At 62.4% G+C, this 56,315-nt stretch carries 56 protein-coding genes, 1 tRNA gene and 1 riboswitch (2 of these 58 cut by a window edge); of the genes, 30 read left to right on the top strand and 27 right to left on the bottom strand.

Translation table 11 applies throughout. The annotated features are described in order from the left end of the window. Positions 1-1,032, top strand: the 3' portion of a protein-coding gene (locus L981_RS09615; protein WP_043614439.1) for a diguanylate cyclase. The gene continues 168 nt to the left of window position 1, outside the view; 1,032 of the gene's 1,200 nt are visible here — the last part of the coding sequence; its start codon lies off the left edge, out of view; the stop codon is at positions 1,030-1,032. Positions 1,033-1,043: 11 nt separating this feature from the next. On the opposite strand, the gene L981_RS09610 is transcribed toward L981_RS09615, so the two are convergent. Together L981_RS09610 and L981_RS09605 are read right to left on the bottom strand one after the other, a co-directional pair. After that, positions 1,044-1,862, bottom strand: coding sequence for an alpha/beta fold hydrolase (locus L981_RS09610; RefSeq protein ID WP_043614436.1), 819 nt, complete (start codon positions 1,860-1,862; stop codon positions 1,044-1,046). 205 nt (positions 1,863-2,067) lie between these two features. After that, on the bottom strand, positions 2,068-2,745 hold the full coding sequence (locus tag L981_RS09605) for an alpha/beta hydrolase (RefSeq protein WP_043614433.1): 678 nt from the start codon (positions 2,743-2,745) through the stop codon (positions 2,068-2,070). A 224-nt stretch (positions 2,746-2,969) separates the two neighbouring features. Here L981_RS09605 and L981_RS09600 point away from each other — a divergent pair, with 224 nt between their 5' ends. From L981_RS09600 to L981_RS09560, 9 genes are all read left to right on the top strand, one after another. Next, a complete protein-coding gene (locus tag L981_RS09600; RefSeq protein WP_043614430.1) occupies positions 2,970-4,136 on the top strand; it encodes a cysteine desulfurase family protein in 1,167 nt (388 codons plus the stop codon). Positions 4,137-4,287: 151 nt separating this feature from the next. After that, positions 4,288-5,757, top strand: a complete 1,470-nt coding sequence (sufB, locus tag L981_RS09595) for a Fe-S cluster assembly protein SufB (RefSeq protein WP_043614427.1) — start codon at positions 4,288-4,290, stop codon at positions 5,755-5,757. Positions 5,758-5,837: 80 nt separating this feature from the next. Beyond that, the gene (sufC, locus tag L981_RS09590; RefSeq protein ID WP_043614649.1) at positions 5,838-6,593 is read left to right on the top strand and encodes a Fe-S cluster assembly ATPase SufC; all 756 of its coding nucleotides are present in this window, start codon (positions 5,838-5,840) and stop codon (positions 6,591-6,593) included. Between the two features lie 22 nt (positions 6,594-6,615). Further along, the gene (sufD, locus tag L981_RS09585; RefSeq protein ID WP_043614424.1) at positions 6,616-7,896 is read left to right on the top strand and encodes a Fe-S cluster assembly protein SufD; all 1,281 of its coding nucleotides are present in this window, start codon (positions 6,616-6,618) and stop codon (positions 7,894-7,896) included. Between the two features lie 130 nt (positions 7,897-8,026). Next, positions 8,027-9,268 carry a cysteine desulfurase gene (locus L981_RS09580; protein WP_043614421.1) on the top strand — a complete coding sequence of 414 codons (1,242 nt, stop codon included), beginning with the start codon at positions 8,027-8,029 and terminating at the stop codon, positions 9,266-9,268. Positions 9,269-9,341: 73 nt separating this feature from the next. Further along, positions 9,342-9,722 carry an SUF system Fe-S cluster assembly protein gene (locus tag L981_RS09575; protein ID WP_043614418.1) on the top strand — a complete coding sequence of 127 codons (381 nt, stop codon included), beginning with the start codon at positions 9,342-9,344 and terminating at the stop codon, positions 9,720-9,722. 94 nt (positions 9,723-9,816) lie between these two features. Beyond that, positions 9,817-10,209, top strand: a complete 393-nt coding sequence (gene sufA / locus L981_RS09570) for a Fe-S cluster assembly scaffold SufA (RefSeq protein WP_034794319.1) — start codon at positions 9,817-9,819, stop codon at positions 10,207-10,209. Positions 10,210-10,301: 92 nt separating this feature from the next. Further along, complete coding sequence (locus L981_RS09565; protein WP_043614415.1) at positions 10,302-11,807, top strand: ATP-binding protein; 1,506 nt, start codon at positions 10,302-10,304, stop codon at positions 11,805-11,807. Between the two features lie 11 nt (positions 11,808-11,818). Continuing rightward, the gene (locus L981_RS09560) at positions 11,819-12,247 is read left to right on the top strand and encodes a response regulator (RefSeq protein ID WP_156134021.1); all 429 of its coding nucleotides are present in this window, start codon (positions 11,819-11,821) and stop codon (positions 12,245-12,247) included. A 139-nt stretch (positions 12,248-12,386) separates the two neighbouring features. Here the strand turns inward: L981_RS09560 and gcvP are convergent, their stop codons facing one another. From gcvP to gcvT, 3 genes are read right to left on the bottom strand one after another with little or no spacing between them, the layout of a single operon-like run. Beyond that, a complete protein-coding gene (gene gcvP / locus L981_RS09555; RefSeq protein WP_043614412.1) occupies positions 12,387-15,251 on the bottom strand; it encodes an aminomethyl-transferring glycine dehydrogenase in 2,865 nt (954 codons plus the stop codon). Continuing rightward, entirely contained in the window at positions 15,251-15,613 is a 363-nt protein-coding gene (gene gcvH / locus L981_RS09550) for a glycine cleavage system protein GcvH (RefSeq protein ID WP_025427112.1), read from the bottom strand. The genes gcvP and gcvH overlap by 1 nt, the downstream gene beginning before the upstream one ends. Positions 15,614-15,629: 16 nt before the next feature. Further along, positions 15,630-16,769: a glycine cleavage system aminomethyltransferase GcvT gene (gene gcvT / locus L981_RS09545; protein ID WP_043614409.1), complete on the bottom strand. Its 1,140-nt coding sequence runs from the start codon at positions 16,767-16,769 to the stop codon at positions 15,630-15,632. A 141-nt stretch (positions 16,770-16,910) separates the two neighbouring features. Further along, positions 16,911-16,998: riboswitch (glycine riboswitch) on the bottom strand. A 162-nt stretch (positions 16,999-17,160) separates the two neighbouring features. Here gcvT and L981_RS09540 point away from each other — a divergent pair. Then, entirely contained in the window at positions 17,161-17,550 is a 390-nt protein-coding gene (locus L981_RS09540; protein ID WP_043614406.1) for a hypothetical protein, read from the top strand. A gap of 95 nt (positions 17,551-17,645) precedes the next feature. After that, positions 17,646-18,632, top strand: coding sequence for a DUF1775 domain-containing protein (locus L981_RS09535; RefSeq protein ID WP_043614403.1), 987 nt, complete (start codon positions 17,646-17,648; stop codon positions 18,630-18,632). 21 nt (positions 18,633-18,653) lie between these two features. Here the strand turns inward: L981_RS09535 and L981_RS09530 are convergent, their stop codons facing one another. After that, entirely contained in the window at positions 18,654-19,010 is a 357-nt protein-coding gene (locus L981_RS09530) for a hypothetical protein (RefSeq protein WP_043614400.1), read from the bottom strand. Between the two features lie 199 nt (positions 19,011-19,209). Between L981_RS09530 and L981_RS09525 the strand changes: the two genes are divergently transcribed. Then, positions 19,210-19,638 (top strand): nuclear transport factor 2 family protein, encoded by a 429-nt coding sequence (locus tag L981_RS09525; RefSeq protein WP_043614396.1) that lies wholly within the window; start codon positions 19,210-19,212, stop codon positions 19,636-19,638. On the opposite strand, the gene L981_RS09520 is transcribed toward L981_RS09525, so the two are convergent. Both L981_RS09520 and L981_RS09515 read right to left on the bottom strand, forming a co-directional pair. Next, positions 19,635-19,949, bottom strand: a complete 315-nt coding sequence (locus L981_RS09520) for a chaperone modulator CbpM (protein ID WP_043614393.1) — start codon at positions 19,947-19,949, stop codon at positions 19,635-19,637. The genes L981_RS09525 and L981_RS09520 overlap by 4 nt on opposite strands. A 3-nt stretch (positions 19,950-19,952) precedes the next feature. Continuing rightward, a complete protein-coding gene (locus L981_RS09515) occupies positions 19,953-20,867 on the bottom strand; it encodes a DnaJ C-terminal domain-containing protein (protein ID WP_043614643.1) in 915 nt (304 codons plus the stop codon). A gap of 221 nt (positions 20,868-21,088) precedes the next feature. On the opposite strand from L981_RS09515, the gene L981_RS09510 reads away from it, so the two are divergent. Both L981_RS09510 and L981_RS35790 read left to right on the top strand, forming a co-directional pair. After that, on the top strand, positions 21,089-21,331 hold the full coding sequence (locus L981_RS09510) for a hypothetical protein (protein ID WP_043614390.1): 243 nt from the start codon (positions 21,089-21,091) through the stop codon (positions 21,329-21,331). A gap of 196 nt (positions 21,332-21,527) precedes the next feature. Beyond that, on the top strand, positions 21,528-21,653 hold the full coding sequence (locus L981_RS35790; RefSeq protein ID WP_256364280.1) for a hypothetical protein: 126 nt from the start codon (positions 21,528-21,530) through the stop codon (positions 21,651-21,653). A 105-nt stretch (positions 21,654-21,758) separates the two neighbouring features. On the opposite strand, the gene L981_RS09505 is transcribed toward L981_RS35790, so the two are convergent. From L981_RS09505 to L981_RS09485, 5 genes are all read right to left on the bottom strand, one after another. Beyond that, the gene (locus L981_RS09505) at positions 21,759-23,429 is read right to left on the bottom strand and encodes an ABC transporter ATP-binding protein/permease (RefSeq protein ID WP_043614387.1); all 1,671 of its coding nucleotides are present in this window, start codon (positions 23,427-23,429) and stop codon (positions 21,759-21,761) included. A 25-nt stretch (positions 23,430-23,454) separates the two neighbouring features. Further along, on the bottom strand, positions 23,455-24,774 hold the full coding sequence (locus L981_RS09500; protein WP_043614384.1) for a glucoamylase family protein: 1,320 nt from the start codon (positions 24,772-24,774) through the stop codon (positions 23,455-23,457). A 120-nt stretch (positions 24,775-24,894) separates the two neighbouring features. Next, positions 24,895-27,351, bottom strand: coding sequence for a phosphoketolase (locus L981_RS09495; protein ID WP_082005954.1), 2,457 nt, complete (start codon positions 27,349-27,351; stop codon positions 24,895-24,897). A gap of 203 nt (positions 27,352-27,554) precedes the next feature. Further along, entirely contained in the window at positions 27,555-28,220 is a 666-nt protein-coding gene (locus tag L981_RS09490) for a CBS domain-containing protein (protein ID WP_043614380.1), read from the bottom strand. A gap of 98 nt (positions 28,221-28,318) precedes the next feature. Continuing rightward, a tRNA-Ser gene (locus L981_RS09485) sits at positions 28,319-28,408 on the bottom strand. Positions 28,409-28,719: 311 nt separating this feature from the next. Here L981_RS09485 and L981_RS09480 point away from each other — a divergent pair. The 4 genes from L981_RS09480 to L981_RS09465 all read left to right on the top strand — a co-directional run bounded on the left by L981_RS09480 (position 28,720) and on the right by L981_RS09465 (position 32,800). Then, positions 28,720-29,754: a septal ring lytic transglycosylase RlpA family protein gene (locus L981_RS09480; protein WP_043614638.1), complete on the top strand. Its 1,035-nt coding sequence runs from the start codon at positions 28,720-28,722 to the stop codon at positions 29,752-29,754. A 63-nt stretch (positions 29,755-29,817) separates the two neighbouring features. Further along, entirely contained in the window at positions 29,818-30,978 is a 1,161-nt protein-coding gene (locus tag L981_RS09475; protein ID WP_043614378.1) for a D-alanyl-D-alanine carboxypeptidase family protein, read from the top strand. A 116-nt stretch (positions 30,979-31,094) separates the two neighbouring features. Continuing rightward, on the top strand, positions 31,095-31,775 hold the full coding sequence (gene tmk, locus L981_RS09470) for a dTMP kinase (RefSeq protein ID WP_371258852.1): 681 nt from the start codon (positions 31,095-31,097) through the stop codon (positions 31,773-31,775). Then, positions 31,772-32,800, top strand: coding sequence for a DNA polymerase III subunit delta' (locus L981_RS09465; protein WP_043614376.1), 1,029 nt, complete (start codon positions 31,772-31,774; stop codon positions 32,798-32,800). The genes tmk and L981_RS09465 overlap by 4 nt, the downstream gene beginning before the upstream one ends. Here L981_RS09465 and L981_RS09460 read toward each other — a convergent pair. Further along, entirely contained in the window at positions 32,795-33,100 is a 306-nt protein-coding gene (locus L981_RS09460; RefSeq protein WP_043614374.1) for a pyrophosphatase, read from the bottom strand. The genes L981_RS09465 and L981_RS09460 overlap by 6 nt on opposite strands. Before the next feature lie 178 nt (positions 33,101-33,278). Between L981_RS09460 and metG the strand changes: the two genes are divergently transcribed. Genes metG through L981_RS09445 form a run of 3 tightly spaced genes read left to right on the top strand, consistent with a single transcriptional unit; the run spans position 33,279 to position 36,459 of the window. Beyond that, complete coding sequence (gene metG, locus L981_RS09455) at positions 33,279-34,832, top strand: methionine--tRNA ligase (RefSeq protein WP_043614371.1); 1,554 nt, start codon at positions 33,279-33,281, stop codon at positions 34,830-34,832. Between the two features lie 12 nt (positions 34,833-34,844). After that, a complete protein-coding gene (locus L981_RS09450) occupies positions 34,845-35,624 on the top strand; it encodes a TatD family hydrolase (RefSeq protein WP_043614368.1) in 780 nt (259 codons plus the stop codon). Between the two features lies 1 nt (position 35,625). Then, on the top strand, positions 35,626-36,459 hold the full coding sequence (locus L981_RS09445; RefSeq protein WP_043614365.1) for an MBL fold metallo-hydrolase: 834 nt from the start codon (positions 35,626-35,628) through the stop codon (positions 36,457-36,459). A gap of 32 nt (positions 36,460-36,491) precedes the next feature. Here L981_RS09445 and L981_RS09440 read toward each other — a convergent pair whose 3' ends face one another. From L981_RS09440 to L981_RS09425, 4 genes are all read right to left on the bottom strand, one after another. Further along, the gene (locus L981_RS09440; protein ID WP_043614636.1) at positions 36,492-37,439 is read right to left on the bottom strand and encodes a phosphoribosylaminoimidazolesuccinocarboxamide synthase; all 948 of its coding nucleotides are present in this window, start codon (positions 37,437-37,439) and stop codon (positions 36,492-36,494) included. Between the two features lie 234 nt (positions 37,440-37,673). Then, entirely contained in the window at positions 37,674-38,081 is a 408-nt protein-coding gene (locus tag L981_RS09435; RefSeq protein WP_043614362.1) for a hypothetical protein, read from the bottom strand. A 59-nt stretch (positions 38,082-38,140) separates the two neighbouring features. After that, positions 38,141-38,611, bottom strand: coding sequence for a hypothetical protein (locus tag L981_RS35520; protein WP_043614358.1), 471 nt, complete (start codon positions 38,609-38,611; stop codon positions 38,141-38,143). Positions 38,612-38,737: 126 nt separating this feature from the next. Beyond that, the gene (locus L981_RS09425) at positions 38,738-39,199 is read right to left on the bottom strand and encodes a GNAT family N-acetyltransferase (RefSeq protein ID WP_052201691.1); all 462 of its coding nucleotides are present in this window, start codon (positions 39,197-39,199) and stop codon (positions 38,738-38,740) included. A 149-nt stretch (positions 39,200-39,348) separates the two neighbouring features. On the opposite strand from L981_RS09425, the gene L981_RS09420 reads away from it, so the two are divergent. The 3 genes from L981_RS09420 to L981_RS09410 all read left to right on the top strand — a co-directional run bounded on the left by L981_RS09420 (position 39,349) and on the right by L981_RS09410 (position 41,464). Then, positions 39,349-39,969 carry a helix-turn-helix domain-containing protein gene (locus L981_RS09420; protein WP_043614355.1) on the top strand — a complete coding sequence of 207 codons (621 nt, stop codon included), beginning with the start codon at positions 39,349-39,351 and terminating at the stop codon, positions 39,967-39,969. 11 nt (positions 39,970-39,980) lie between these two features. Continuing rightward, positions 39,981-40,778 (top strand): SRPBCC domain-containing protein, encoded by a 798-nt coding sequence (locus L981_RS09415; RefSeq protein WP_043614352.1) that lies wholly within the window; start codon positions 39,981-39,983, stop codon positions 40,776-40,778. 263 nt (positions 40,779-41,041) lie between these two features. Then, the gene (locus L981_RS09410; protein ID WP_043614349.1) at positions 41,042-41,464 is read left to right on the top strand and encodes a DUF4864 domain-containing protein; all 423 of its coding nucleotides are present in this window, start codon (positions 41,042-41,044) and stop codon (positions 41,462-41,464) included. A gap of 22 nt (positions 41,465-41,486) precedes the next feature. Here the strand turns inward: L981_RS09410 and tgt are convergent, their stop codons facing one another. The 5 genes from tgt to coaD all read right to left on the bottom strand — a co-directional run bounded on the left by tgt (position 41,487) and on the right by coaD (position 45,407). After that, entirely contained in the window at positions 41,487-42,617 is a 1,131-nt protein-coding gene (gene tgt, locus L981_RS09405) for a tRNA guanosine(34) transglycosylase Tgt (RefSeq protein WP_043614346.1), read from the bottom strand. Beyond that, positions 42,618-43,700: a tRNA preQ1(34) S-adenosylmethionine ribosyltransferase-isomerase QueA gene (gene queA, locus L981_RS09400; RefSeq protein ID WP_043614344.1), complete on the bottom strand. Its 1,083-nt coding sequence runs from the start codon at positions 43,698-43,700 to the stop codon at positions 42,618-42,620. A 73-nt stretch (positions 43,701-43,773) separates the two neighbouring features. Then, positions 43,774-44,283, bottom strand: a complete 510-nt coding sequence (locus tag L981_RS09395) for a peptidylprolyl isomerase (protein WP_043614341.1) — start codon at positions 44,281-44,283, stop codon at positions 43,774-43,776. A 22-nt stretch (positions 44,284-44,305) separates the two neighbouring features. Then, positions 44,306-44,878 carry a peptidylprolyl isomerase gene (locus L981_RS09390; RefSeq protein WP_043614338.1) on the bottom strand — a complete coding sequence of 191 codons (573 nt, stop codon included), beginning with the start codon at positions 44,876-44,878 and terminating at the stop codon, positions 44,306-44,308. Between the two features lie 34 nt (positions 44,879-44,912). Further along, positions 44,913-45,407 carry a pantetheine-phosphate adenylyltransferase gene (coaD, locus tag L981_RS09385; RefSeq protein WP_043614335.1) on the bottom strand — a complete coding sequence of 165 codons (495 nt, stop codon included), beginning with the start codon at positions 45,405-45,407 and terminating at the stop codon, positions 44,913-44,915. A 226-nt stretch (positions 45,408-45,633) separates the two neighbouring features. On the opposite strand from coaD, the gene L981_RS35785 reads away from it, so the two are divergent. Together L981_RS35785 and L981_RS35780 are read left to right on the top strand one after the other, a co-directional pair. Continuing rightward, on the top strand, positions 45,634-45,756 hold the full coding sequence (locus tag L981_RS35785) for a hypothetical protein (RefSeq protein WP_255380879.1): 123 nt from the start codon (positions 45,634-45,636) through the stop codon (positions 45,754-45,756). Positions 45,757-45,767: 11 nt separating this feature from the next. Continuing rightward, on the top strand, positions 45,768-45,896 hold the full coding sequence (locus L981_RS35780; RefSeq protein WP_256364279.1) for a hypothetical protein: 129 nt from the start codon (positions 45,768-45,770) through the stop codon (positions 45,894-45,896). 141 nt (positions 45,897-46,037) lie between these two features. On the opposite strand, the gene L981_RS09375 is transcribed toward L981_RS35780, so the two are convergent. From L981_RS09375 to L981_RS09365, 3 genes are all read right to left on the bottom strand, one after another. Beyond that, positions 46,038-47,453 (bottom strand): MATE family efflux transporter, encoded by a 1,416-nt coding sequence (locus tag L981_RS09375; protein WP_043614332.1) that lies wholly within the window; start codon positions 47,451-47,453, stop codon positions 46,038-46,040. A 142-nt stretch (positions 47,454-47,595) separates the two neighbouring features. Beyond that, positions 47,596-48,909 (bottom strand): TCR/Tet family MFS transporter, encoded by a 1,314-nt coding sequence (locus tag L981_RS09370; protein WP_082005951.1) that lies wholly within the window; start codon positions 48,907-48,909, stop codon positions 47,596-47,598. A gap of 166 nt (positions 48,910-49,075) precedes the next feature. Next, a complete protein-coding gene (locus L981_RS09365) occupies positions 49,076-49,984 on the bottom strand; it encodes a LysR family transcriptional regulator (protein WP_043614330.1) in 909 nt (302 codons plus the stop codon). A gap of 121 nt (positions 49,985-50,105) precedes the next feature. On the opposite strand from L981_RS09365, the gene L981_RS09360 reads away from it, so the two are divergent. After that, the gene (locus L981_RS09360) at positions 50,106-51,098 is read left to right on the top strand and encodes an aldo/keto reductase (protein ID WP_043614328.1); all 993 of its coding nucleotides are present in this window, start codon (positions 50,106-50,108) and stop codon (positions 51,096-51,098) included. A 60-nt stretch (positions 51,099-51,158) separates the two neighbouring features. On the opposite strand, the gene L981_RS09355 is transcribed toward L981_RS09360, so the two are convergent. Next, positions 51,159-52,097, bottom strand: a complete 939-nt coding sequence (locus tag L981_RS09355; protein ID WP_043614325.1) for a neutral zinc metallopeptidase — start codon at positions 52,095-52,097, stop codon at positions 51,159-51,161. A 262-nt stretch (positions 52,098-52,359) separates the two neighbouring features. Here L981_RS09355 and L981_RS09350 point away from each other — a divergent pair, with 262 nt between their 5' ends. Together L981_RS09350 and carB are read left to right on the top strand one after the other, a co-directional pair. After that, complete coding sequence (locus L981_RS09350; RefSeq protein ID WP_043614322.1) at positions 52,360-53,388, top strand: zinc-dependent alcohol dehydrogenase family protein; 1,029 nt, start codon at positions 52,360-52,362, stop codon at positions 53,386-53,388. 218 nt (positions 53,389-53,606) lie between these two features. Next, a protein-coding gene (gene carB / locus L981_RS09345) for a carbamoyl-phosphate synthase large subunit (RefSeq protein ID WP_043614319.1) crosses the window boundary here: on the top strand, positions 53,607-56,315 show its 5' portion. It continues 783 nt past the right edge of the window; only the first 2,709 of its 3,492 coding nucleotides appear in the window; its start codon is at positions 53,607-53,609; its stop codon lies off the right edge, out of view.

The raw sequence follows: 56,315 nt of genomic DNA, 5'->3' as shown, positions 1-56,315 counted from the left end.
TTTTCCTCGACCCCGCGGCTCTTTGCCATCAGTGCCTTTGCCTGCGTACTCGGCGGCTTCTGTCTCCTGCGGTTTGGCCTCGGCCTTTTCTATCAGGTGCCGGTGCGCCTGCCGTTGCTCGGCGCCTTCTTCGTTGCTGGCGTTTGCCTGGACCTGGCGATCTACGACCTGCCCAGAGGCACCTGGCAGCATGCCATCCCGTATCAGGCGCCTTTTGTCGTGATCCAGGCCTGGACGGCATCGGTCGTCCTGCGTTCCGGCCGCCGCACCTTCTTTGACTGGCTGCTGTTCAGCCTGCTGGCGCTCTCGGCCGCCTATTACTTCGTGAAGATCTATGCTGCGGTCGTCGCCGGCTCTGGCGCGACGGCCCAGGACTACGTTTCCAGCCCCTTCGCGCTCATCTCGCAGGCGTTCGGTGCGATGCTCATTGTCGGTGCCGGTCTTGCCATGCTCGGCGTCATGGTCAAGGAGATCGTCGACGACGCGCAAGCGCGCTCGGAAATCGATCTGCTCTCCGGCCTCTACAACCGCCGTGGCTTCATCGAGCGGGTCATGCCGCTGCTGCACGCCCGCGCCACCCAGACACCCGGCACGCTCATCCTTGCCGACCTCGATCGCTTCAAGCTGGTCAACGACACCTACGGCCACCTCACGGGCGACGAAGTCATTCGCCGGTTCGCCCGGGTGCTGATGGACGTCATGCCGAACCGCGCCGTTGCCGGCCGTCTCGGCGGTGAAGAGTTCGCGGTGTATCTGCCCTGCACGGATCTGTCGGAAGCGCGCGTCGTCGCTCATGGCATGCGTGCAGCGATCATGTCCCAGCAGATCGGCGGTCTTCCGGAAGCCGCACGGGTGACGGCAAGCTTCGGCGTCACGGTTGTTGGTACCGGGGAGGCCCTGGAGCCCGTGATACAGCGCGCCGACGAGGCGCTCTACACGGCGAAAGCCAACGGTCGCAACCGCGTCGAATGCGCCGAAGCACCGACCAAGGTAGTCAATCCCAGCGTTCCGCACTGGATCGGGCGATCATAGCCGACTGGCGTCTAGGCGATGCATTTCTCTCGGAGAAACCGGAGGATGTCTTCGGTGAACTGGGCCGGGTTCTGCAGTAGCGAAAAATGGCTGACCTCAGGCTGAATCAACAGGCCGGCACCCGGAATGTTGTCGGCGATGAACAGGGTGTCGTCGCGATTGATCGCTTCCTCATGGTCCCCGTCCACCACCCAGACAGAAATCCGGATTTTCTGAAGGTCGCTGGCGGTAATGTTCGGCTGCGACGTCCACATCGCATTCATCTCGCGGAAGAAGGTCGTAAATCCCCCTGGCGTCGGCGACAGCAGGGCGTATTCTTCGCCCGTTCGCGCGATATAGGCGTTGAAGACTGCGCTCTGGGACAGATCGTGCGTTCCGGACGGATTGCTGTTCGCCCCGAAGGAAAAGACACCGGCGATGAGGTCCGGGTGTCGAATCGCCAGCAGGAGCCCGATAATCGCGCCGTCACTCCAGCCGACAATGGACGCCTTCGGCAAGGTCAGGTGCGCCATCAGTGCCATGACATCGCCTGCCATCAGATCATAGTTCATGCTCCCGCTACCCCGGGAGCTGCGTCCGTGGCCGCGGCTGTCCATCACGATGACCTCATAGGTCTTGGCAAGCTCGGCGACCTGAAGCCCCCAATAGTCGGAATTGCCGAGCCCGCCATGGAGTAGAATGACGGGAGCGCCCGAACCGTAGACCGCATACCAGATCTTGGCGTCCGCGACCTCGACAACACCCTCTTGACCGCCGGCCGGAAGCTGTGGAGTGGCGGGCAGGGTTAGCCACCTCGGCGAGGACGCCGACCCATTCGACACCTGCGACATGGCTCCCCTCCTGTGAACGCCGCTCGGCTCTGCCCCGCCCAACAGCCTAGACTTGCACTATACGCCGATCGCACGGCGCTGAAACTCACCCTCTCGGGTGAGCCCTATCGCGGCCCTCAGGCGCACGAACACTGGGCGCATTTGTCCATAAAAAAGCCGCGCACCCGAAGGGGTACGCGGCGTTTGTGTACTTTTGTCCGGGTCTTTAGCGGATGCGCTTGGCGGCCGGCTCCGGCGTCAGTTCGCCGTTGAGGCGACGGTCGAGGTAGTCCTCGCATTCGCCCATCAGGCCCTCGACCTGGCCATTGAAGAAGTGGTTGGCGCCCGGCACGGTCTTGTGGGTGATGAGAATGCCCTTCTGGGCCTTCAGCTTCTCGACGAGACCGTTGACGTCCTTTTCCGGCGCGACCTTGTCGGAATCGCCGTTGATGATCAGGCCAGAGGACGGGCAGGGTGCCAGGAACGAGAAGTCATAGATGTTCGGCTGCGGCGCGACGGCCATGAAGCCTTCGATTTCCGGGCGGCGCATCAGGAGCTGCATGCCGATCCAGGCGCCGAAGGAATAGCCGGCAACCCAGCAGCTCTTCGAATCCGGATGCAGGCTCTGCACCCAGTCGAGTGCGGATGCAGCGTCCGAAAGCTCGCCGGCGCCATGGTCGAACTCGCCCTGGCTGCGGCCGATGCCTCGGAAATTGAACCGCAGCGTCGTAAAGCCGCGCTTCTGGAACATGTAGAAGAGCTGGTAGACGATCTGGTTGTTCATCGTGCCACCGAACTGCGGGTGCGGGTGCAGGATGATGGCGATCGGCGCGCTCTTCTGCTTCGAAGGCTGATAACGGCCTTCGAGGCGGCCGGCGGGTCCGTTGAAGATGATTTCGGGCATTGGCTCTCCGGGAGTGTTCCTGGTTCGAATCTTGGGTTCAGATCGCGATGAGTCTTGACGAAAGCAGTCAGCTTTTCTAAAACCTAGTTTAGAACCGTTCAAAACTTCTGTGCGGGCATTCCGCCTTGTGCTTCGTCTCATAAGGCAAGCGGCGCGGAAAATTCAAGGAAAATGCATCGCCAGAGGTTGCGGGCTCGTGACCTGTTGATCTAGCGAAGGAAATCATGTCGAGTTCGCGCATCTATATGGACTGGAACGCCACGGCGCCGCTTCTACCGGAAGCGCGCGAGGCTTGCCTGTCGGCGCTCGACCTTCTCGGCAACCCTTCTTCCGTTCACGGCGAGGGCCGCGCATTGCGCACGCTCGTCGAAAATGCCCGTCGCGACGTGGCGTTGTTCTGCGGCGCCAAGCCCGGCAGCGTCATCTTTACCAGCGGCGCTACGGAAGCGGCCAACCTGGTGCTGACGCCCGATTTCCGCATGGGCCGCACGCCGCTGAAGATCGGCCGGCTCTATGCCTCGTCGATCGAACATCCGGCGGTGCGTGAAGGCGGGCGCTTCCCGCGTGAAGCGCTCAGCGAAATCCCGGTGACATCGGATGGCGTCGTCGATCTCCCGGCGTTGCGGGACCTGCTGACGGCGCATGACCGCCAGCTCGGCTTGCCGATGGTTGCCGTCATGCTGGTCAACAACGAAACGGGCATCATCCAGCCGGTCGCCGAGATCGCCGAGATCGTCCGCCCTCATGGCGGCATTCTCGTCGTCGATGCGGTGCAGGCTGCCGGCAGACTGCCGCTTTCCATCGAAGACCTCGGCGCCGACTTCCTGATCGTCTCCTCTCACAAGATCGGTGGCCCGAAGGGCGCCGGCGCTCTGGTGGCGCGCGGCGAGATCATGATGCCCGCGCCGCTGATCCGCGGCGGCGGACAGGAGAAGGGACACCGCTCGGGCACGGAAAATACGGTCTCGATTGCAGGCTTTGCCGCAGCCGCCAGGAAGGCAGGCGAAGGCGTCGGCCAGCGCATGAGCCATGTCGGCGCGTTGCGCGACAAGCTCGAAGCCGACATGCTTGCGGCCGCGGCGGACGTCGTCATTCACGGCCGCGACGTTTCGCGCGTTGGCAACACGACCTTCTTCACGCTTCCTGGCCTCAAGGCCGAAACCGGACAGATCGCCTTCGATCTGGAAGGCGTGGCGTTGTCGGCGGGTTCGGCCTGCTCCTCGGGCAAGGTCGGGCAGAGCCACGTGCTGACGGCGATGGGTTACGATCCGCGCCAGGGCGCACTTCGGATCTCGATCGGCGAGGGCACGACACAGGCTGATATCGACCGTTGCGCCGCGGTCTTTGCAAAGGTAGCAGCAAGACGACGGATGCCCGGGCAAGCGGCCTGAGCGGAACGACCGGACGAAATTGCGGAAAAGCAATTTTCCGCTTGGCAAACAGGGTGAAAAGCGCCTTTTAGCCATTACATAAGCGGTGCGCCAAGTTCGCATCGTGTTGACAAGCTGCCGGACCTTGGATCCGGCAAGATTGGAGAACGACATGCCTGCCGTGCAGGAGACCATTGATCAGGTCCGTCAGATCGACGTGGACCAGTACAAGTACGGTTTCGAGACGACCATCGAAGTCGAAAAGGCCCCCAAGGGCCTTTCCGAAGACATCATCCGTTTCATCTCGGAAAAAAAGAGCGAGCCGGAATGGATGCTCGAGTGGCGCCTTGAGGCCTATCGCCGCTGGCTGACGCTCGAAGAGCCCACCTGGGCGCGCGTCAACTATCCGAAGATCGACTTTAACGAGATCTACTATTACGCCGCTCCCAAGGGCGTAACGGGTCCGAAGTCGCTCGACGAAGTCGACCCGGAGATCCTGAAGGTCTACGAGAAGCTCGGCATTCCGCTCAAGGAACAGGAAATCCTCGCCGGCGTGCAGAAGTCCAAGATCGCCGTCGACGCCGTTTTCGACAGCGTCTCGGTCGTCACCACCTTCAAGGAAGAGCTGAAGAAGGCCGGCGTGATCTTCATGTCGATCTCCGAAGCAATCCGCGAGCATCCGGATCTCGTGAAGAAGTATCTCGGCTCGGTCGTTCCGACGACCGACAACTATTATGCGACGCTGAACTCGGCGGTCTTTACCGACGGCTCCTTCGTCTTCGTGCCGAAGGGCGTTCGTTGCCCGATGGAACTGTCGACCTACTTCCGCATCAACGAGAAGAACACCGGCCAGTTCGAGCGCACGCTGATCATCTGCGAAGACGGCGCTTACGTCTCCTATCTCGAAGGCTGCACGGCGCCTCAGCGGGACGAGAACCAGCTTCACGCTGCCGTTGTCGAGCTCGTTGCGCTCGATGATGCCGAGATCAAGTACTCGACGGTCCAGAACTGGTACCCGGGCGACAAGGAAGGCAAGGGCGGCATCTACAACTTCGTCACCAAGCGTGGCGATTGCCGTGGCAAGAACTCCAAGATCTCCTGGACGCAGGTCGAAACCGGTTCGGCGATCACCTGGAAGTACCCGTCCTGCATCCTGCGTGGCGACGGTTCGCGCGGCGAGTTCTACTCGATCGCCGTTTCCAACGGTCACCAGCAGATCGACAGTGGCACCAAGATGATCCACCTCGGCAAGAACACGTCGAGCCGCATCGTCTCGAAGGGTATTGCCGCAGGCGTTTCCGAAAACACCTATCGCGGCCAGGTTTCGGCTCACCGCAAGGCCGAGAACGCTCGCAACTTCACCCAGTGCGATTCGCTCCTGATCGGCGACAAGTGCGGCGCGCACACCGTGCCTTACATCGAGGCGAAGAACTCGACGGCACAGTTCGAGCATGAAGCCACGACGTCGAAGATTTCCGAGGACCAGCTGTTCTACTGCCTGCAGCGCGGCATCCCGACCGAAGCGGCGATCGCACTGATCGTCAACGGCTTCGTCAAGGAAGTCATCCAGGAACTGCCGATGGAATTTGCCGTCGAAGCGCAGAAGCTGATCGGGATCTCGCTCGAAGGCTCGGTGGGCTAAGGCCCTGAACTGAAAATTGAATGGCGCGCACCAAGAGCTTGCGCGCGAACGAACGTTCGTTTCCCAAGAGGACGATAGAAATGCTTGAAATCAAGAACCTGCACGCCCGCATCGCCGAAGACGGCACCGAGATCATCCGCGGCCTGAACCTGACCGTGAAGGCCGGCGAAGTCGCCGCCATCATGGGCCCGAACGGCTCCGGCAAGTCGACGCTGTCCTACATCCTGTCGGGCCGCGAAGACTACGAAGTCACCGAAGGCGACATCCTCTATAACGGCGAGAGCATTCTCGAGCTGGACGCCGCCGAGCGTGCGGCCAAGGGCATCTTCCTTGCCTTCCAGTACCCGGTCGAAATCCCGGGCGTTGCAACCATGCAGTTCCTGAAGGTGGCGATGAACGAGCAGCGCAAGTATCGCGGCGAAGACGAACTGACGACGCCGGAATTCATGCGCCGCGTCAAGGAAGCGGCTGCCGAGCTGAAGATCGCTCCCGAAATGCTGCGTCGCCCGCTGAACGTCGGCTTCTCCGGCGGTGAAAAGAAGCGCGCCGAAATCCTGCAGATGTCGCTGCTCGAGCCGAAGCTGTGCGTGCTCGACGAGACCGACTCCGGTCTCGACATCGACGCGCTGAAGATCGTTGCTGACGGCGTCAACGCGCTGCGTTCGCCGGACCGCGCCGTCGTCGTCATCACCCACTACCAGCGCCTGCTCGACTACATCGTGCCGGACACGGTGCACGTGCTCTACAAGGGCCAGGTGATCAAGTCGGGTGACAAGACGCTGGCACACGAACTCGAAGCCAACGGCTACGCGGAAATCATCGAGGCCGCGGCCTGACGCCTGTTGAAGGAGTGTTCGAATGAATATGCAACAGGCAATCAAGATGACGGCGGCCGAAACGGCGCTCGTCGATGCCTATACCGCGCAGATCGGTGATCTGCCGGGCGACGGCTCGGTACTTTCGGTTCGCGACACGCTGGTGCACGAACTGCGCACCGCCGGCCTTCCGACCCGCCGCGTCGAATCCTGGCACTATACCGATCTGCGCACGCTGCTGCGCGCGGTGCCGGCTGCGGACCCGACGGCTTTTGCCGATCGCGTCGACGCCCTGGTTCCGGGCTCGACGGTGTTTTCCGTCCGTAATGGCCAGGCAGAGGCCAAGGGCAGCCTTCCCGAGGGCGTGACGGTCCGTTCCTATGTCGACAGTCTGCTCGACGGTTCGGCCGCAGCCGGCCTCGCCGTGCTCGGCTTTGACGACGCGATCGGCCGCATCAACGGCGGTCTCGTTCGCGGCGGTCTCGAAATCGCTGTCGCCGACGATGCCACGCTTGAAAACCCGCTGGAAATCCAGCTGGTCCAGAGCCTCGGCCAGGCGCACACGCGCTTCCCGGTCACTTTCGGCGTCAACGCCAAGGCGACCGTGATCGAGCGGCATCTGTCGACCAAGGACGCCGAGAGCTTCGTTTCCTCAGTCAGCGACGTGACGGTTGGGGAAGGCGCCGACATTATCTGGATCATCCTGCAGCAGCAGGGCGCTGCCGATACCCATCTCGGCCAGATCCGCTTCGACATCGGCAAGAACGCCAAGCTGCATCTCTTCGTGATCAACGCCGGCGGCAAGCTGGTGCGCCAGGAGATCCACGGCAAGACGAGCGGCGAGGGCGCCGACTTCAAGCTGCGCGGCATCAACCTGCTTGGCGGCGAGACCCATACGGACGTGACCTTCACGCTCGGCCACAACGTGCCGCACACGACCTCGACGGAAATCATTCGCAACGTCGTGTTCGACCGCGCCAAGGGCGTGTTCCAGGGCAAGATCCTGGTTGCCAAGGACGCACAGAAGACCGACGCGAAGATGGCGTGCAACACGCTGCTTCTGTCCGACGACGCCGACCTGTCGGCCAAGCCGGAACTGGAAATCTTTGCTGACGACGTGCAGTGCGGCCACGGTGCGACGGTTGCCGATATCGACCACACGCAGCTCTTCTACCTGATGGCGCGCGGCGTTCCGGAAAACAAGGCGCGGGCCATGCTCGTCAATGCCTTCGTTGCCGAGATCGTCGAAGAGCTTGAGGACCACGAAGCGCTGGTCGAGGCACTGGAAGACGTCATCTCGACCTGGCTCGACAAGCACGCCTGACGGGCTCCTTGCGTAATTCCTTAAATCGGCAGCGATTTGAGGGTAAATTATGCAGCGGCTCAACATGTTGCAGCGCGCTTAGCGCGTCTTAAGGGACGCGCGGCGCTCCAGGGCAATTGGATTAAGAGACATGGAACACACTGTACCGGTGCCTGCCTACGACGTCGAAGCGATCCGCAAGGATTTCCCGATCCTGTCGAAAACCGTCTACGGCAAGCCGCTTGTCTATCTCGACAACGGAGCATCGGCACAGAAGCCGCAGGTCGTGATCGATGCGATCTCCCATGCCTATTCCAACGAATACGCCAACGTCCATCGCGGCCTGCATTTCCTGTCGAATGCCGCGACGGAAGCCTATGAGGCGGCGCGCGAAAAGGTGCGCCGTTTCCTCAACGCCCCATCGGTCGACAACGTCATCTTCACCAAGTCCTCGACCGAGGCGATCAACACCGTCGCCTATGGCTACGGCATGCCTGCCCTTGGCGAGGGCGACGAGATCGTGCTCTCCATCATGGAGCACCACTCCAACATCGTTCCCTGGCACTTCATCCGCGAGCGCCAGGGCGCCAAGCTCGTCTGGATCCCGGTGGACGACGACGGCGGGCTGCATGTCGAAGATTTCGTTAAGTGCCTGACCGACAAGACCAAGCTCATCGCCATCACCCATATGTCGAATGCGCTTGGAACCGTCGTTCCGGTCAAGGAAATCTGCCGCATCGCCCGTGAGCGCGGCATTCCGGTGCTCGTCGATGGCAGCCAGGGCGCCGTGCACATGCCGGTCGATGTCCAGGACATCGACTGCGACTGGTACGTGATGACCGGCCACAAACTCTACGGTCCCTCGGGCATCGGCGTGCTCTACGGCAAGACCGATCGCCTGAAGGAAATGCGGCCGTTCCTCGGCGGTGGCGAAATGATCGAAGTGGTCACGGAAGACACCGTCACCTACAACGATCCGCCGCATCGCTTTGAAGCCGGCACACCGCCGATCGTGCAGGCGATCGGTCTTGGCTATGCACTCGACTATATGGAAAAGCTCGGCCGAGCAGCCATACAGGCGCACGAGGCGGACCTGACGGCCTATGCGCGCGAGCGCCTGTCGGCGGTCAACTCGCTCAGGGTCTTCGGCAATACGCCCGACAAGGGCAGCATCTTTGCTTTCGAGCTTGCCGGCATCCATTCGCACGATGTGTCGATGGTGATCGACCGCGCAGGTGTCGCCGTTCGCGCCGGCACGCATTGCGCCCAGCCGCTCTTGAAACGCTTTGGCGTCACCTCCACATGCCGTGCATCCTTCGGCCTTTATAATACCCGGGCCGAAGTCGATGCTCTGGTCGAGGCGCTGGAACACGCTCGCAAGTTTTTCGCTTGAGGAATAATATATAGAAGGTTCAAAGACTTCTCATAAATCTTTGAACCAGAAGAGAAAGTTCAGGAGGCCTGACATGAGCCTTGATGCTACGGAAGAAAAGATCGACGTTCGTGAAGGCATCGTCCATTCGGCGATTCCGGCCGAAGAAATTGCACGCCTCAGCGACGATATCATTGCGGCGCTGAAGACCGTCTACGACCCGGAAATCCCGGCCGACATCTTCGAGCTGGGCCTGATCTACAAGATCGACATCGAAGACGACCGCATGGTCAAGATTGACATGACGCTGACCGCACCCGGTTGCCCGGTAGCGGGCGAGATGCCGGGCTGGGTCGAGAATGCCGTCGGCGCCGTCGAGGGTGTCTCGGGTGTCGAGGTCAAGATGACCTTCGATCCGCCGTGGACGCCGGACCGCATGTCCGAGGAAGCACAGGTCGCCGTCGGCTGGTACTGAGCCCTGCCATATTGATCCGTTAAGGCACGGATACTACATTTGATTCTGTAAGGCGCCGGGCCTTTACCCCGGTGACGACAAGGAGAATGAGCCCATGGGCTTTGCCGTGATGAGCCTGACCGACGCTGCTGCTGGCCGCGTGCGCGCGATCGTCGAGAATTCCGGCGCCGATGCCAAGGGCATTCGCGTCGGCATCAAGAAGGGCGGCTGCGCCGGCATGGAATATGCCGTTGATCTCGTGACCGAACCCAATCCTAAGGACGATCTGATCGAGCATCAGGGCGCCAAGGTCTGGATTGCGCCGGAAGCCGTGCTCTATCTGCTCGGCACGCAGATGGATTTCGAGGTGACAACGCTGCGCTCCGGCTTCACCTTCCACAATCCCAACCAGACATCCGCCTGCGGGTGCGGTGAATCGGTTGAGTTGAAACCGGCCGATCTGGCGGCACTTGCCGCACAGGGCGACGCCGTCGTGCGCGCCAACTAAGTTTTACCATTCCTTCAATTGGATAGGTCGGCCCGGTTTTCGCCGGGCCTTTTTTCTGCTGAGATACACATCTATGGAATAGGGAGAGGGACATGGCGGCGTTGAACGAAGATCTCGTCTTCAAGGCGCTCTACGAAACGTTTCCCGATCCCGTGATTATCATCGACGCCGAGCGGATCATCCGTTCCGCGAACAATGCAGCGCTCCGCCAGTTCGGCTATCCGGCTGCGGAGTTCATCGACAAGTCCGTACGCCTGATCTACGCGACCGACGCGGAGTACTCCAAGCGCCTGCAGAATCGGGCGGCACGCGTGGACGAAACCGCGCCCCGATCCTCGAACTATCTTTATGTCCGGCGCGACGGCTCGACGTTTTCGGGGCATCTGCGCACGACGCCGCTGATCAACGACGCCGGCGAAGAACTGGCGCTCATCGGCATCATCAGAGACATTTCGGACCTGACCGAAGCCGTGAGCGAACGGCAGAAGGCTTCCGAGATGCTGAATGCGGCGCTCGAAGCGATGCCCGAGGGCTTTGCCATCTTCGATCGCGAGGAACGGCTGGTCGTCTATAACCGGGCCTATCAGGCGATCTGCGGGCCTGCCGGTCAGGCACTCAAGCCCGGCATCACCGCCGAGGAAATCCTGCTCTTGGCGCGTCAGGGCGGTCATTACCCCGACGCCTTGCCGGGCACGCGCGAAGGCGACGAGTGGATCGCCTCGCGGCTGCGCGATTTCCGCTATCCGGACGGAAAGCCAAAGATCCATCGTTATGCGGACGACCGCTGGCTGCGGGTGGAAAACATCAAGGCCAAGGACGGCAACACGGTCGTCGCGCGTGTCGATGTCACGGACCTGAAGCGCGCCGAGCTGGCGCTCGAGCGGCAACGACAGGAACTGGAGCACAAGAACGAAGCGCTCGATCAGTTCACCGCCACCGTTTCCCACGACCTCAAGGCACCGCTTCGGCACATCTCGATGTTCTCCGAGATGATCGAAGACGACCTCAAGGCAGGCAATCAGACCGAACTTGCCGAAAATGCCCGACACTTGCGCGACAGCGTCCGGCGCATGAACCGCGTGGTCGACAGCCTGCTCGACTATGCGCAGATCGCGCATCGCATCACCGAATGGACCGAGGTGAAGCTGAACGACGTCGTCTCGGAGACGCTGGCTATCCTTGCCGGTGACGCCAGCGACGCCAACGCTACCTTCGAGGTTGGCCCGCTGCCGGAACTGGAGGGGGATCCCGAGTTGCTGCGCCGCCTGGTCCAGAACCTCGTCGGCAATGCGATCAAGTACCGGCACGCCGACCGCCGCCCGGTCATCCGCATTCACGGCAACAATTTGCACCAGACGGTGGAACTGGTGGTGGAGGACAACGGCATCGGCATCGATCCGCGGTTTGCAACCCGAATCTTCGAAGTGTTCCAGCGGCTGCACAAGGATGAGACGGTCTATGGCGGCACCGGAATCGGCCTGTCGCTCGCCAAACGCATCGCCGAAAGCCATGGCGGTTCGATCTGCCTTGACACGAGCTTCCGAGAAGGCGCACGTTTCATCGTGTTGCTTCCGAGGTGGCTGAGGAAGGCGAAGTAGGGCGGAACAAGGTGACCTCGACGCCAAAGCGATTGCTCTTGGTGGAAGACGACGCGCACGATGCGCGTTTCGTGATGCGCGCCTTTGCCCAGGTCGATAAATCGATCGAACTCGTTCTGGCGACCGATGCGGACGAGGCCTTGGGCCAACTCGCCAGCGGGCACTTCGACTACATGCTGATGGATATCAAGCTGCCCGGCAGCGACGGCATCGAGCTTCTAAGGCGTGTGCGCAAGAGCCGTGCCACTGCGCTGATCCCGATCATCGTGCTGACGTCCTCGATCAATCCGGCCGACGTGCTTCAGTGCTACGGTGCCGGCGCCAATGCCTATGCGGCAAAACCCTCCTCGGTCATCGAGTATCGCCGATTTGCCGAGGCCTTCATCCGCTTCTGGGTCGAAAGCACGATCCTGCCACCGGGCATGAGCGCGCGCCGATAGCTGCGGCCCGCACGCTACGGGTGTGACACGTCTCGATCTCTGGGGGATCAGGCGGAGCGCAGATGCGGCGCATCCATCCGGGCGCAGACGCGCCGGAAAGACAACCGGCGGAACATTGCTGCTCCGCCGGTCGATGTCGTTACTCTGCGGCTTCCGCGTAGCTTTCCAGCGGCGGGCAGGTGCAGACGAGGTTGCGGTCACCGAAGACATTGTCGACGCGATTGACCGGCGACCAGTACTTGTCGACCCGGAAGGCGCCCGGCGGGTAGCAAGCCTGCTCGCGCGAATAGGGACGATCCCATTCGCCCACCAGGTCTTCGACCGTGTGCGGAGCGTTCTTCAGCGGGTTGTTGGTCTTGTCCATGCGGCCTTCTTCGATCGCACGGGCTTCCTCGCGGATGGCAAGCATCGCCTCGCAGAAGCGGTCGATTTCGGCCTTGGTTTCCGATTCGGTCGGCTCGATCATCAGCGTGCCGGCAACCGGCCAGCTCATGGTCGGGGCGTGGAAACCGCAGTCGATCAGGCGCTTGGCGACGTCGTCGACGGTGACGCCGGCGCTTTCGACCAGCGGACGCGTGTCGATGATGCACTCATGCGCCACACGACCCTTGGACGACTTGTAGAGCACCTCATAGGCGCCCTTCAGCCGTGCGGCGATGTAGTTGGCGTTGAGGATCGCCACCTTCGTCGCCTGGGTCAGGCCTTCGCCGCCCATCATCAGGCAGTAGCTCCAGGAGATCGGCAGGATCGAGGCCGAGCCGAAGGGAGCTGCCGAAACCGCACCGTCCTGGCCGTCGGTTTCCGGGTGACCCGGCAGATAGGGAGCCAGATGCGCCTTGACGCCGATCGGGCCCATGCCCGGACCGCCGCCGCCGTGCGGGATGCAGAAGGTCTTGTGCAGGTTGAGGTGGCTGACGTCGGAGCCGATGTCGCCGGGGCGGGCAAGGCCGACCATGGCGTTCATGTTGGCGCCGTCCATGTAGACCTGGCCGCCGTGCTTGTGCACGATCTCGCAGACTTCACGCACGTTCTCCTCGAAGACGCCATGCGTCGAGGGGTAGGTGATCATGCAGCACGAGAGGTTTTCGGCGTACTGCTCGGCTTTCGCACGGAAATCCTCCATGTCGATGTCGCCGTTTTCGCTGACCTTGATGACGACGACCTTCATGCCGGCCATCTGGGCCGAGGCAGGGTTGGTGCCGTGCGCCGAGGTCGGGATCAGGCAGACGTCGCGATGGGCGTTGCCCTGAGCAAGGTGGTAGGCACGGATCGTCAGGAGACCGGCATATTCACCTTGAGCACCGGAGTTCGGCTGCATCGAGATCGCATCATAGCCGGTGACCGCGCAGAGCTTTTCCGACAGGTCCTCGATCATGTGCTGGTAACCAGCCGCCTGATCCTTCGGCACGAACGGATGGATCTCCGCAAATTCCGGCCAGGTGATCGGAAGCATTTCCGCCGTCGCGTTCAGCTTCATCGTGCAGGAGCCGAGCGGGATCATCGCCCGGTCGAGCGCGAGGTCGCGGTCGGACAGCCGGCGGATGTAGCGCGTCATCTCGCTTTCGGCGCGGTTCATGTGGAAGATCGGGTGCGTCAGGTACTCGCTGGTGCGCAGCAGCGCCTCCGGCAGACGGTAACCCGGCTCGAACTCTTCCACCTTGAAGTCGCCACCGAAGGCGCGCCAGACGGCTTCGAGCGTGACCGGGCGCGAGCGCTCGTCGAGGCTGATGCCGATCTTGGTTTCGCCGATCTTGCGCAGGTTCACTTCCTCGGCGACCGCGGTCTTGAGGATGATGCCCTGCAGCTTGCCGACTTCGACGGTGATCGTGTCGAAGAAGACATCCGGCTCGACGGTGTAGCCGAGCTTTTCGAGGCCCATGGCGAGACGAACGGTCTTCTGGTGAACGCTCTGGGCGATCGCCTTGATGCCCTTCGGGCCATGGAAAACGGCGTACATCGAGGCCATGACGGCGAGCAGTACCTGCGCGGTGCAGATGTTCGACGTCGCCTTTTCGCGGCGGATGTGCTGTTCGCGGGTCTGCAGCGACAGGCGATAGGCGCGGTTGCCGCGGGCATCGACCGAAACGCCGACCAGCCGGCCGGGCATCGAACGCTTGTGCGCGTCCTTGACTGCCATGTAGGCCGCATGCGGGCCACCATAGCCGACCGGAACGCCGAAGCGCTGGGTGCAGCCGATGGCGATATCGGCACCCATTTCGCCAGGCGACTTCAAAAGCGCCAGCGCCAGCGGGTCGGCAGCGACCGTCGCGATCGCACCGGTCTGGTGCAGACGCGCGATCAGGCCGGTGAAATCGTTCACCTGGCCGTAGGTGCCCGGATACTGGAAGATCGCTCCGAAGACGTCGACCGGATCGAGATCGGTGAAGGGATTGCCGATGACGATCTGCCAGCCGAGCGGCTCGGCGCGGGTCTTCAGAAGCGCGATCGTCTGCGGGTGGCAGTTTTCGTCGACGAAGAAGGACTTGGCCTTCGACTTCGAAACGCGCTCGGCCATGGCCATGGCTTCAGCGGCTGCTGTGGCTTCATCGAGAAGCGACGCGTTGGCAACGTCGAGGCCGGTCAGGTCGCAGACCATGGTCTGGTAGTTGAGCAGCGCCTCGAGGCGGCCCTGGCTGATTTCCGGCTGGTAGGGCGTGTAGGCCGTGTACCAGGCCGGGTTTTCCAGGATGTTGCGCTGGATAACCGGCGGTGTGATCGTGCCGTAGTAGCCCTGGCCGATCAGCGACACGAGCTTCTGGTTGCGGTTGGCCGTTTCGCGCATCTTGTCGAGCGCCTCGCGCTCGGTCATCGGCGCGCCCCAGGCAAGCGGCGTCTTCTGGCGAATCGACGGCGGCACGGTGTCGTCGATGAGCGCATCGAGCGTCGGATACCCGACCACCTTCAGCATCTCGTCCATTTCGGCCGGCGACGGGCCGATATGACGCCGATTGGCGAAGTCATACGGCTTGTAGTCCGTAAAGGTGAAATCCTTGGGCATGCTCATCAGGCGACGAGCTCCTTGTAGGCCGCTTCGTCGAGAAGGGCGTCGGCTGCGTTCGGATCGGCGAGCTTGAGCTTGAAGAACCAGGCGGCGCCCTGCGGGTCGCTGTTGACCAGCGACGGGTCGTCGACGATCGCCTGGTTGACTTCGACGATTTCGCCGTCAAGTGGACAATAGACGTCGGACGCCGCCTTGACGGACTCGACCGTTGCCGCCGTGTCGCCCTTGGCGAAGGTGGAGCCGGTTTCCGGCAATTCCACGAAGACCAGGTCGCCGAGCTGGCCGGCTGCGTGCTCGGTGATGCCGACCGTTGCAACGCCAGCTTCGACCTTCAGCCACTCGTGTTCGTCGGTGAACTTCAACATTATCGCTCTCTCCTGATCAGCGTTTGTAGGTTTGTTTGACGAAGGGAAGGGCAGCGACCGCCAGGGGCAGGTACTTGCCGCGCACTTCCGCAAAAAGGGTGGTGCCGACGTCCGTGTGGCCGGTTTCGACATAGCCCATGGCCACAGGGCCATCGACGGAGGGGCCGAAACCGCCCGAGGTCACCTGGCCGACCGGTGTCTTGCCCTCGGCATCGGCAAAGAGGTTGGCACCGCCGCGAACGGGCGCGCGCCCCTCGGGCTTCAGACCGACGCGGCGACGCGAGGCGCCGTCAGCGAGCTGTGCGAGGATGCGGTCGGCACCGGGGAAGCCGCCTTCACGGGCACCGCCAGCGCGGCGCGCCTTCTGCATCGCCCATTCGATGGCGCCCTCGACCGGCGTGGTCGTGGTGTCGATGTCGTTGCCATAGAGACAAAGGCCCGCTTCCAGACGCAGCGAATCGCGCGCGCCAAGACCGATCGGCTTGACATCGGGGTGTTCCAGCAGCCGTTGTGTCACATCGACGGCGGAGGCTGCGGGAATGGAAATCTCGAAACCGTCCTCGCCGGTATAGCCCGAGCGCGAAATGATGCAGGTGACGTCGTGAAGGTCCGCTTCGGCGACATCCATGAAGCGCATGCCCGAGACATCGGCCCAGAGTTCGCCGAGAACGGCTTCGGCATGCGGTCCCTGCAGCGCAATCAGCGCACGGTCGTCGAGCATGGTGACGTCGCAGGTGTCGGCAAGGCCGTTTTTCAGATGCTCGAAATCGGCATCCTTGCAGGCGGCGTTGACGACGAGGAACAGGTGATCGCCACGGTTGGCAATCATCAGGTCGTCGAGGATGCCACCTTCGGCATTGGTGAAGATCGCATAGCGCTGCCGACCCTCGCCAAGGCCGAGCACATCGACCGGCACCAGTTTTTCAAGCGCCAGGGCTGCGTCTTCGACCTTTCCGGACTTCGGTCGGACAATGACCTGTCCCATATGCGAGACGTCGAAGAGACCGGCGGCAACACGGGTGTGCTGGTGCTCCTTCATCACGCCGTCGGGGTACTGCACCGGCATGTCGTAGCCGGCAAAGGGCACCATGCGGGCGCCCAGGGAAAGGTGCAGCGCATGCAGCGGCGTCTGTTTCAAATGAGGATTGTTTTCCAAATCCGGCCTCCAGGTCTGGCGCTCGCGCGCCGGCTCACACTTCCGGCGTCAATCGCCGTCGATTCGAGCCCCCTCTGTCCCTTTGCCTGAGATTGTTATCCCTTCGGCGAGCGTTAAAACGCTTCTCTCCAGAGTCCTACCGGCACCTTGCTGGTCCTTTGGCCTGAGAGTTTCCGGGGCGGTTGCTCCTTCGGCACCGGTTTGAGCCGGCTTCTCCCAACAAGATCGTCTCCAGATAACGGCGAAGGCGGGATGTTGGCAAGGGGGCGGTGTCGCGCTGAAACACATTTTTGTCGCACGACCAAAAGACGCAGCCGGGCCGGGTGCGGCAATTCTGCCTTTGCATTCTTCTCCGGTTGAGGATAACCCAAGACAGATACCGGGGATAACCATGACAGGGCGCGACGGAAAATTCGGGATAGCAGTGCGGCTGATCGCCGTCTTTGCGCTCGTTTTCCTGACCTTCGCCCACAAGCCGCTCAGCGCCAAGACACTGAGCCCGGCTGAAATTTCCGCCTATCAGCTGCCTGACGGAACGATCGGCGAAATCTGCTTCGGCATGGATGGCGTCGACCATGAAAGCGGCAAGGGCCAGGCGATGGCCCCGATCTGCGAGGCTTGCCGTCTTTCGGGCTCCATTCTGCTGCCGGCTCCGCCAACCGAGAGCCTTCGCGCCGAAACGGGCGCGTGGCAGGTTTATCCAATCGCCGCTGTAAACGCGGCACCCCATCAGCATCTACGGCTGCTGCCGCCTTCGCGCGGGCCTCCAGCACGCTCGTAATTCTCCTCTCGCATCCCAATACAATTTGCCGCGTTCAAGCGGCTTGGACCACCGGACATCGGGCAAAGCCCGGCGCGTGGTCAGGAGATTACGACATGACAAAGACCAGGATCGCTTCGCTTTCGCTCGGCCTTACCCTTGCCGCAAGCGGCATCGCCCACGCCCACGCCACCTTCGAGAAGGACACGGCGCCGGTGGAGAGCACCTTCAAGGCGGTGCTGCAGGTTCCCCATGGCTGCGACGGCAAGCCGACGACGGAAGTGCAGATCAAGCTGCCGGAAGGCTTCGTCTTCGCCCAGCCGCAGCCGAAGCCCGGCTGGGAGATCGAGATCATCAAGGGCGACTACCAGAAGACCTACGACAATCACGGCAAGAAGGTCACATCCGGCCCGCTGGAGATCCGCTGGAAGGGCGGCAATCTTCCCGACGAATATTACGACACCTTCGTCGTGCGCGGCAAAGTCTCGGGCTTCGACAAGGAGACGGTGCTTGCCTTCCCGACCACGCAGCTTTGCGGCACCGAAGGCAAGGTCGTCTGGGACCAGGTGGCGGCCGAAGGTCAGAACGCACATGACCTGAAAAGCCCGGCACCGACCGTGACTGTGACGATGGCCGATGCCGCCGATCCGCATGCTGGCCATGGCGGGCATATGGCTGCGGCCGGCGGCTCGGCGAAGGTCGGCGATCTCGATATCACCGGCGGCTCGGTGAAGGCCATGCTGCCCGGTGCCAAGGTCGGTGGCGGGTTCCTGACGATCAAGAACGGTGGGGCAGGTGAAGACCGGCTCGTTGCCGTCGAGAGCCCTGCAGCCGCGCGTGTCGAGATCCATGAGATGAAGATGGAAAACGACGTGATGCGGATGCGCAAACTCGACGACGGCGTGGCATTGCCGGCCGGCGAAACGGTCGAGCTCAAGGCCGGCGGCCTGCACCTGATGTTCATGGACGTGAAGACGCCCTTCAAGGAAGGCGAAACGGTCCCCGTCACGCTCGTCTTCGAAAAGGCCGGTAAGGTCGATGCGACATTCCCGGTCGGCTCCGCCAAGGGCGGCGAGGCAGCCGGCGGCCAGAAGCATCATTGACCCGAGAAATCGCGATGCCGCTCAAGCGGCGTCGCTCTCATCCTCCTGGCCGGCGGGTTCATCCTGCCGGCCTTCGTTTTCCTGCTTCTCGGAGCCACCGTCGTCGTCGCGCATGAATTCGAGATAGCGGCGAAGGGCCTCGGCTTCGGAGCGCTCCGGCAGACGGCCGTCGGCCGTGGCCAGCATGAAAGAAAGGGGCAGGGCGCCTTTGGTCTTGGGGATCGAGACCGGCGTCAGCTTGGGCTCTTCGGTGCGACGCGCCGAGAGCAACGTGATCGCTTCGTCGGTCGGACCGTCGCCCCGCACGCGTGCGGACGGCTTCAGCGCTTCCGCCGCATAGGCCGCCGTCGTTGCGGATACAGTGACGATCTGAGTCACGTCTTTCCTGCCTTCCCGTTAGCAATCCATTCTTGTCGCTCAGTTTCACCTGAAGGCGGGTAAAAACTGGTGGTTGCATTTTAGGAAAACTCTAACGATGGTCGCCGCGACCCGTGCGGAGCGAGCCGGAACATTACTAATACTTGCGCGATCGCTAAAGTTAAAACACACTCGTTCTAATAGAAACGGGGAGGCTGTGATGACCGAGCGAAGCATGCTGGAATTCAGGGTGCGGGCCCTTTATCTCGCCCGCAATGTCAACGACCTCGACACGATGATGGCGCAACTCGATCCGGACTTCAGCTTCCGCATCGTCGGAAGCGGCAGGCTCGGCACGATGGCGCTGGCGGTCAACACACCGGAAACGGTGCGCGACAGTTTCACGGCGCTCGTCAACAATTGGGACCTGAGCGAGATGGAGATGGTCGGCTGCTATGCAGACGGCGATACCCTCGTCGTCCACCGCGCCGGCTTTGTTCGCTTCATCCCATCGCAGACCCGCGAGCGAACCGAAATCATCGACAAGTTCACGTTCCGCGACGATCGGATCGTCGACCTGACGGAGTTCGTCGATACCCTGTTTGTCGCCGAAACGATCGGGCTGCTGAACGAGCCGGCCGTCGCCTAGTCCTCTTCGGCGCGCGACAGGATGAGCTTTTGAACCGCCGGCTCCTGGGAGCGAATGGCGTTCATCAACACGGTAAGCCGGCCACGCAGGCTGTGGACCTGGTCGAGGAGCCGCATGGCCACGTCGACGCCGTCGTCATTGACGCCCATGGGGCCCGTCAGATCCTGGATCAGCCGCGCGCGCGCAAGATCGGCATCCTCAAACAGCCAGCCGGCGTCGGCCTCCTGGGGCATCAGCCAGCGCTGTTCGACCCAGATGCGCAAAACCTTGACCTCTATATCCAGATGTTCGCAGAATTCACGGTCGTTCATAGGTCATCCTCCCATGCCCTTGCGCGGATCTTCCGTCTTGCCGGCGGCCCAGCCTTCGACGAAGGCGGAAAGCGCCGGGTCCGGGGCCTGCGGCAGCACGATCTTCAGGCTGACATAGGCGTCGCCATGGCCGCCGCCCGGCTTGTGCAGTCCCTTGCCCTTCAGCCGCAGCGTCTTGCCGCTGTTGGTGTGCGGAGAAATCGACACGTTGACGGCACCATCGATCGTCGGAACCCGGATCTTGCCGCCGAGCACCGCCTCGCTCAGCGATATCGGCACCTCGTAGCGCACGTCGTCACCATCGGTGGCAAAGAGCGGATGCGGGCGGACGCGAATGTCGATTAGTGCGTCGCCGGCCGGTGCGCCGTCGCGACCCGGCTCGCCCTTGCCGCGCAGCCTCAGCGTCTGGCCGTCGCGCGTACCGGGCGGGATGGTCAGGTCAAGCGCCGGTCCGCCGCCGGGCAGGGTGATCTGGGTCTTGGTGCCGTTCGCCGCGTCGAGAAATGCGATCTCCATCGAGAAATGGGTATCGCGACCGCGCTGGCGCTGCTGCTGTCCGCCCGCACGCCGCGAAAAGAAGCTCGAAAAGATATCGTCGGCTTCGGCAAAATCCGAAAAGCCATGCGCACTTTCGTAGCGTGCCCCCGTATCGCCGGATTGGGCATAGTCGCGGTAATAGTGCCGGGGCGGCGTTTCCGCTCCGGTTTCGTCGATCTCTCCGCGATCGTATTTTCCGCGTTTGTCCTCGTCGCCAAGCACGGCATAGGCCGCTGAAACCGCCTTGAAGCGGTCCTCCGCGCCCTTGTCTCCCGGGTTGAGATCCGGGTGCAGCTTCTTGGCAAGCTTGCGATAGGCGCTCTGGATGTCCTTTTGCGTCGCGTCGCGGCTGACACCGAGCGTTTCGTATGGGCTCGTCATGCGATCTCCTTTGGGCGAGCGCGGATCGACCACGTCTGCCGTGCCTTGCCGGCGCATGCGTCTTCAATCGCTCGCCTAAGAGCATAGAGCAGATTTGCGCCCGCGACAGGGGCGAGACGCCGCGCGACTCCACCATTTCGCGAAAGAGGGCGGTCTGCTACAATCGGTCGCGCAAATGAGCGCTTAAGGGGCGGTGCGCCCCCAAGCTTCGGGAGGTCGAAATGTCCGTCCGCCTGCAACTCGCGATCATGGTCGGCCTGATGGTCAACGCCATCCTGTTCGCCATCGGAATCCTCATCGTTCTTTCGGTGCCCGCCCTCACGGCCAACGCCAAATATGCGATCCCGGTCGTGGTCGTCAGCTGTTTCCTCATCACGCCCTTCATCGCCTGGATCATGGCGCCGCGACTTCGCCTGCAATACTGGAGAGAGCGCGAACAGACGAACCGGCAGCATCCGATCTAGCGGCCCATTCATCCATTGTTGACCCTGTCCGGATTGTCGCCCCATGGCGGGCGGCGGTCGATGCAGATTGCATCTTCAACGATCATACATTTTGTTATACCACCATTTTAGTACTTGTTTTCTAACCGGCTCCGCCGCAGATTCTCTCAAGTCTCAAGGACATAGCCGGAACGCAGGCCAGAAGGGGACCGACTTCATGAGAACGATCGTATTGCTGCTCACGCTCGCCACGCTGGCCGCCTGTTCGCAAACCGCCGGTGGCCCGCCGCGCGTCGTCGGCGGCGACGGAGACTACTACCAGGGCATCGTTGCGCCGCGGTAAGTTCGATCGTTCCAATCGATCATTTGGGGTACCGCTCCCCTGAGCGCGCGTCCGTCAGACGGCGCCCTTTAACAAGGGCGCCGCGTTCGGTGACCTCGACTTGGGTCAAGTCCGCTCGTCGGTCCACGTCCAGCTACCATCCTCCCGGCAATCCAGCAGGGCACGGTAGAGGTCGCGCGTATCGCCTTCCTCGCCGTTGTTGATGCATGTGATGGAACGCTCACAGAGAAGCCTCAGCGTGTTGCGGAAGGTCTCGCGTCCAAGCGTAGCCTCGATCCGGTCGAGAAAGACATAGCGCGGCCTGGAAAGAAGCACCTTGGCGACCGCCAGGAGTTGCTGGTCGCCCAGGGACATCTCCCGATCCTGCTCCTTCTCCAGCCCCTCGGCGCCGTCGGCGAGCCCGTCGAGACCGAGGCTGCGCAAGACTTCCAGCACCTGGCGGTCGGAGAACCCGTCGGGATTTTCAGACGGCACCAGATACTGCCGAAGCGTACCCGGCGGCAGATAGGGCCGCTGCGGCAGAAACATCAGGTCGTCCGGGCGCTCGATCCGCCCGGCGCCGGCGGTCGGAATCCCCGCAGTTGCCCGGAAGAGCGCAGCACCCGCAGTGGCATGCGGGCCACAGATCAGCACCGGCGTTCCCATCGGGATCGACAGCGACAGATCTCGAAGAACAGTGTGGCCCGACGGTCCCAGCGTCACATGGTCGAAAACCAGATCTCCGTCCCGTTTGGCCAGTTCGACGCCGGAGACGCTGTGTTTTCGGCTCCGTTCGATCGCCTCGAGCAAGGCGCTCAGCCGCGAAACGACGGCGGCGAAATTCGAGATCGAGTTGAACTGCCGGACGATCAGCGAGAAGGCGCCGACAAGCATGGCAAAGGCCGCGCCGGACTGGGTGATGACCCCGAATTCGATTTCACCGCGCATGAAGGCCGGCGCGATGATCAGATCCGGGATGATCTGGATCATCCAGTTGTAGCCGCTGGTGAAATAGGCGAGGTTCCGGTTGACCGCAGTGATGATGCGAATGTTGCCGACCAAGTCATCGAGACGATGCAGCAGCCGCGTCTTCTGCTGCCCCTCGACGCCGGTCACCATCACCGCTTCGGCGTTTTCGCGCAGATGCATGAGGCTCGACCTGAAGCTCGCCTCCTTGTCGAGCCGCTCATAGTTCAGGCCGATCAGCGGGCGACCCAGCACGATCGTCATGTAAGAGCCGCAGGCGGCATAGATCACGGCAACGGCAAACAGCAGTGGACTGATGGACCAGAGCACGCCCGAGAACGTCACCACCGTCAGCGTGCTGCTGAACAGCATGATGATGTAGGAGAGCGTGGTTACCGTGAAGGCCTGGATGTCCTCGGATATCCGCTGGTCCGGATGGCTCAGCGTGCCTGAGACCTCGAGCCGGTAGTAAGCCTCGTCTTCCAGATAGATGTCGACGGCGCGGCGGGTCAGGAATTCGCGCCAGAGCAAAGCTAGCCGTTCCTCCACGAAGCGCGCAATGACGCCGACGACGGTCAGCACGGCAAAGACGCAGACATAGAAGACGGCTTGCCGGATGAATTCGTTCATCTGGCGCTCGGCGATCGCCGTCATGAAATTGCGACCGACATAGTTGTTGACGACGTTAAGGCCGTTGAGGCCGAAGAGCAGCAGCATGAGCCCGAAGAACATCAACCGGGCGCGGCCGCCAACTTCGGAGGTCAGGAAGATTCGGACAGCCCGTGCAAAGCGAAGTGCGGTTGTTCTGATCGGCACTGGCTGGCTGTCCATCAGAGTACCTTTGTTGCTTTGGCCGTCAGAGCCAGCCGCCGGAAAAGCCCGCCCGCCTCAGGCCCACCACCAACGGCTCACAGCGGCGCATGATGTTCCAGAGCAGGCCGGTCCTGTAGTTCTCGATCATCAGCACCACCGGCCCCTGGTCGATGCCGAAGTGGTAGGGGCTGACCCACCAGCCGGATTCGGTTCCTTCCACCGGAAAGCTTCTGTTGAAGGAGGGCTTGAAGCCGTAGAGCTTGGTCATGCCGAGGTTCATGCGGGCGCAGTTCCAGACCGTCGGGATGACGATCTCCGGCGCGAAGGGCAGGGAGGCGACCACCGCCCAGGGCGACACGGTGCCGTCATCCGGACCAAAGGGTGCGCCGCGGGCGATGTAGTCGAAGAACTCCCGCTCGACGCCGTTCACCATGCCCTTTGTCCAGCCCGGACCATCGCTTGCGGTGAAGCCCCAGCAATGTTCGCCGTAGCCAACGAAATTCAGCGGGTTGCGGATGGCATATTCCTGCTGGACGAAGGTGGCATGGCGACTGTTCTGGAAATAGTCGCTGTTGTGCTCGCGCATGAACTCGTCGCGGATGCCGCGGAAGTCGATCCACATGTGCGAGAGCTGGTGGGTGAAGAGCGGTCCCGAATAGAGCAGTTCGCGCCCGTAAAGGTTCCGCCAGTCGTAGCTTGCGGTGTAGGCGGTGTAGGCTTCCGGTGGCAGTGGATGGGTCGGCGAGCCGAGGCCGAGGATGTAGAGCAGCAACCCTTCGTCGTAACCGCGCCAGCGGTAGGGGATGAAGCCGTTTTCCGGCCGCCAGCCATGGGTCAGCGTCAGCCCGTGGTCGCAGGCCCAGTTCCAGTCGGCCCGTTCATAGAGCGCGTTGGCCAGCCGGCGAACTTCAGCTTCCTCGGCGCTGTCACCGTCGAAATAGGCGGCGACCGTCAATGCGCCGGCAAAGAGGAAGGCGGAATCGATCGTCGACAGCTCGCACTCCCACACCCGCCGACCGGTCTCGATGTCGAGGAAGTGGTAGAAGAAGCCCTTATAGCCGGAAGCGTCGGGTTCCGGCCCTTGCGGGCATTCAAAGAGGAACTGCAGCCGTCGACGCGCGATCTTGGCGGCGAACTTGCGAATGACGATGCCGCGCTCGACCAGCACCGGGATCGTCGCGAGCGCCATGCCGACTGCGGCGATGCTTGCGGGTGCGTCTTCCTGCGTCTTGTCACGAACCAGGCCGTTGTCCGGGTTGGTGCAGTGGAGATAGTAGAGCAGCGTCGTGAACTGCAACCGGGCAAGATCCTGCTCGGTCGGCATCCGGTTCAGTTCGGGATCTGTCGACAGCAATTCCGACATGGCAGCCAGCCGCAATGACGATGAAGGTTCGTGTCACATGCGCGAGACGCTCCTTGCGGAGCGGCTCGCAGGCCCAGACGAGCCGGGCAGGGTGATTGTCAGTCCGGCCCACGCGCAGGCCTAGACGTTATCCCCTTCGGTCGATGTGCCAGCCTTGGCAGGCTGCGCCCCCTTGACGCCCCATTTCCAGCCGCTGATCGAGGGCATGTCGTCGCCATGTTTCTCGATGTATTCGCGGTGCTCGATCAGCTTGGCCTGGATCGCCTGCTTGAAATAGGCCGCCCGCGCGCCGAGATGCGGCAGGCGGTCGATAACGTCGCCGGCCAGATGGAAACGATCGAGCTCGTTCAGCACCACCATGTCGAACGGTGTCGTCGTCGTGCCTTCTTCCTTGTAGCCGCGCACATGCAGGTTGCCGTGGTTGGTGCGGCGGTAGGTGAGGCGATGGATCAGCCAGGGATAGCCGTGGAAGGCAAAGATGATCGGCTTGTCCCTGGTGAAGATGCCGTCGAAGTCGCGGTCCGAAAGGCCGTGCGGATGTTCCTCCGCCGGCTGCAGCTTCATCAGGTTGACGACGTTGACGACCCGGACCTTGACCTCCGGCAGGTGCTCGCGCAGCAGCTGGACGGCAGCAAGGGTTTCCAGCGTCGGAATGTCGCCGCAGCAGGCCATGACCACATCCGGCTCGCTGTTGGCGTCGTTGCTCGCCCAATCCCAGATGCTCACACCCATGCTGCAATGGCGCACGGCCTGCTCCATCGTCAGCCACTGCGGCCCCGGCTGTTTGCCGGCGACGACGACGTTGATGTAGTTGCGACTGCGCAGGCAATGATCGGTGACCGACAGCAGCGTGTTGGCATCCGGCGGCAGGTAGACGCGGACGACCTCCGCCTTCTTGTTGACCACGTGGTCGATGAAGCCCGGATCCTGATGGCTAAACCCGTTGTGGTCCTGCCGCCAGACATGGGAACTCAGGAAGTAGTTGAGCGACGCGACCGGCCGGCGCCAGGGGATCTCGTTGCAGACCTTCAGCCATTTGGCGTGCTGGTTGAACATGGAGTCGATGATGTGGATGAAGGCTTCGTAGCAGGAGAAGAAGCCGTGGCGGCCGGTCAGCAGGTAGCCTTCGAGCCAGCCCTGGCATTGATGCTCGCTCAAGACCTCCATGATCCGCCCGTCGGGTGAGAGGTGATCGTCCTCCGGATAAATTTCGGCCATGTAGCAGCGGTCGGTAACCTCAAGCACATCCTGCCAGCGGTTGGAGTTGTTTTCGTCCGGGCTGAACAGACGGAAGTTCTTCGCATCCATGTTGTTCTTCATCACGTCGCGCAGGAACTTGCCCATCACGCGCGCCGCTTCCACGGTCGTGGCGCCTGGGCTCGGGACGTCGACGGCATAGTCCCGGAATGCGGGCATCTTCAGGTCGCGCAAGAGCAGGCCGCCGTTTGCATGCGGGTTGTCGCTCATGCGGCGATGTCCCGATGGCGCGAGCGCCGCAATCTCCGGCTTCAGCCGGCCCTCCTCGCTGAAGAGCTCTTCCGGACGGTAGCTCTTCATCCATTGTTCGAGGACGCGGATGTGCTCGGGCTTGTCCATCTCCCCCATCGGCACCTGGTGCGAGCGCCAGTAGTCCTCGCATTTCTTGCCGTCGATTTCCGGCGGGCAGGTCCAGCCCTTGGGCGTGCGGAAGATGATCATCGGCCAGGCCGGGCGCTTCAGATTGCCCCTGATGCGGGCATCGTCCCAGATCTGCCGGATTTCGGCCATCGCCGTATCGAGCACGTCCGCCAGTTGCTGGTGAACCTTTGCCGGATCATGTCCTTCGACGAAATAGGGTTTGTAGCCCATGCCCTCGAAGAACTTTTTCAGTTCGTCGTGCGGGATGCGGGCGAGGAAGCAGGGATTGGCGATCTTGTAGCCGTTCAGATGCAGGATCGGCAGCACGCAGCCGTCGCGGGCAGGGTTGAGGAACTTGTTGCTCTGCCAGCCGGTCGCAAGCGGCCCGGTCTCCGCCTCGCCATCGCCGACGATGCAGGCGACGACGAGGTTGGGATTGTCGAAGGCGGCGCCATAGGCGTGGCTGAGTGCATAGCCGAGTTCGCCACCTTCATGGATGCTGCCAGGCGTTTCCGGCGCCACATGGCTCGGGATGCCGCCGGGAAAGCTGAACTGCTTGAACAGCCGCTGCATGCCTTCGGCGTCTTCGGCGATATTCGGATAAAACTCCGTGTAGGTCCCTTCCAGGTAGGCATGTGCCACCAGAGACGGCCCGCCATGGCCGGGGCCGATGATGTAGATCATGTCGAGGTCGTCGCGCTTGATCACCCTGTTGAGGTGAACATAGAGCATGTTGAGGCCCGGCGACGTGCCCCAATGGCCGAGCAGACGCGGCTTGATGTGCTCGCGCTTCAGCGGTTCGCGCAGAAGCGGATTGTCGAGCAGGTAGATCTGGCCGACCGATAGGTAGTTCGAAGCGCGCCAATAGGCGTCCATCAGGCGGAGTTCGTCTGATGACAACGGTGCTGCTGATTTTCCGGATGCCGTCTCTTTCATCGATGCTGTTTCAGGCGAAACCATCTGAGCCTCCCGGTCAAAAGGACATATGCTGAAATTCCCTCCGGCTTGCCGTCGCGCAAGCCATCGCAGTCTCTTAAATTCGCTACGGTCGTTGCTGTTTTTCTGCGGCGGGCAGGTGGTGGAACGCTTGAAGTTTAAACGACAGCAGCAGGAACACGCTTGCAGCGACGCGAACTCAGGCCGCGGCGGTCTCGACGCACATGTTATTGCGGATAGGGTTCGGCGTAGTGTTCGACCACGCCGCGCACACCACGCACGTTCTCAGCCAGAATGCGCGCCGCCTTGCGGCAATCGGCAGTCTCCACATTGCCCCAGAGGTGCACGATGCCGTCGGTGACGGCGACCTTGATATCCAGGCCCTCAAGGCCGGTGTTTTCGCCGATGCGCACCAGGATGCTGCGCCGGATGGCTTCATCGCCCGCCGCCGTCTCGTCCTGCTTTGCCGACAAGACAGCCTGCAGCAGGTCGGCGCGGCTGACGATACCGACGACAAGGCCGTTCCGCAGAACCGGTATGCGCTTGATCCCGCGCTCCTGCATCACCGCCGCGACCCGCGCGACGGAGGCGTCCTCGTCGATGGTCACGGGATTGGCCGTCATGGCGTCACCGACCCTCCAGGAGGACCGGCGCACATAGGCGCTCGCCCGCTCGTCCGCGGCCCCGCTCGGGTCGGCGACCGGAATGCCGCCGCCAAGCTCGCTCCGGCGAATGAGATCGCCTTCGCTGATGACGCCCACCAGGGCTCCATCACCGTCGACCACGGGGAGGCCGCTTACATGATTGTCGAGCATGATCCGGGCTGCCTGCCTGACGCTGTTGTCAGGGGACAGCTTGACGACCGACGTCGTCATTACATCTTTAACGCGCATGTCGATCCCGCTCCCCAAAGGACTTGGCACCGTCATTACGCTGCGTAAGTTAGTCCCATCTCGTCGGTTCGACAACTAGTGGGTGGCAGAAAAGAGAGTGGCGGACAGGGTGGGATTCGAACCCACGGTACGGTTTCCCGTACGCTGGTTTTCAAGACCAGAGCCTTAAACCACTCGGCCACCTGTCCTTGCCTGAAGCAACGCGCGACGGCGCGCTGGGCACGGCGTTATTGCGCGAAGCCTTGGCGCTTTGCAAGAATTAACATGCATCGCTGAAAGATTTTCTCGAGCGCTTCGAAGAGCAGGCGCGGGCAGGGATCGCGTTAACCAGCCATAAACCATAACAAGCGAAATGCGGCGCCCGCCTGTGGATGAGTTCGCATTTTCGCCTTGATGATGTCATGAATACACACCTGTTCCGTTTCGGGACGCCGAGATTTCCGCTGGGGGTAAGCGGAAGGTTTCGAGTACGGCTTTATCGATCGATGTTGTGGGACAGATGACCTCCAGTAAAAATGCGGCATTTCTGGTCAAGGGATTGCGCCTTGCGGCTATTCCGGCGCTGTGCGTAGCGCTTACCGCCTGCGGCTCCACGTCGAACGTCAAGAAGACTGCGCGGAGCAAGGAGTACTTTCCTGAATCCGTCTATGGCGTGAAGGCGAGCCCCCGCGTTGCCACCGGCAACAACATCCCGAAGGGCGGCGGACGCTTTCAGGTTGGCAAGGCCTATCAGGTCAAAGGCAAGTGGTACCAGCCCAAGGAAGACTTCGGCTATAACAAAACGGGTATGGCATCCTGGTACGGCTCTGCCTTCCACGGGCGCCTGACCGCCAACGGCGAAGTCTACGACAAGGCGCATCTGTCGGCCGCCCATCCGACCTTTCCGCTGCCGAGCTACGCCCGCGTCACCAACATGGAAAACGGCACCTCGGTCATCGTCCGCGTCAACGATCGCGGCCCCTACGAATACGGCCGCATCATCGACGTTTCCTCGAAAACCGCAGACCTGCTCGACATCAAGCGCAAGGGCAGCGCGCAGGTGAAGGTGCAATATGTCGGCCGTGCGCCGCTCGAAGGCAACGACATGCCTTACCTGATGGCGTCCTATGTCGAGAAGGGCCAGCGCGGCCCGAGTGTTATGCCGGAAGGGCAGATCGCGACCGGCGTGATGGTCGCCTCGAACGAACCGTTCCGCAAGCAAAGCCTCGGCACCATCACCGTTCCGGCCAAGGCGTCGCTCGACGTCAGCGAGCCGGTGACGGCAATGGCCGCACCCGTGCCGCAATTTGCCCAGCAGCCGGCGTCGTTCAACGAATTCGTCATGCTGCCGGAAATCGGCCCGATCCCGCGGGAGCGGCCGGAATACACTCCGATGCCCAACGGCAACATGGCCTATGCGGCGGCCTATTACGAAGTTCGCGTCAGCGACGCCGAATCGCCCTTCGAAGCGATCATGGTCGACAAGAAGCAGCTGACGCCGCAAGTCATCGTCGACTACGCCAAGCGCCAGAAAACCAACGGTTCGGCCCGTTAACAGTTCTCGGCGTTGTGCCAAAATGACCACGCTGCTATGCCCGAGGGGAAACCGGAGTTTCCCATGCGCATGAAGATGCTTTCGGCCGCATTCCTGGGCCTTGCGTTGTTTGCCGGCGCCGCATTCGCGCAAACGCCGGCACCCGCCTTCGACACCAAGGCAAAACAGATCCTGCTGGTCGATGCCGAAACCGGCACGGTGCTTTTCTCGCGTGCCGAAAACGACCCAATCCCGCCCGCTTCGCTTGCCAAGCTGATGACCATGGAGGTGGTCGCCGAGGCGCTCGGCAAGGGCGAAATCTCGCCCGAAACCCTCTACGACGTATCGGAGCATGCCTGGCGGACCGGCGGCGCACCGGCCGGCACTTCGACGATGTTTGCCGCGCTGAAATCGCGCATCCGGGTCGCCGATCTCCTGCAGGGCGTCGCAGTTCAGCTTGCCAACGATGCCTGCATCATTCTCGCCGAGGGTATGACCGGCAGCGAAGGTGCGTTCGCCGAACGCATGACGGCGCGCGCACGCGAACTCGGTATGCCGGTTGCGACCTTCCGCAACGCGACCGGGCTGCCCGATCCCGGCAACAAGATCACGATGAGCGAACTGGTGACGCTCGTCCGCCATCTGCATGAGGCGCATCCCGATCTCTACCGGCTTTATGCGCAGCCGGAATTCGAATGGAACAAGATCCTCCAGCGCAACAAGAACCCGCTGATCTCGGCCAATATCGGCGTGGACGGCCTGGCGACGGGCTTTGCCGAAGGTTTCGGCTTTTCGCTGGCCGCATCGCTGCAGCGCGGCGACCGCCGCGTCTATCTCGCGATGGGCGGCCTTGAGACAGACAAGGAGCGCATCGAGGAGAGCCGCAAGGTGCTTGATTGGGCGATGACCGCCTTCGAGAAGAAGCGGATCTTCACCGATGGCGAAGCGATCGGCGAGGCGGCCGTCTATGGCGGCGATGCATCTCACGTCGCGCTGGTGGCCGGCGGCCCGGTCGACGTGCTGCTGCCGGTCAACAATCCCGAGCGGCTGACGGCGCGTATCGTCTATAAGTGGCCCTTGCGGGCGCCGGTATCGGCCGGCACGGAAGTCGGCGTCGTCAAACTGTGGAACGGCGAGAAGCTTTTGCGCGAAGTCCCGGTCAAGACGGCCGGCGCGGTGGGGCAGGGAACCCTGACGAGCCGCGCGGTCGACGCCCTGCAGGAACTGCTTTTCTTCTGGCTTTAGGCCGTGGGCGCAATGCCGGCGCAGCAATGCGTCTGCCAAATCGTCACCTGACGGTTTCGCCCGGAGAACCAATCGGCTAAACAGGGCCAAATCGCATGCCGATACGGGAAAGCATGGTGTCGCTGAAAAAAGGTCTGTTCGTTACATTCGAAGGTGGGGAAGGTGCCGGCAAGTCGACGCAGCTCCGCCTTCTGGCCGAATCCCTGCGCGCGCGCGGCTACGAGGTGCTGACGACGCGGGAGCCCGGGGGCTCTCCCGGCGCCGAGGCTGTGCGTCACGTGCTGCTTTCGGGGGCTGCGGAAGCCTTCGGGGTCAGGATGGAAGCGATTCTTTTTGCCGCAGCCCGCAGCGACCATGTCGAAGAGGTCATCCGGCCGGCGCTCGACAAGGGCACGATCGTGCTTTGCGACCGCTTCATGGATTCCTCGCGTGTCTATCAGGGAATTACCGGCAATCTCGAACAAAGCTTCGTCGAGAGCCTCGAGCGCGTGGCGATCAACGGTGTCGTGCCGGACCGCACGGTGATCTTCGACCTGCCCGCCAGTGTGGGCCTCGAGCGGGCGCAACGCCGCGCCGGCGACGACAATCCAGATCGTTTCGAAAAGGAACAGCTGGAGACCCACGAGAAGCGGCGCGACGCCTTTCTCGACATTGCCAGCCGCGATTCCGAGCGGTGCCGGGTGGTGGACGCGACGCAGCCGGTCGAGGCGATCGCCGCCGAGGTGCTTTCGCTTGTCGAAGCGCTTCTGCCGCACGGCGACGGCACGGATACGTCCGCCGAGGAAGTCGTGTCATGAGCGAAAGAGCCGGCGTCCTTGATGGCGCGATAGCGCCCACGGAGAACAATCGCCTGTTCGGCCATGAGCAGGCGGAAGCCTTCCTGGCGCAGAGCTATCGCTCCGGCAAAGGGCACCACGCAATCCTGATCGAAGGGCCGGAAGGGATCGGCAAGGCGACGCTTGCCTTCCGCTTTGCCTACCATATCCTGAAACACCCCGAGCCGGCCGATGCGCCCGAAGCACTTGCCGACCCGGACCCGAGCTCGGCGATCGGCAGGCAGCTCGCCTCCGGCGCCTCGCACAATCTCCTGCACCTGGCCCGCCCGATCGATGAAAAGACGGGCAGGGCCAAGGGGGCAATCACCGTCGACGAGGTTCGGCGCGCCGGCAAGTTCTTCAGCCAGACCTCCGGCACGGGCAATTGGCGCATCGTCATCATCGATCCGGCCGACGATCTCAATCGCAATGCGGCCAACGCCATCCTGAAGATCCTTGAGGAACCGCCGCGCCGCTCGCTGTTTCTGGTGCTGACGCATGCACCCGGGAAACTGCTGCCGACGATCCGCTCGCGCTGCCTGCCGCTGCGGTTGAAGCCGCTCGAAGCAGCACCGCTCGGCCAGGCATTGGCGCATCTCGGTTTCGATCTTGAGGGCGAGAATGCCGGGCGCATTATCGCTGCCGCCAGCGGCAGCGTCGCCGAGGCGCTGAAGCTGATTAATTATGGCGGCCTGGAAATCGCCGCGACCTTCGAGGGCATCCTTGCGGGGCAGGGACCGGCTGTCCGGAAAGACATGCACAAGCTCGCCGATGCCCTCGCCGGCAAGGACAGCGAAACGATCTTCGATTTCTTCCAGGCCCTTGCCAGCGACCGCATCATGCGCGAGGCGCGCGACGCGGCCGTTTCCGGCGACATCATGCGCGCCGAGCGCTTCGCCCGGCTGTCAGCCACCGTGACCGAGCGACTGACGGTCAGCGACGCCTATAATCTCGACCGGAAGCAGACCATCCTGTCGTTGCTCGACGATATGAAAGCGGCGCTATAGCGCCGGCTGAAAACGCCATTTGCGCGCGATCGCCGCGTGAAGGTCGAGCTTGTGGTGCTGCGCGAAGAGCAGGACGTGCCCGAGAAGGTCGGCGGTCTCGTCGGCCATCTGTGTCCGGAGATCGTCCGGCGACTTCCCCTGGGACCGGCCGCGGCCGCTGAGCTTGTTCCACGCCTGGGTCAGTTCACCCATTTCCTCCTGCATCTTCAAGATGAACCAGTCGGGATCGCGCTCGATCCCGTGCGCGGCGGCATAGCCGGCCGACGCGGTTTCAAATTGGCTGCCAAGTTGATCCAGCACGACTCATCTCCTCCTAAATTGTTTCCGTTTTGTTCTACTTCCTGCACGCGAAGCGCGCAAGGAGAGGGCGCTGTCGGCGCTTGTTCCGGCCGGGCTTTTCATGGATCGCATGTTTCTTCCTTCAAGCGTATGCGCTAAGAGCGTGCGTAGCTTAATCCGAGATAGATCGAATCCGCCTATGAGAGACACGTCCCCCTTCTACATCACGACAGCGATTTCCTACCCGAACGGCAAGCCGCATATCGGCCATGCCTATGAACTGATCGCGACGGATGCCATGGCGCGCTACCAGCGCCTCGACGGACGTGAGGTTTTCTTCCTGACCGGCACGGACGAGCATGGGCAGAAGATGCAGCAGACGGCCCGCAAGGAAGGCGTGACGCCGCAGGAGCTTGCCGACCGTAACTCGGCGGAATTCCAGAAGATGGCGGTCGCCCTGAACGCATCCAACGACGATTTCATCCGCACGACCGAGGAGCGACACCACAAGGCGTCGCAGGACATCTGGATCCGCATGGGCGAGGCGGGCGACCTCTATAAGGACTCCTACGCGGGCTGGTACTCGGTTCGCGACGAAGCCTACTACCAGGAAAACGAGACCGAGCTGCGCGCCGACGGCGTGCGCTACGGGCCGCAGGGAACGCCGGTCGAGTGGGTCGAAGAGCAGAGCTACTTCTTCAAGCTGTCGGAATACCAGGACAAGCTGCTGAAGCATTACGAAGAGAACCCGGACTTCATCGGTCCGGCAGAGCGCCGCAACGAAGTGATCTCCTTCGTGAAATCCGGCCTCAAGGACCTCTCGGTTTCGCGCACCACCTTCGACTGGGGCATCAAGGTCCCGAACGATCCGGCGCATGTCATGTATGTCTGGGTCGATGCGCTGACGAACTACATCACCGCGACCGGCTATCTCGACGATCCGCAGGGCCCGCGCGCCAAGTTCTGGCCGGCGAATATCCATGTGATCGGCAAAGACATCATCCGCTTCCACGCGGTCTATTGGCCGGCGTTCCTGATGTCGGCTGGCCTGCCGCTGCCCAAGCGCGTCTTCGCGCATGGCTTCCTGCTCAACAAGGGCGAGAAGATGTCGAAGTCGCTCGGCAACGTCGTCGATCCTTTCAACCTCGTCGAGCATTTCGGCCTCGACCAGATCCGCTACTTTTTCTTGCGCGAAGTCTCCTTCGGCCAGGACGGCAGCTATAGCGAGGAGGGGATCGCAACTCGCATCAACTCCGACCTCGCCAACGGTATCGGCAACCTGGCGAGCCGCTCGCTGTCGATGATCGTCAAGAACTGCGACGGCCAGGTGCCGGTTTGCGGCCCCTTGACCGACGAGGACAAGGCGATGCTGGCCGCTGCCGACGCACTGCACGAAGTCACCCGCGACGAAATGGGCAAGCAGATGATCCACCGGGCGCTGGCGGCGATCATTGCCGTCGTTTCCGAGACGGACCGCTACTTCGCCGGCCAGGAGCCTTGGGCGCTGAAGAAGACCGATCCGGCCCGCATGGGCACCGTGCTTTACGTGACGGCCGAAGTCGTGCGCCAGATTGCCATCCTGCTGCAGCCGTTCATGCCGGAATCCTCGGCCAAGCTGCTTGATCTGGTGGCTGCCCCTGCCGACAAGCGTGACTTTGCGGCACTCGGTGAGGCGGGACGCCTCGTCTCGGGCACGCCGCTCGAGGCGCCGAAGCCGGTCTTCCCGCGCTACGTGGCACCGGAAGCGCAGTAAGGCATTTTGAGCATGCTGATCGATACCCATTGCCATCTGGACTTCCCCGACTTCGAAGCGGAGCGTGATGCCATCGTCGCGCGGGCGCACGAAGCCGGTGTCGAGCAGATGATCACGATCTCGACCCGCGTAAAGCGGTTCGAGACGATCCTCGCGATCGCCGAAAGCTATCCGAACGTCTTCTGTTCCGTCGGTACCCATCCGCACAATGCGGACGAGGAACTGGATATCACAACCGAGGAGCTCGTCAGGCTTTCGGCCCATCCGAAGGTGGTGGCGATCGGCGAGGCGGGTCTCGACTATTTCTATGACAACGCACCGCGTGAGGCCCAGATCGAAGGCCTGCGCCGTCACATAGCGGCCGCCCGCGAGACCGGGCTGCCGCTCGTCATTCACAGCCGCTCGGCCGATGACGACATGGCGGCGATCCTGACCGAGGAGACCGGGAAGGGGGCCTTCCCTTTCCTTCTGCACTGCTTCTCTTCCGGTCCGGAGCTTGCCCGCATCGGCGTGGAACTCGGCGGTTACGTGTCGTTCTCGGGCATTCTGACCTTCCCGAAATCCGAAGAGCTGCGCGAGATCGCCAAGACCGTGCCGCATGACCGGATGATCGTCGAGACTGACGCGCCGTATCTCGCGCCCAAGCCGTTCCGCGGCAAGCGCAACGAACCGGCTTACGTCGCCCATACGGCCGCCGTGCTTGCTGAGACGATCGGCGTGACCACCGAGGAGATTGCAAGGATCACCACGGAGAATGCTTTCCGCGTCTTCTCCAAGATGCCGAGGCTCTGACGTGGCGTTCCGGCGCGCCTTCACCATTCTCGGCTGCGGCTCGTCACCAGGCGTGCCGCGTATCACCGGTGACTGGGGCGCCTGCAATCCTGAAAACCCGAAAAACCGGCGCATGCGCGCGGCCTTGCTGGTCGAGCAGATCGCGCCCGACGGTGGCAGGACGAGCGTCGTCATCGACACCGGACCGGATTTTCGCGCGCAGATGGTCGCAACGAATGTGCGCCACATCGATGCGGTGATCTATACCCATGCCCATGCCGACCATCTGCATGGGATCGACGACCTGCGCGGCTACGTCATCGAAAACCGGAGGCGGGTGCCGATCTGGGCCGATGCCTATACGATGGGCCGCATTCGCGAAGGGTTTGGCTATTGCCTGGAATCGCCGCCAGGCAGCGGCTATCCGCCAATCGTCGAGCCGCACATCATTCCCGATGACCTGTCGCCGGTGGTGATATCGGGCGCCGGCGGGCCGATCGCGTTCCGGCCGCTGATGCAGTTTCACGGCAACATCCACTCACTCGGCTTCCGCATCGGGGACTTTGCCTATTGCAGCGACGTCAGCGATTTTCCCGCAGAAACCGTCGCCAAGCTCGGTGGCCTTGATCTGCTGGTGATCGACACGCTGCAATACAAGTTCCACCCGAGCCATCTGTCGCTGGTGCAATCGCTCGGCTGGATCGAGCGCCTCAAACCGAAGCGGGCGGTGCTGACGCACATGCACGTGCCGCTCGACTACGACACGGTGCAAGGCGAGACGCCTGATCATATCGAGCCGGCATACGACCTGATGCGGCTCGAATTCGATGTCGACGATCCTGCGTTCAGCGCCTAATTCAGATTAGAATAAACATCTAATATACTGATTTATTTCGAGAAATATGGTGTCAGGTTGGCGCGAATGCGATCCAGAACCGTCGCACCCGACAGATCCGGAACAAAGCGCTGGCCGGTGATCTTCTCGAAGGCTTCGATATAGACCGCCGAGGTCTGCTCGATGAGATCGACAGGGATTTCCGGGATCGCATCCTTGTAGGGATCGCAGCGCGCGGTGACCCAGGCGCGCACGAAATCCTTGTCAAAACTCCTGGGACGTTCGCCGCGCTCGAAGCTTTCCTGGTAGCTGTCGGCGATCCAGTAGCGGCTGCTGTCCGGCGTATGGATCTCGTCGGCGAGAATGATCGTGCCGTTTTCGTCGGTTCCGAACTCGTACTTGGTATCGACGAGGATCAGGCCGCGCTCGGCGGCGCGCTCTTGGCCGCGAGCGAATAGAGCCAGCGCATAGGCCCAGACCGTGTCGAGTTGCTCCTTCGTCAGCAGTCCTTGCTCGAGGATCGCCTCAGTCGAAAGCGGCTCGTCATGGCCGCCGTCGAACGCCTTGCTGGTGGGCGTGATGATCGCCTGCGGAAGCTTCTCGTTGTCGCGCATGCCGTCCGGCAAGGTGATGCCGTACATCTCGCGCTCGCCGTTGCGGTACTTGGTCAGGATCGAGGTGCTGGTGGTTCCGGCGAGATAGCCGCGCACCACGACCTCGACCGGCAGAATGTCGAGCCGCTTGCCGATGACGACATTCGGGTCCGGATAGCTGACCACATGGTTCGGGCAGATGTCGGCCGTTTCCTCAAACCAGTAGCGCGCCGTCTGGGTCAGCACATGACCCTTGTTCGGGATCGACGTCAGAATGACGTCGAAGGCGCTAAGGCGGTCCGTCGCGATGATGATACGGTTGCCATCGGGCAGGTCGTAGTTTTCGCGAACTTTGCCTTTGTAGCGGTTTGGCAGTTCCGGAATGAAAGCATCTGAAAGAACGCGCAATTCGCTCATCGCATCTGGCCTTGAAAATGAGGTGTTCGGTTCGGGAACGCTAAGCAGGCTCGAAAGGCTGGGTCAAGCTCGCCAAGGCAACGTTCCGCCGCAATCCATGCTTTCCGGTACATACGTTAGTTCCATAATCTATCTTATGTGATCTTTGTATGTAGCCGCAAAGTTAAAGTGTCCTGATCCTGCAAAGTTGAAATATAGCTCCCCCGGGTTTTGGATGAGATGGCTCTAACGGTTGGCCCCGCATGGGGAGTTCGTTCCGTATCGCGCGTGGAACTGCAACATCTTCTGGACACTGTTTATCTCTGTCCTCGCGACTTTGCCTTTCTCGAAGGAAAGAAGCGCGGCTGGTTTTCCCGTGCAGTTTCTACGGACCGCTTTCATCACAGGACCATCGATGAAAACATAATGGTTCAGATCGACACAGTTGGCGGATGCCGAAACTATGAAGTTGCCTTCGCTGTCGCAGCTTTCCGTGTAACGATAATTTTTGGCGGTCGCTTTCAGGCGATCCAAAGCTGCCGCCTCGCTGAAAGTATCCCAGAAAACGTAACCGCCAACGGCCATGAACACGAAGAGCGTGCTTAGCCTTAGAAGGCCTCGAGCGACCGTCGGCGATTCTTCGTCCTCGTGCATTCCTGCTCCCAGCGCTTGCCCAAAGCGCGCCCTCGTCACTTGCGTCACGTCCCTGTCTCTCAGGCCGCCTCCAAAGCGGCACGCTCTGCCATGTAGGCCGATGGGTCGGGTTTGTCTTTCATCATCGTCTTTCGCCAGGCTTCCTGCTCGGCGTTGATCAGCGCCAATTCCCAAACACAAGCAATGACCGGTCTCTGTGCCGCATCCATCGGCTCAGAAGCCGAATAGAGCTTGCGATAATTGTGCTGACACAGCACCGAGCCCAGTATCCACCAGTGCGCGGAGATGGAGATACCGAGGCTGCCGGGATGGATGATGACAAAGCCGAGGCCGTTGCTGTCGCCCTCAGCCGCCACGCGCGGAATCACGTCCCGTCGGATGAATGACTGAGCGAGCACCACCATCGCATCATCGACGTGGCGGCCATCGGCTGCCAGACCATAGGCTTTGAGCTTGAGACCGCCTATGTCCCAATCGTCCAGGCTGGAAACTTCACGTGGACGGTAAATCTCGATCGTTCCGGCATTCATCGGCACGCTCCCATCGATACATTGCCCACCACCACCTTGGGTGGCGACATTCAGGGAAAAACGACGAACTGCCAAGCGGTCGGCAATAATGGCGGTGCATCACGTGGAGACGCTCAACCGGGCAACCTACCCCGGCTCAGCTCCTTTCAGTTCCTTGACCAAGCGTTCCGCCGGACCAAAGTCGGTTATCTCCATCCCGGCGGATTGGAACCCCAAGGACCGATAGAAGGAAATCGCATATCCGCCGGATGTCACCCACATCTTGAGCGCGCCCGCACTGGACGCACGCTGCTCCGCTTCTGCCAGCAGCAGCGTGCCGATGCCCCGTCGCCACGCACTCGGATCGACAAAGATAGCGTCCAGCTCTGCAGATTCGCTGGATATGGGCAGCACAGTACAGAAGCCGATGACCTCACCGTTCGCTTCGGCAACCAGCGAATTCGGGAGATGTTCATCGGCGACCCCGAAGACATCAGGATTGTCGAGAAGTTCCTTGTGGTGATCGCCGGTTGCCAGCGAAGCAAGGCGCTGCACCTCTTCGAGGCGATCGTGATCGGCTTTGGTTGCCTGGCGAAGTGTTGGCCGCATGACTGGTCCCATTGAAGTGAGCCTGAATGGTTGGAAGGCTCTGCATAGCCGAAATCGTGCGTGCTACGCGGGCACTCAGCGCACCCCCTACCCGCATTAGCTGCCATGATTGCCTTGACAAAAAAAATTGTCAAGGCAATCATCCCTGCATGCTCGATCTCGACGTCATAGATGCGCCGGCCGCTGCCGCGCTTGCCCTGGAGCCGATCAAGGCCCGTTTGCTGGCGGAACTTGCCGCGCCTGCATCGGCTGCTGCGCTGGCTGTGCGGGTGGGCCTGACGCGCCAGAAGGTCAATTACCACCTGCGTGCGCTTGAGGAGCACAAGCTGATAGAACCGGCTGAGGAACGCCGCTGGGGCGGGCTCACCGAGCGCCTGATGGTCGCAACCGCCACATCCTATGTGGTTTCGCCGGCGGCGCTGGGGCCGATTGCCGCCGATCCCGGGCGCAGCAACGATCGCCTGTCTGCGAGTTATCTGGTCGCGCTGGCGGCCCGCATGGTCCGCGAGGTCGGCGGGCTGCTGCGCAGTGCCCGGGCTCAGGACAAGCGGCTGGCGACGCTGTCGATCGACACCGTCATCAATTTTCGCTCGCCCGCGGAGCGCGCCGCCTTTACCGCCGATCTCGCCCAGGCGGTGAGCACGCTTGCTGCGCGCTACCACGATGAAAGCGCGCCGGGAGCCCGGCCGCACCGGCTCATCATCGCCTCCTACCCTGCGCCAAGCGATGACGGCGCAGCCAACGGCGACCCCAACGACACCAACTCCTGAAAGGATATCCTATGCCGATCAAGAAGGATGGCAGCGGAAAGCGCTGGGTTGAAATGGAACTGATCGTGCCCGGCTCACCCGAAAAGGTCTGGCAGGCGATCGCAACCGGCAGCGGCAACAATGCCTGGTTCACCAAGACGGAAATCGACGAGCACGTCGGAGGCAGGATCGCCTTCGACTTCGGTCCGAACGGCGCCTCGACCGGTGAGGTGACGCATTGGGAGCCACCTGCCCGCTTTGCCTATGTGGAGCGCGAGTGGAGCGAAGGCGCGCCGCCGGTTGCAACCGAAATCACCGTCACGGCGCGTTCCGGCGATCGCTGCGTGCTGCGCATGGTGCATTCGCTGTTCACATCGAGCGACGACTGGGACGATCAGTTGGAAGGCTTCGAGGGCGGATGGCCGGCGTTCTTCGAGATCCTGAAGATCTATCTTGCGCATTTCGCCGGCGAGACGGCGGCCAGCAGCTTTGCTATGGTTTCCAGCGGGAAACCGGAGGCCACGGTCTGGGCACGCCTGACCGAAGCACTGGGGCTTCTCGGCGCCAATGTCGGCGAAGAGCGCAGCACGCCACCAAAGCCCGAACGCCTCGCCGGCATCGTCGAACGGGTGCAGCAGGACACCAAGCAACGCTATCTGTTGCTACGCCTGAAGGAACCCGGCGCTGGCATCGCGCTCATCGGAACCTATTCGACCGGCGATGGCACAAACGCCAGCATCGCACTCTATCACTATGGAGACGATGCCAAGGCGCGGGCGAAAGACAGCGAGCCGAAGTGGCAGGAATGGATGACGACGACCTTCAGCTAGGTCGACTTCCCCGGCGGTTGGCGCTCCGCTCGTTTGCACATTGGCAACGGGCGCCTCGCCGCCGCCGGCCCTATGCAAGCCGTTTTGCAGACATCACTAACTTATGATGCCTGATATGATACTTTCATACGTAGAAATAAAACGTTGATTTAAAACGGTTTATATAAACAAATGCGGATGCATTATTCGAAACGGCAACCAATGCTCCTGTTTCCAAAAGCCGTGACTGTCCTAGTCTTCCATCGCAGCTATGGAGATCGGCGATGTTCAGGAGCTTTGCAATTACCCTCGGCATGATGGCGCAACTGGCAGCCGTGACCGCGGCGCGCGCGGACGAACCCGTCGATACGGCGCGGACAATCATACGGGAACAGATCGCTGCCTTTCTGCAGGATGATGCGGAAACCGCCTACTCCTTCACCTCACCCGCGGTCCGCGGCAAATTTCCCGACAAGGCAAGCTTCTTCGAGATGGTGAAGCGTGGCTACCAGCCCGTCTATCGGCCTGGCAACTTCGCGTTCGGCCGATCGAAGGTGATTGGCGACCAGGTGCTGCAGGAAGTTCTGATCTCGGCGCCCGACGGCAAGGATTGGACAGCCGTCTACGAACTCGTGAAGCAGCCAGATGGCAGCTACAAGATCAACGGCGTGATGATTTTGCAGTCGGCGTCGGGACCGGCGATCTGAGGCACCAGTCCGTAGGCGGCCATCAGACGGGGGGAAGATCCCCTCGCCGCCAGGTTTCCTGGGTTTCGGCCATGAAGTCGGCGAAGCGGCCTTCGTCGATCGCCAGGCGGATGCCGGCCATCAGTTCCTGATAGTAGGCCAGATTGTTCCAGCTGAGCAGCATGCCGCCGAGCGATTCGTTCGAGCGGATCAGATGGTGCAGGTAGGCACGCGAATAGTCGCGCGTTGCCGGGCACGAGGACTGCTCGTCGAGCGGGCGCATGTCTTCGGCGTGGCGCGCGTTGCGCAGGTTGATGCGGCCGTGGCGCGTGAAGGCAAGGCCATGGCGGCCCGAGCGGGTCGGCATCACGCAGTCGAACATGTCGATGCCCTCACCGACCGAGCGCAGGATGTCGTCAGGCGTACCGACGCCCATCAGGTAGCGGGGCTTGTCCACCGGCATGATCGGGCAGGTAATGTCGAGCATGCGCAGCATCACCTCCTGCGGTTCGCCGACGGCAAGACCACCGACCGCATAGCCCTTGAGGTCGAGGCCCTTCAGGGCTTCGGCCGAACGCTCGCGCAGCTTCGGGATATCTCCGCCCTGCACGATACCGAACATCGCCTTGCCCGGCTGGTCGCCAAACGCGACCTTGCAGCGCTCGGCCCAGCGCAGCGACATTTCCATCGCGCGCTCGATTTCCTTTGGCTCGGCCGGCAGCGCCACGCATTCGTCGAGCTGCATCTGGATATCGCTGTCGAGCAACCCCTGGATCTCGATCGAGCGCTCCGGCGACATGTGGAAGAGCGCGCCATCGACGTGACTCTTGAAGGTGACGCCCTGCTCGTCGAGCTTGCGAAGGCCCGCCAACGACATGACCTGGAAGCCGCCACTATCGGTGAGGATCGGGCCCTGCCAGCGGATCAGCCCATGCAGACCGCCAAGGCGCGCGACGCGCTCCGCGCCTGGACGCAGCATCAGATGGTAGGTGTTGCCGAGAATGATGTCGGCGCCGAGATCCTTGACCTGGTCGAGGTACATCGCCTTGACCGTACCGACGGTACCAACCGGCATGAAGGCCGGCGTGCGGATCGTGCCGCGCGGCATGGACACTTCGCCGCGACGGGCCTTGCCATCGGTCTTGAGAAGCTTGAACTGGAAGGTCTCGGTCATCTAGTCTTTCCGGAAAAGCAGGCTGGCGTCGCCATAGGAATAGAAGCGGTAGCCGGTTTCGATCGCATGCGTGTAGGCCGCGCGCATCGTGTCCAGGCCACTGAAGGCCGAAACGAGCATGAACAGCGTCGATTTCGGCAGGTGGAAATTGGTCATCAACATGTCAACCGCGCGGAAGCGGTAGCCGGGCGTGATGAAGATCCCCGTCGGGCCGGACCAGGACTTGACAGTGCCGTCTTCCGAGGTGGCGCTTTCGATCAGCCGCAGCGAGGTCGTGCCGACACAGACGATGCGCCCGCCCCTTGCCTTGACGGCATTGAGCTTCTCGGCCGTGCGCGCATCGACGTGGCCGATCTCCTGGTGCATCACATGGTCGTCGGTATCGTCGGCCTTGACCGGCAGGAACGTGCCCGCGCCCACATGCAGCGTCACGAAATGCCGCTCGATGCCGGCCTCGTCGAGCTTGGCGAACAGGCGGCCGGTGAAATGCAGACCGGCGGTCGGCGCCGCAACGGCGCCTTCCTCGCGGGCATACATGGTCTGGTAGTCGGCGCGGTCCTGGGCATCCTCGGCGCGCTTGGAGGCGATGTAGGGCGGCAAGGGAATGTGGCCGACCGCCATGATCGCCTCGTCGAGCGAGGGACCGGAGAGATCGAAGCGCAACGTCACTTCGCCGGCATCGCCCTTTTCCTCGACGGTCGCGTCGAGCGTCCCGAGAAAGCAGCTCGAGCCGCCGTGGCCGAAGGCAATGCGGTCGCCGACTTTGAGGCGCCGTGCCGGGCGGGCGAAAGCCTTCCAGCGATCGGGTGCGACCCGCATATGCAGCGTCAGCGAGACCTGCGTCGCGATCTCTTCGCCGCGCCGGCGGATGCCTTCGAGCTGGGCCGGGATCACCTTGGTGTCGTTGAAGACAAGCGCGTCGCCTTCCCTGAGGAACGACGGCAGGTCGAGCACACCATGGTCCGCAAGAACCTTCGCACCGTCGGGGCGAACGACGAGCATGCGGGCGCTGTCGCGCGGGCTTGCGGGCCGCAGCGCAATCGAGGTTTCCGGGAGATCGAAGTCGAATAGGTCTACGCGCATTGGTATCTTCAGACAAAAGCAAACCCGCCCCGGCGCAGTTGGCGACCGGGGCGGGTTCGTGCATTAGCGCAAATCAGGCGTCTGCGGCAACCCGCATCGTGACGATCGAGTCTGGATCGCGCACCGGCTCGCCGCGCTTGATCTTGTCGATCGTTTCCATGCCTTCGATGACCTGGCCCCAGACGGAGTACTGCTTGTTGAGCCAAGGCGCATCGGTGAAGCAGATGAAGAACTGCGAGTTGGCCGAGTTCGGCATCTGGCTACGGGCCATCGAGCACGTGCCGCGAACGTGGCTGACGTTCGAGAATTCGGCCTTCAGGTCCGGCTTGGAGGAGCCGCCCATGCCGGCGCGAGCCGGGTTGAAATGCTCGCCGCCGGTCTTGCCGTACTGGACGTCGCCGGTCTGAGCCATGAAGTCCTCGATCACGCGGTGGAACACCACGCCGTCGTAGGCGCCTTCGCGGGCCAGTTCCTTGATGCGGGCGACGTGACCCGGAGCGACATCAGGCAGAAGCTCGATGATGACCTGGCCCTTGGTGGTCTCCAGGATGATCGTGTTTTCCGGATCCTTGATCTCGGCCATGGGTTTTCTCCTTCTGTTGATTTTACTTGCCGACCTTGACGCTGATCATGCGGTCGGGATCGGTGACGGAGCCGTTGTTGGCGTCGTCGCCGAGCTTGATCTTGTCGACGTTCTCCATGCCGGAGACGACCTTGCCGACGACCGTGTACTGGCCGTTGAGGAAGTCGCCCGGGGCGAACATGATGAAGAACTGCGAATTGGCGCTGTTCGGGTCCTGCGAGCGGGCCATGCCGACCGTGCCGCGCTCGAACGGAACGTCCGAGAACTCCGCCGGAATATCCGGACGCGACGAACCGCCGGTACCGGCAGCCTGCGGCTGGTAGCCGTTTTCCATGTCGCCATACTGCACGTCGCCGGTCTGGGCCATGAAGCCCTTGATCACGCGGTGGAACGCGACGTTGTCGTATTCACCGGCGGCGGCCAGCGCCTTGATCTGCTCGACATGCTTCGGTGCGATGTCGGGGCGCAGCTCGACGACGACCGGGCCGTCCTTGAGCGTGATCGTCAGAAAGTTGTCTGCCGATTGTGCAAACGCCGTTCCCGTAAAGGAAGCAAGCGCGATGGCGCCGGCGAAAGCGAGGTGGAGGATTTTCATGATTTCTCCCTGCGTGGTGAATTGAGGCCGCCCGTCAGGGGCGGCGTTTGGCCTGCAGTGCTTCGTAAACGGACTTGGGCACGAAGGCACTGACGTCGCCGCCCATGGCCGCGATCTGGCGGACCAATGTGGCCGTAATGGGCCGTGATGCCGTGCCTGCCGGCAAGAACAAGGTCTGGATATCCGGCGCCATCTGCCGGTTCATCCCGGCCATCTGCATCTCGTAGTCGAGGTCGGTGCCGTCACGAAGGCCGCGTACCAGAAGCTTCGCGCCGCGCTCGCGCGCCGCGTCGACGACCAGATTGTCGAAGGAGACGACATCGATGTCGCCTGCCCTGTCCGGCAGAAATTCCTGGAGCGAACGGCGGATGAGTTCGGCGCGTTCGTCGAAGGAAAAGAGCGGCGCCTTGCCCGGATGGATGCCGATTGCAACGATGACTTTCGCCGCCACGTTCAGCGCCTGCACGAGCACGTCGAGATGCCCGTTCGTCATCGGATCGAAGGAGCCGGGATAAAATGCCGTGGTCATCGCACCTGTTTCCGTTTGGTGAAGCCTTTTGTCACGGACGGCGACGGATCGCAAGAGTTGTACGGCGCTTGGCCCTGTTCCCTGGGAAACAGCGGGCCAGAAAGAATGAATGCTAGATGAATGCCATGTTCAACGGTGCTTCACACCAAAGACGTTAAGTGTAGCGCTAGTAACAACGGAACTTTTTTGAACGTACCGCCGTTTAGGATGCGAAAGGATTACGGCTATGGGACTTGCTCTGTTTTCGATGGCGATGTTTTTCGCGATGATCTTTGCGACGATACATGGACTGCGCAACGAGTCCCGTGACCGGCGCGAGCGCTACGCGACCCAGAAGATCTTCCGTTGATGGAGGGCACTATGGCCACCCTGTTCATGATCGCGGCAGCGGTCACCAGTCTCGTATTCTTGATCGACTTTGCCCGGACGATACGCGACCTCCAGCGCGATCGCCAGGGTTCGGAACGGCTCGACGGTTTCAACGTCTAGCGGTTCCAAAGCTTCGTAAACGAAGCGTGGTAGTAAGCGGCCGTCGTTCCCTTCCCCTGAGGCGACCGCCATTGTAAGCCGGACGGCATCCCCTGCCCGTCCGGCTTTTTCTTTGCGTTCGGCAGCCCCGCGTTCGCCTTGTTACTTTTCCACCTGCTTGGCGGTGGCTTTGGCCTCCAACGTACCCAGCATCCGGAAGAAGCGCCAGTTCAGCAGCACCGCGGCGGCGGCAAGGCCGAGCACGAAACCGAACCAGACGCCGATCCCGCCGAAATTGAACAGGAAAGCGAAGGCCCAGGCGCAGACGAAGCCGATCGGCCAATAGGAAATCAAGGCCAGCAGCATCGGCACCTTGGTATCCTTGAGGCCGCGCAACATGCCCGCGGCGATCGCCTGCATGCCGTCGACGAGCTGGAATGCGCCGGCGATCACGATGAGCGGCGCTGCGAAGGCAAGCACGGCTGCAGCATCAGGGCGGGCGGTGTCGAGATAAAGGGCGGCCAGTTGGCTCGGGAAGAATGCGAAGATGGCACTGCCGACCATGGCAAAGCCGGCGCCGAGCACCAGCGAAGCGATCGCCGCGCGCCTGACGCCCAGGAGGTCACCGCGGCCATAGGAGAGACCCACGCGCACCGTGGCCGCCTGCGCCAGCCCCAACGGGATCATGAAGGCGATCGAGGCGAATTGCAGGGCGATGCCGTGGGCGGCAAGTTCGACCGTACCAATCGTGCCCATGAGCAGCGAGGCGACGGTGAAGAGACTGACCTCGGCAAGGATCGTCAGCGAAATCGGAATTCCGAGAAAAACGACCTCACGGAAAGCAACCCAGTCGGGCCGCCAGAAGCGGACGAAGAGTTCGTACTGGTTGAGCTCCGGCTTGCTCTTGATATAGCCGATCGTCAGCGCTGCGCCGAGCACGGCGACGCCAAGCGCCGCAACCGCCGCACCGAAGATGCCGAGTTGCGGGAAGCCGAAGTGGCCGAAGATCAGCACGTAGCAGAGCGCGGCATTGAGCACGAGCGTCGCCAGCGTGACGTAGAGAATGATCCCGGCCCTCTCCAGGCCACTCAGGAACGCCCTCAGCACCATGAAGATGAGGCCGGGGAAGATTGCCCATTGCGCGATGCGGACATATTCTCCCGCAAGCGCTGCGACCTTGGGCTGTTGGCCGGCAAATAGCAGGATCGGCTCGGCCATCCAGAGGATGGGCGCAGTCAGAAGGCCGTAAAGCATCACCACCCACATGCCCATGCGCACCGAGCGGCGCACCGAAACCTTGTCGCCGCGACCGACGGCCTGTGCCGCCATCGGCACCACCGCATTGGCAAATCCGTTACCGAAAACATAGACGGTGAAATACATCTGGGTCGCCAGGATGATGGCCGCGAGCTCGGTGGCGCCGAGCTTGCCGACCATCAGGACGTCCGTCGTGTTGATGGCGAGCTGCGCCAGCTGCGCACCGATGAACGGCACGCCCAGATAGAAGCTCGCGCGATAGTGCGTCCGCCAGGAATTGTCGGTCGTCAACGATATCGGGCTCGCATTCGCGGTCAGCATGGCAGATTCCTGGCAGTCAATACGGCCCCGGGCCGCAACCGAAGATCGGGGGGAGGAATCCGGAAATAGAATACCGTCGGGCAAAGAGCCAGCCGCAAGGGCGAGGTTGCTCAAACTTTCATCGATAGATCACGGAAATTGATCAATTTCCGTGCAGTCGCGGCCGCTCCATCGCCTCTGGCTCTTCCGGCGCCGCGGCGTCGGCCGGCCCGACAGTCTCCGCACCTTGCGGTCCGACCGCCCTGCTTCTCGGTATCTTCAGGAAGAAGACGACAAGCGCGCCGACGAGGAAGCAACTGGCGAGTGCATAGGGCGCACCGGCAAAGGCGACAGGCGCGGCAGGGCTGGTGAAATAGCCGAAGGCCTGGGTGAAGATCAGCGGACCGATGATCGTGGTGATGCTGCCGATGCTGGTCAGCGCACCCTGAAGCTCGCCTTGGGCCGACGGCGGCACGTGGGCCGCAGCGATGCTGCGCAGCGGCGGATCGGCAAGGCTTTCGAGTGCGGTGGCGATGATCACCGCATAGATCATCCACCCCTGCCAGGCGCCGGCATAGCCGATGGCTCCGAGCGTGGTGAAGGTCAGGCCGAGCATGGCCGTGCGCCATTCGCCAAGCCGCGGCACCACACGCGGCAGGATGACGGCCATGACGAAGGCGCCGCCGATGCCGAAGATCCCGAGCGAAAATCCGATCTGCCCCTCGCTCCAGCCGTAGCGGTAGCTGGACACGAAGGACCAGACGGCCGGATAAACGGAGTGGGCGAGCCAGAAGAGGAAGAACACGAGCCCTACCCAGCCGATGCCGGGATAATTGCGCATCTGCTTGAGGGCGCCGAGCGGGTTGGCACGTTTCCACTCGAACCGGCGGCGGTTGGCGCTGTCGAGCGTCTCCGGCAGCAGGAATATGCCAAGGATGAAGTTGACGAAGGAGAGCGCGGCCGCCCCGTAGAACGGGACCCGCGGACCGAGTTCGCCGAGCAGACCGCCAAGCACCGGCCCGAGCGCGAAGCCCGTGCCGAAGGCAATGCCGATCAACCCGAAATTCTTGGCGCGATTTCCGTCATGGCTGATATCGGCAATGTAGGCCGACGCCGTGCCGAAGCTCGCGCCGCTGATGCCCGCGAGCACGCGGCCGATGAACAGCATCCAGTAGCTGGTGGCGAGCGCGCAGATGAGATTGTCGAGCGCGAAGGTGAAGACCGATGCGAGCAGCACCGGGCGGCGGCCGAAGCGGTCGCTGAGATTGCCGATCAGCGGCGCGAAGAGAAACTGCATGGCCGCATAGACGAGCAGCAGCCATCCGCCGTCGATCGCCGCCTCGCTGACATTGGCGCCCGTCAATTCTTCGAGGTAGGCCGGCAGCACCGGCACGATGATCGCGATGCCGATGATATCGAGAAACAGAATGAGGAAGACGAGGAACAGGCCGCGTCGCACAAATTTCTCGTCGCGCATGCGATCCCTCCCCGGCGGCCTGCCCCGGGAAAAGAGACAGAACGTGAACAACGCTACCAATTTAGGTGTAACGGATCATTTCGCACGAAACAATCCGTGAACGTCTCAAATTATCTGATGGGACTATCGCAGTGGTTGATACCTCAGGCAGCGTACAGCCTGTGCCTCAGCGATTGTCCCGCCGCTGTTCGCGCTTCAGAAAATCGACGAAGGCGCGCAACGGCGCCGGCATGTGCTTTCGGCTTGCATAATAGAGAAGCGGGCCGGAGAAGCTCGTCGTCCACGCCTCAAGGATCGGCACCAGGCGCCGTGCGGCAACCGCAGGCGCGATGAACTCGTCGAAGGTCCGGATCACGCCAAGACCGTCGATGGCCGCCCCGAGTTCGAGATCGATCGTGTTGGCGGTGACGACGGCCGGCGGCGCGATCGTGAGCGCCGCCTCGCCCTCGCCGAATTCCCAGGGAAGCGAGAAGCCGCTGGCGAAGCGGTGGCGGATGCAGGCGTGTTCGAGCAGGTCGCGCGGATGGGCTGGCACACCGCACCTGGCGAGATAGTCCGGTGCCGCGGCCGTAACGTAACGCTGGCGGCTCGGCCCGATCGGGATGGCGATCATGTCACGCTCGACGCGTTCCTCGTAGCGGACGCCGGCGTCAAAGCCTGCGGCGAGGACATCGACGAAGCCGTCCTCCGCCGTCACCTCCAGCGAAATTGCCGAGTGCTCGCGCAAGAACCGGCCGATGATCGGTGGTAGTATTTCGCGGGCGACGATGGTCGGAACGTTCAGTTTCAGCGTTCCCGCCGGACTGTCACGCATCTCGTTGACCTGATCGAGCGCGCCGGCGATCTCGCCGAGCGCCGGCGTCAACCGGTCAAGCAGCCGCGTGCCCGCCTCCGTCAGGGTCACACTACGGGTCGTGCGGTTGAGCAGGCGCACCTGCAGTTTCGCTTCAAGACGGCGAAGGGCCTCGCTCAGCGCCGACGCGGAGACACCGCGCTTTTTCGCAGCCGCGCGAAAGCTGCGGGCTGCGGCAACAGCAGTGAAGGCATCGAGATCGGCAAGCGGCAAATCGTTCATTGTGCGGAATTTCGTACAAGTCGTTCGGTTGAGATCGGATTATCGCACGGCGTGGAACGAAGTAAACAGAACACAGAGCAAGCGGCCGGCTGTCTTTCGGCCTTGTCGTAGGAGAACGAAGATGGATTACGTTTCACTCGGAAAGACCGGTCCCTCGGTTTCGGCGCTCGGCCTCGGCTGCATGGGCATGTCCGGCATGTACGGCCCGGCGGACCGAGCCGAAAGCATTGCTACGATCCATGCCGCGCTGGAGGCCGGCATCACGCTGCTCGACACCGGCGATTTCTACGGCATGGGTCACAACGAAATGCTGATCGGCGAGGCGCTGAAAGGCGGGAAGCGCGACAAGGCGCTGCTGAGCGTGAAATTCGGCGCGTTGCGCGATGCCGCCGGAAACTGGTCTGGCTATGATTGCCGCCCCAAGGCTGTTCGCAACTTTCTCGCCTACACGCTGCAGCGGCTCGGCGTTGACCATATCGACGTCTACCGCCCTGCCCGCCTCGACCCGGATGTGCCGATCGAGGACACCATCGGCGCAATAGCCGATCTGGTGAAGGCCGGTTACGTCAGGCACATCGGCCTCTCGGAAGTTGGGTCCGAGACCATCCGGCGCGCGGCGGCCGTGCATCCGATCGTCGATCTGCAGATCGAGTATTCGCTGATTTCACGCGGGATCGAGGACCAGATCCTGCCGACCTGCCGCGAACTCGGTATCGGCATCACCGCCTACGGCGTGCTTTCACGTGGACTGATCAGTGGCCACTGGCAGAAAGGTGCGGCCGCCAAGGGCGACTTCCGCGCCATGAGCCCACGGTTTCAGGAAGGCAATATCGACCGGAACCTCGCCCTCGTCGACGCTTTGAGGCAGATCGCCGATGGCAAGGGCGTATCAGTCGCGCAGATCGCGATCGCCTGGGTCGCGGCCAAGGGCAAGGACATCATACCGCTCGTCGGCGCGCGGCGGCGCGATCGACTGGCGGAGGCGCTTGCGTCGCGCGACGTCCATCTCAGTGCAGACGATCTGGCGGTGATCGAACAGGCGGTCCCGAAGAATGCCGCAGCCGGGGCGCGCTATCCGGAGGCCCAGCTCGCCCATATGGACAGCGAGCGCTAAGCCACAAAAGAAAGGGCCGGCTGTCGAGCCGGCCCTTTCGTTGATTCCGGTTGAAAGAAATCAGACCGCGCCCGAGAACGTATCGCAGGCCGTCATCTTGCCGCTGTCGAAGCCGCGCTTGAACCAGCGCATGCGCTGTTCGGACGTGCCGTGGTTGAAACTTTCGGGAACGACATAGCCCTGCATGCGCTTTTGCAGCGTGTCGTCGCCGATCTGCGTGGCGGCATTCAGCGCCTCTTCAAGGTCGCCCTGTTCGAGCAGGCCCTTCTGTTGGGTGTACTTGCCCCAGACGCCGGCGAAGCAATCCGCCTGCAGCTCGACGCGCACCGACATCTGGTTGGCTTCGGTCTCGCTCATCGACTGGCGCATCTGGTTGAACTTCGGCAGCACGCCGATCAGGTTCTGGACATGGTGGCCGACCTCATGCGCGACCACATAGGCCTGGGCGAAATCGCCGGCCGCATCGAACTTCTGCGCGAGTTCGTCGAAGAAGCTCATGTCGAGATAGACCTTGCGGTCGCCGGGGCAATAGAACGGCCCGGAGGCGGCCGAAGCAAAGCCGCAGGCAGAACGCACCTGGCCACGGAAGAGCACCATCTTCGGCTCTTCATACTGCTGGCCGTTCGCCTGGAAGATGCCGTTCCAGGTGTCTTCGGTCTCGGCAAGCACCGTCGCCATGAACTGCTTCATTTCCTCTTCCTGAGCCGTGCCCTGCGGCGCCGGCGAGCCGTCGCTCTGCTCGAAGCCCGGCATCTGCACCTGGCCACCGCCGCCTTCCAGCACCTGCAGCATGTCTATGCCCATGGCCTTGAGGATGAAGTAGAGGACGACGAGGAAGATGATCGTGCCGAAGCTCATGCCGCCGCCGGCGCGCCGCATGCCGCCGCCACCGGTCGGCATGCGAAAGCCGCCACCGCGCCCGAACGGATTTCCGCCGCCGGGGCTCGCGCCGCGCTGGTCTTCGATATTGTCGGATTGGCGGCGGCCCTTCCATTCCATGGTCTGTCCTCCCGGCCTCTGAAAGGCGTTGTCGGTTTGCTCTTTTATAAGACGGCCCTAACGTCGTTGTAAAACGCAATCGCGACCCGTAAGTTCGCGATCTCACCAATCTTTCTGCTGCGACGGGCAGATCGCAAAAGCGCTGACGGCAAGCGGGCAGCTGGCCTCATCAGCCGTCCGCTTTGAGCAACCGCGACCGCCTTGACGCAAACCCGCTTTGCCGGTCCTATTCGCAATCGTGCAGGGGCGAGGAGGCACGGTCATGAAGGCATTGCGGCTCGAAGGCATCGGTCAGTTGCGGGTCGTAGAAGTGCCAAAGCCCTCGCCCGGCCCCGACGATCTGCTGGTACGCGTCGAGGCCTGCGGCATCTGCGGTACGGACAGGCATCTGCTGCACGGCGAATTCCCCTCCAGCCCGCCAGTCACGCTCGGCCACGAATTCTGCGGCATCGTCGAGGCCGTCGGAAGCGGTGTTTCCGATATCGCAATCGGCGCGAGAATCACCGGCGACCCCAACATCGCCTGTGGCACCTGCCCGCAATGTACCGCCGGGCGCATCAATCTCTGCCGCAATCTCCGGGCGATCGGCATCCATCACGACGGTGGTTTTGCCGAATATGTGGTGATGCCGCGCAAGCAGGCACATGAAATACCGCTGAGCCTCGATCCTGTGCATGGTGCCTTCTGCGAGCCGCTTGCCTGCTGCCTGCACGGCGTGGATATGGCGGGCATCCGCGCCGGCTCCTCCGTCGTCGTTCTCGGCGGCGGCGTGATCGGCCTGTTGGTGGTGCAGCTCGTCCGTCTCGCCGGCGCGACAACGGTTATCCTGTCGACAAGGCAGGCGGCCAAGCGCCGCCTTGCCGAAGAGGTCGGCGCGACGGCGACGGTCGATCCTTCCTCTGCCAATATCGTCGAGCAGATCGCCGGCGACACCGGGCTCGTTCCCGGCGGGGTCGATGTCGTCATCGAGTGCGCCGGCGTTGCCGAAACCGTCAGGCAGTCGACACGGCTTGCCAGGGCCGGTGGAACCGTCGTGATTCTCGGCGTCATGCCGAAGGGCGAGACCGTGGAAATCGAACCGTTCGACATTCTCTTTCGCGAACTGCGGGTGCTCGGATCCTTCATCAACCCCTTCGTCCACCGCCGTGCGGCAGACCTTGTCGCTGCGGGCACAATCGAGATCGACAAGCTGATTTCGCGGCGGGTAACGCTCGGCGAAGCGGCCGACGTCATTGCGCATCCGCCGGCCGCCGGAGAGGTCAAGGTTCTAGTCATCCCCGGCCGCGCCTGACATTCGCAGCACTGTTTCGCCGCGCGCAGAGCGCGCTGCGTGGCCAGAGGTGCGCAAATATGGCTGGTTCCTGTCGATTCCGGAATTTTCGGGGTTTCGCTTGCAGAAACATTTGCCTATAAGCCGCTTCTAGCCTGAAAAGACCCATCAATGCGTGCCCGGCCGGTGACCTCCCACCTCGGCCGGTTTTTCGCGCAGCTAGAAACGGATGATCGACCATGCCGAAGCGCCAAGATATCAAGTCCATTCTTATCATCGGCGCGGGGCCGATCGTCATCGGTCAGGCTTGCGAATTCGACTATTCCGGCACCCAGGCCTGTAAGGCGCTGAAGGAGGAAGGCTACCGCGTCATCCTCGTCAACTCCAACCCGGCAACGATCATGACCGATCCGGGTCTGGCGGACGCAACCTATGTCGAGCCGATCACCCCTGAAGTCGTCGCCAAGATCATCGCAAAGGAGCGCCCGGACGCGCTGCTGCCGACCATGGGTGGCCAGACCGCGCTCAATACCGCGCTGTCGCTGCGCCGCATGGGCGTTCTCGACCGCTACAATGTCGAGATGATCGGCGCCAAGCCGGATGCCATCGACAAGGCCGAAGACCGCGCCCTCTTCCGCGAAGCCATGGCGAAGATCGGCCTCGAAACGCCGAAGTCGCGTCTCGCCAACGCCACCGACATCAAGGACCATGACCGCAAGACGCACGAGGCCGAGCGCGCCGAACTGAAGAGCCGGCTTTCCGGCGCCGAGCTCGACAAGGCGCTCGACGACCTCGAGAACCAGTGGAACCTTGGCGAAGGCGACCGCAAGCAGCGCTACATGAACCATGCGATGGCGATTGCCGCGCAGGCGCTCGATGATGTCGGCCTGCCCGCCATCATCCGTCCGTCGTTTACACTCGGCGGAACCGGCGGCGGCATTGCCTATAACCGCACGGAATTCTTCGACATCGTCGGCAGCGGCCTCGATGCGTCGCCGACCACGGAAGTGCTGATCGAAGAATCGGTGCTCGGCTGGAAGGAATACGAGATGGAAGTGGTCCGCGACACCGCGGACAACTGCATCATCATCTGCTCGATCGAAAATATCGACCCGATGGGCGTGCACACCGGCGATTCGATCACCGTTGCCCCGGCGTTGACGCTGACCGACAAAGAATACCAGATCATGCGCAACGCCTCGATCGCGGTTCTGCGCGAGATCGGCGTCGAGACCGGCGGCTCGAACGTTCAGTTCGCCGTCAATCCGAAGGACGGCCGTCTCGTCGTCATCGAAATGAACCCGCGCGTTTCGCGCTCTTCAGCTCTGGCGTCGAAGGCGACCGGCTTCCCGATCGCCAAGATCGCCGCGAAACTCGCCATCGGTTACACGCTCGACGAACTCGATAACGACATCACCGGCGGCGCGACGCCGGCATCGTTCGAACCCTCGATCGACTATGTCGTCACCAAGATCCCGCGTTTTGCCTTCGAGAAGTTTCCGGGCGCCTCGCCGGTTCTCACAACGGCGATGAAGTCGGTCGGCGAAGTCATGGCGATCGGCCGCACCTTTGCCGAATCGCTGCAGAAGGCGCTGCGTGGCCTTGAGACCGGTCTTACCGGCCTCGACGAAATCGAAATCCCCGACATGGACGAGAACGGCGATGGCCGCAATGCCATTCGTGCCGCAATCGGCACGCCGACCCCGGACCGCCTGCGCATGGTTGCCCAGGCGCTGCGCTTTGGCATGAGCGAAGAGGAAGTCCACGAAGCGAGCAAGATCGATCCGTGGTTCATCGCCCAGTTCAAGGCGATCGTCGACATGGAAGCGCGCATCCGCGAGCATGGCCTGCCTGTCGATGCCGAGAACCTGCGCATGCTGAAGGCCATGGGCTTCTCCGATGCCCGCCTGGCAACGCTCGGTGGCAAGCGCCCGAAGGAAGTGGCGGAACTGCGCAATGCGCTTAACGTCCGCCCGGTCTACAAGCGCATCGACACCTGCGCTGCCGAGTTCGCCTCGCCGACCGCCTACATGTACTCGACCTACGAGACGCCCTTCGTTGGCGCCGCTCGCTCGGAAGCCGAGGTTTCCGACCGCAAGAAGGTCGTCATCCTTGGTGGCGGTCCGAACCGCATCGGCCAGGGCATCGAGTTCGATTATTGCTGCTGCCACGCCGCCTTCGCGCTGAAGGATGCCGGCTATGAAGCGATCATGATCAACTGCAACCCGGAGACGGTTTCGACCGACTACGACACCTCCGATCGCCTCTACTTCGAGCCGCTGACGGCCGAAGACGTGATCGAGATCATGCGCGCCGAGCAGGAAAAGGGCGAACTCGTCGGCGTCATCGTCCAGTTCGGTGGCCAGACGCCGCTGAAGCTCGCCGAAGCGCTCGAAAAGAACGGCATCCCGATCCTCGGTACAGCGCCTGACGCGATCGACCTTGCCGAAGACCGCGACCGCTTCCAGAAGCTCCTGATGAAGCTCGACCTCAACCAGCCGAACAACGGCATCGCCTACTCGGTCGAGCAGGCTCGCCTCGTCGCTGCCGAGATCGGCTTCCCGCTGGTCGTGCGCCCGTCCTACGTTCTCGGCGGCCGCGCCATGCAGATCATCCATTCGGAAAGCATGCTGCAGAGCTACCTGCTCGACACGGTTCCGGGCCTCGTTCCCGAGGACATCAAGCAGCGCTACCCGAACGACAAGACCGGTCAGATCAACACCCTGCTCGGCAAGAACCCGCTGCTCTTCGACAGCTACCTGACGAACGCGACGGAAGTCGACGTCGACTGCCTCTGCGACGGCAAGGACGTGTTCGTCTCGGGCATCATGGAGCACATTGAGGAAGCCGGCATCCATTCGGGCGACAGCGCCTGCTCGCTGCCGGTTCACACGCTCGACAAGGACATGGTCGACGAACTCGAGCGCCAGACGGCGGCCCTTGCCAAG

This window comes from Ensifer sp. ZNC0028, assembly GCF_000799055.1.
Taxonomy (GTDB): domain Bacteria; phylum Pseudomonadota; class Alphaproteobacteria; order Rhizobiales; family Rhizobiaceae; genus Ensifer.
The sequence above is the reverse complement of the archived record's forward strand: the minus strand, read 5'-3'. Positions and strand labels throughout refer to the sequence as shown.

Bases quoted from the DNA above. Each gene is read 5' to 3' on its own strand.
- L981_RS09610 (WP_043614436.1), bottom strand. From the start codon at position 1,862: ATGTCGCAGGTGTCGAATGGGTCGGCGTCCTCGCCGAGGTGGCTAACC.
- L981_RS09605 (WP_043614433.1), bottom strand. From the start codon at position 2,745: ATGCCCGAAATCATCTTCAACGGACCCGCCGGCCGCCTCGAAGGCCGT.
- L981_RS09600 (WP_043614430.1), top strand. From the start codon at position 2,970: ATGTCGAGTTCGCGCATCTATATGGACTGGAACGCCACGGCGCCGCTT.
- sufB (WP_043614427.1), top strand. From the start codon at position 4,288: ATGCCTGCCGTGCAGGAGACCATTGATCAGGTCCGTCAGATCGACGTG.
- sufC (WP_043614649.1), top strand. From the start codon at position 5,838: ATGCTTGAAATCAAGAACCTGCACGCCCGCATCGCCGAAGACGGCACC.
- sufD (WP_043614424.1), top strand. From the start codon at position 6,616: ATGAATATGCAACAGGCAATCAAGATGACGGCGGCCGAAACGGCGCTC.
- L981_RS09580 (WP_043614421.1), top strand. From the start codon at position 8,027: ATGGAACACACTGTACCGGTGCCTGCCTACGACGTCGAAGCGATCCGC.
- L981_RS09575 (WP_043614418.1), top strand. From the start codon at position 9,342: ATGAGCCTTGATGCTACGGAAGAAAAGATCGACGTTCGTGAAGGCATC.
- sufA (WP_034794319.1), top strand. From the start codon at position 9,817: ATGGGCTTTGCCGTGATGAGCCTGACCGACGCTGCTGCTGGCCGCGTG.
- L981_RS09565 (WP_043614415.1), top strand. From the start codon at position 10,302: ATGGCGGCGTTGAACGAAGATCTCGTCTTCAAGGCGCTCTACGAAACG.
- gcvP (WP_043614412.1), bottom strand. From the start codon at position 15,251: ATGAGCATGCCCAAGGATTTCACCTTTACGGACTACAAGCCGTATGAC.
- gcvH (WP_025427112.1), bottom strand. From the start codon at position 15,613: ATGTTGAAGTTCACCGACGAACACGAGTGGCTGAAGGTCGAAGCTGGC.
- L981_RS09540 (WP_043614406.1), top strand. From the start codon at position 17,161: ATGACAGGGCGCGACGGAAAATTCGGGATAGCAGTGCGGCTGATCGCC.
- L981_RS09535 (WP_043614403.1), top strand. From the start codon at position 17,646: ATGACAAAGACCAGGATCGCTTCGCTTTCGCTCGGCCTTACCCTTGCC.
- L981_RS09525 (WP_043614396.1), top strand. From the start codon at position 19,210: ATGACCGAGCGAAGCATGCTGGAATTCAGGGTGCGGGCCCTTTATCTC.
- L981_RS09520 (WP_043614393.1), bottom strand. From the start codon at position 19,949: ATGAACGACCGTGAATTCTGCGAACATCTGGATATAGAGGTCAAGGTT.
- L981_RS09515 (WP_043614643.1), bottom strand. From the start codon at position 20,867: ATGACGAGCCCATACGAAACGCTCGGTGTCAGCCGCGACGCGACGCAA.
- L981_RS09510 (WP_043614390.1), top strand. From the start codon at position 21,089: ATGTCCGTCCGCCTGCAACTCGCGATCATGGTCGGCCTGATGGTCAAC.
- L981_RS35790 (WP_256364280.1), top strand. From the start codon at position 21,528: ATGAGAACGATCGTATTGCTGCTCACGCTCGCCACGCTGGCCGCCTGT.
- L981_RS09505 (WP_043614387.1), bottom strand. From the start codon at position 23,429: ATGGACAGCCAGCCAGTGCCGATCAGAACAACCGCACTTCGCTTTGCA.
- L981_RS09500 (WP_043614384.1), bottom strand. From the start codon at position 24,774: ATGTCGGAATTGCTGTCGACAGATCCCGAACTGAACCGGATGCCGACC.
- L981_RS09495 (WP_082005954.1), bottom strand. From the start codon at position 27,351: ATGGTTTCGCCTGAAACAGCATCGATGAAAGAGACGGCATCCGGAAAA.
- L981_RS09490 (WP_043614380.1), bottom strand. From the start codon at position 28,220: ATGCGCGTTAAAGATGTAATGACGACGTCGGTCGTCAAGCTGTCCCCT.
- L981_RS09480 (WP_043614638.1), top strand. From the start codon at position 28,720: ATGACCTCCAGTAAAAATGCGGCATTTCTGGTCAAGGGATTGCGCCTT.
- L981_RS09475 (WP_043614378.1), top strand. From the start codon at position 29,818: ATGCGCATGAAGATGCTTTCGGCCGCATTCCTGGGCCTTGCGTTGTTT.
- L981_RS09465 (WP_043614376.1), top strand. From the start codon at position 31,772: ATGAGCGAAAGAGCCGGCGTCCTTGATGGCGCGATAGCGCCCACGGAG.
- metG (WP_043614371.1), top strand. From the start codon at position 33,279: ATGAGAGACACGTCCCCCTTCTACATCACGACAGCGATTTCCTACCCG.
- L981_RS09450 (WP_043614368.1), top strand. From the start codon at position 34,845: ATGCTGATCGATACCCATTGCCATCTGGACTTCCCCGACTTCGAAGCG.
- L981_RS09435 (WP_043614362.1), bottom strand. From the start codon at position 38,081: ATGCACGAGGACGAAGAATCGCCGACGGTCGCTCGAGGCCTTCTAAGG.
- L981_RS35520 (WP_043614358.1), bottom strand. From the start codon at position 38,611: ATGAATGCCGGAACGATCGAGATTTACCGTCCACGTGAAGTTTCCAGC.
- L981_RS09425 (WP_052201691.1), bottom strand. From the start codon at position 39,199: ATGCGGCCAACACTTCGCCAGGCAACCAAAGCCGATCACGATCGCCTC.
- L981_RS09420 (WP_043614355.1), top strand. From the start codon at position 39,349: ATGCTCGATCTCGACGTCATAGATGCGCCGGCCGCTGCCGCGCTTGCC.
- L981_RS09415 (WP_043614352.1), top strand. From the start codon at position 39,981: ATGCCGATCAAGAAGGATGGCAGCGGAAAGCGCTGGGTTGAAATGGAA.
- L981_RS09410 (WP_043614349.1), top strand. From the start codon at position 41,042: ATGTTCAGGAGCTTTGCAATTACCCTCGGCATGATGGCGCAACTGGCA.
- tgt (WP_043614346.1), bottom strand. From the start codon at position 42,617: ATGACCGAGACCTTCCAGTTCAAGCTTCTCAAGACCGATGGCAAGGCC.
- queA (WP_043614344.1), bottom strand. From the start codon at position 43,700: ATGCGCGTAGACCTATTCGACTTCGATCTCCCGGAAACCTCGATTGCG.
- L981_RS09395 (WP_043614341.1), bottom strand. From the start codon at position 44,283: ATGGCCGAGATCAAGGATCCGGAAAACACGATCATCCTGGAGACCACC.
- L981_RS09390 (WP_043614338.1), bottom strand. From the start codon at position 44,878: ATGAAAATCCTCCACCTCGCTTTCGCCGGCGCCATCGCGCTTGCTTCC.
- coaD (WP_043614335.1), bottom strand. From the start codon at position 45,407: ATGACCACGGCATTTTATCCCGGCTCCTTCGATCCGATGACGAACGGG.
- L981_RS35785 (WP_255380879.1), top strand. From the start codon at position 45,634: ATGGGACTTGCTCTGTTTTCGATGGCGATGTTTTTCGCGATGATCTTT.
- L981_RS35780 (WP_256364279.1), top strand. From the start codon at position 45,768: ATGGCCACCCTGTTCATGATCGCGGCAGCGGTCACCAGTCTCGTATTC.
- L981_RS09375 (WP_043614332.1), bottom strand. From the start codon at position 47,453: ATGCTGACCGCGAATGCGAGCCCGATATCGTTGACGACCGACAATTCC.
- L981_RS09370 (WP_082005951.1), bottom strand. From the start codon at position 48,909: ATGCGCGACGAGAAATTTGTGCGACGCGGCCTGTTCCTCGTCTTCCTC.
- L981_RS09365 (WP_043614330.1), bottom strand. From the start codon at position 49,984: ATGAACGATTTGCCGCTTGCCGATCTCGATGCCTTCACTGCTGTTGCC.
- L981_RS09360 (WP_043614328.1), top strand. From the start codon at position 50,106: ATGGATTACGTTTCACTCGGAAAGACCGGTCCCTCGGTTTCGGCGCTC.
- L981_RS09355 (WP_043614325.1), bottom strand. From the start codon at position 52,097: ATGGAATGGAAGGGCCGCCGCCAATCCGACAATATCGAAGACCAGCGC.
- L981_RS09350 (WP_043614322.1), top strand. From the start codon at position 52,360: ATGAAGGCATTGCGGCTCGAAGGCATCGGTCAGTTGCGGGTCGTAGAA.